The sequence below is a fragment of the Allobosea sp. GW821-FHT10B12 genome (assembly GCF_059415545.1).
In genome coordinates this window covers 1-54,941 of record NZ_JBWKNL010000007.1, presented here as the reverse complement: position 1 = coordinate 54,941, position 54,941 = coordinate 1, and the positions used below count along the sequence as shown (strand labels likewise).

General features: G+C 66.5%; 54 protein-coding genes (1 of these 54 running past the window's edge). 38 read left to right on the top strand and 16 right to left on the bottom strand.

Going from position 1 to position 54,941, the window contains the following annotated elements; translation table 11 throughout:
* Positions 1 to 589, bottom strand: the 5' portion of a protein-coding gene (locus tag AC07O0_RS22555) for a DUF2161 domain-containing phosphodiesterase (protein ID WP_494626287.1). It extends 101 nt beyond the left edge of the window; the window shows 589 of its 690 coding nt (coding positions 1-589); it begins with the start codon at positions 587 to 589; the stop codon falls past the left edge of the window.
* 133 nt (positions 590 to 722) lie between these two features.
* Between AC07O0_RS22555 and AC07O0_RS22550 the strand changes: the two genes are divergently transcribed.
* Complete coding sequence (locus AC07O0_RS22550; RefSeq protein WP_494625921.1) at positions 723 to 986, top strand: hypothetical protein; 264 nt, start codon at positions 723 to 725, stop codon at positions 984 to 986.
* A gap of 153 nt (positions 987 to 1,139) precedes the next feature.
* On the opposite strand, the gene AC07O0_RS22545 is transcribed toward AC07O0_RS22550, so the two are convergent.
* Complete coding sequence (locus AC07O0_RS22545; protein ID WP_494625920.1) at positions 1,140 to 2,762, bottom strand: OpgD/OpgG family glucan biosynthesis protein; 1,623 nt, start codon at positions 2,760 to 2,762, stop codon at positions 1,140 to 1,142.
* Between the two features lie 267 nt (positions 2,763 to 3,029).
* On the opposite strand from AC07O0_RS22545, the gene AC07O0_RS22540 reads away from it, so the two are divergent.
* The 3 genes from AC07O0_RS22540 (at position 3,030) to AC07O0_RS22530 (ending at position 6,591) form a co-directional block, all read left to right on the top strand.
* Positions 3,030 to 3,959 carry a TAXI family TRAP transporter solute-binding subunit gene (locus AC07O0_RS22540; RefSeq protein WP_494626285.1) on the top strand — a complete coding sequence of 310 codons (930 nt, stop codon included), beginning with the start codon at positions 3,030 to 3,032 and terminating at the stop codon, positions 3,957 to 3,959.
* A 113-nt stretch (positions 3,960 to 4,072) separates the two neighbouring features.
* Positions 4,073 to 6,232, top strand: coding sequence for a TRAP transporter permease (locus AC07O0_RS22535; protein WP_494625919.1), 2,160 nt, complete (start codon positions 4,073 to 4,075; stop codon positions 6,230 to 6,232).
* A complete protein-coding gene (locus tag AC07O0_RS22530) occupies positions 6,229 to 6,591 on the top strand; it encodes a DUF1850 domain-containing protein (protein WP_494625918.1) in 363 nt (120 codons plus the stop codon). Before AC07O0_RS22535 ends, AC07O0_RS22530 begins: the two co-directional genes overlap by 4 nt.
* Before the next feature lie 3 nt (positions 6,592 to 6,594).
* Here the strand turns inward: AC07O0_RS22530 and AC07O0_RS22525 are convergent, their stop codons facing one another.
* Entirely contained in the window at positions 6,595 to 6,834 is a 240-nt protein-coding gene (locus AC07O0_RS22525) for a hypothetical protein (RefSeq protein ID WP_454028090.1), read from the bottom strand.
* 112 nt (positions 6,835 to 6,946) lie between these two features.
* Between AC07O0_RS22525 and AC07O0_RS22520 the strand changes: the two genes are divergently transcribed.
* The 6 genes from AC07O0_RS22520 to AC07O0_RS22495 all read left to right on the top strand — a co-directional run bounded on the left by AC07O0_RS22520 (position 6,947) and on the right by AC07O0_RS22495 (position 12,443).
* Positions 6,947 to 8,536, top strand: a complete 1,590-nt coding sequence (locus AC07O0_RS22520; RefSeq protein WP_494625917.1) for a gamma-glutamyltransferase family protein — start codon at positions 6,947 to 6,949, stop codon at positions 8,534 to 8,536.
* 27 nt (positions 8,537 to 8,563) lie between these two features.
* Complete coding sequence (locus AC07O0_RS22515) at positions 8,564 to 9,760, top strand: amidase (protein ID WP_494625916.1); 1,197 nt, start codon at positions 8,564 to 8,566, stop codon at positions 9,758 to 9,760.
* A gap of 13 nt (positions 9,761 to 9,773) precedes the next feature.
* On the top strand, positions 9,774 to 10,406 hold the full coding sequence (nthA, locus tag AC07O0_RS22510; protein ID WP_494625915.1) for a nitrile hydratase subunit alpha: 633 nt from the start codon (positions 9,774 to 9,776) through the stop codon (positions 10,404 to 10,406).
* Positions 10,403 to 11,062 carry a nitrile hydratase subunit beta gene (nthB, locus tag AC07O0_RS22505; protein WP_494625914.1) on the top strand — a complete coding sequence of 220 codons (660 nt, stop codon included), beginning with the start codon at positions 10,403 to 10,405 and terminating at the stop codon, positions 11,060 to 11,062. The genes nthA and nthB overlap by 4 nt, the downstream gene beginning before the upstream one ends.
* On the top strand, positions 11,049 to 11,432 hold the full coding sequence (locus tag AC07O0_RS22500; RefSeq protein ID WP_494625913.1) for a nitrile hydratase accessory protein: 384 nt from the start codon (positions 11,049 to 11,051) through the stop codon (positions 11,430 to 11,432). Before nthB ends, AC07O0_RS22500 begins: the two co-directional genes overlap by 14 nt.
* 78 nt (positions 11,433 to 11,510) lie before the next feature.
* The gene (locus AC07O0_RS22495; RefSeq protein ID WP_494625912.1) at positions 11,511 to 12,443 is read left to right on the top strand and encodes a DUF6454 family protein; all 933 of its coding nucleotides are present in this window, start codon (positions 11,511 to 11,513) and stop codon (positions 12,441 to 12,443) included.
* 120 nt (positions 12,444 to 12,563) lie between these two features.
* Here the strand turns inward: AC07O0_RS22495 and AC07O0_RS22490 are convergent, their stop codons facing one another.
* Together AC07O0_RS22490 and AC07O0_RS22485 are read right to left on the bottom strand one after the other, a co-directional pair.
* Positions 12,564 to 13,580, bottom strand: coding sequence for a nickel/cobalt transporter (locus AC07O0_RS22490; protein ID WP_494625911.1), 1,017 nt, complete (start codon positions 13,578 to 13,580; stop codon positions 12,564 to 12,566).
* A complete protein-coding gene (locus tag AC07O0_RS22485; RefSeq protein WP_494625910.1) occupies positions 13,571 to 14,221 on the bottom strand; it encodes a DUF1007 family protein in 651 nt (216 codons plus the stop codon). Before AC07O0_RS22485 ends, AC07O0_RS22490 begins: the two co-directional genes overlap by 10 nt.
* A gap of 279 nt (positions 14,222 to 14,500) precedes the next feature.
* Here AC07O0_RS22485 and AC07O0_RS22480 point away from each other — a divergent pair, with 279 nt between their 5' ends.
* Both AC07O0_RS22480 and AC07O0_RS22475 read left to right on the top strand, forming a co-directional pair.
* Complete coding sequence (locus AC07O0_RS22480; protein WP_494625909.1) at positions 14,501 to 18,052, top strand: indolepyruvate ferredoxin oxidoreductase family protein; 3,552 nt, start codon at positions 14,501 to 14,503, stop codon at positions 18,050 to 18,052.
* A gap of 78 nt (positions 18,053 to 18,130) precedes the next feature.
* Positions 18,131 to 18,724 carry a LysE family translocator gene (locus AC07O0_RS22475; RefSeq protein WP_494625908.1) on the top strand — a complete coding sequence of 198 codons (594 nt, stop codon included), beginning with the start codon at positions 18,131 to 18,133 and terminating at the stop codon, positions 18,722 to 18,724.
* Here the strand turns inward: AC07O0_RS22475 and AC07O0_RS22470 are convergent.
* Positions 18,714 to 19,631, bottom strand: coding sequence for an alpha/beta fold hydrolase (locus AC07O0_RS22470; RefSeq protein ID WP_494625907.1), 918 nt, complete (start codon positions 19,629 to 19,631; stop codon positions 18,714 to 18,716). The two genes, AC07O0_RS22475 and AC07O0_RS22470, sit on opposite strands and share 11 nt — an antisense overlap.
* A 136-nt stretch (positions 19,632 to 19,767) precedes the next feature.
* On the opposite strand from AC07O0_RS22470, the gene AC07O0_RS22465 reads away from it, so the two are divergent.
* Positions 19,768 to 20,442 (top strand): Crp/Fnr family transcriptional regulator, encoded by a 675-nt coding sequence (locus AC07O0_RS22465; protein WP_494625906.1) that lies wholly within the window; start codon positions 19,768 to 19,770, stop codon positions 20,440 to 20,442.
* Between the two features lie 45 nt (positions 20,443 to 20,487).
* Here the strand turns inward: AC07O0_RS22465 and AC07O0_RS22460 are convergent, their stop codons facing one another.
* A complete protein-coding gene (locus tag AC07O0_RS22460; RefSeq protein ID WP_494625905.1) occupies positions 20,488 to 21,129 on the bottom strand; it encodes a glutathione S-transferase family protein in 642 nt (213 codons plus the stop codon).
* Between the two features lie 214 nt (positions 21,130 to 21,343).
* Between AC07O0_RS22460 and AC07O0_RS22455 the strand changes: the two genes are divergently transcribed.
* Positions 21,344 to 23,713, top strand: coding sequence for an Orn/Lys/Arg family decarboxylase (locus AC07O0_RS22455; protein WP_494625904.1), 2,370 nt, complete (start codon positions 21,344 to 21,346; stop codon positions 23,711 to 23,713).
* Between the two features lie 15 nt (positions 23,714 to 23,728).
* Positions 23,729 to 24,268 (top strand): GNAT family N-acetyltransferase, encoded by a 540-nt coding sequence (locus AC07O0_RS22450; RefSeq protein WP_494625903.1) that lies wholly within the window; start codon positions 23,729 to 23,731, stop codon positions 24,266 to 24,268.
* An 86-nt stretch (positions 24,269 to 24,354) separates the two neighbouring features.
* Here the strand turns inward: AC07O0_RS22450 and argC are convergent, their stop codons facing one another.
* Both argC and AC07O0_RS22440 read right to left on the bottom strand, forming a co-directional pair.
* Positions 24,355 to 25,329 carry an N-acetyl-gamma-glutamyl-phosphate reductase gene (argC, locus tag AC07O0_RS22445; RefSeq protein WP_494625902.1) on the bottom strand — a complete coding sequence of 325 codons (975 nt, stop codon included), beginning with the start codon at positions 25,327 to 25,329 and terminating at the stop codon, positions 24,355 to 24,357.
* Positions 25,330 to 25,613: 284 nt separating this feature from the next.
* Complete coding sequence (locus AC07O0_RS22440; RefSeq protein WP_494625901.1) at positions 25,614 to 25,955, bottom strand: hypothetical protein; 342 nt, start codon at positions 25,953 to 25,955, stop codon at positions 25,614 to 25,616.
* A 291-nt stretch (positions 25,956 to 26,246) separates the two neighbouring features.
* Here AC07O0_RS22440 and AC07O0_RS22435 point away from each other — a divergent pair, with 291 nt between their 5' ends.
* The 8 genes from AC07O0_RS22435 to AC07O0_RS22400 all read left to right on the top strand — a co-directional run bounded on the left by AC07O0_RS22435 (position 26,247) and on the right by AC07O0_RS22400 (position 35,558).
* A complete protein-coding gene (locus tag AC07O0_RS22435) occupies positions 26,247 to 28,223 on the top strand; it encodes an AMP-dependent synthetase/ligase (protein ID WP_494626283.1) in 1,977 nt (658 codons plus the stop codon).
* A complete protein-coding gene (locus tag AC07O0_RS22430) occupies positions 28,220 to 29,035 on the top strand; it encodes an ABC transporter ATP-binding protein (RefSeq protein ID WP_494625900.1) in 816 nt (271 codons plus the stop codon). The genes AC07O0_RS22435 and AC07O0_RS22430 overlap by 4 nt, the downstream gene beginning before the upstream one ends.
* A 202-nt stretch (positions 29,036 to 29,237) precedes the next feature.
* Positions 29,238 to 30,152: a branched-chain amino acid ABC transporter permease gene (locus tag AC07O0_RS22425; protein WP_494626281.1), complete on the top strand. Its 915-nt coding sequence runs from the start codon at positions 29,238 to 29,240 to the stop codon at positions 30,150 to 30,152.
* A gap of 11 nt (positions 30,153 to 30,163) precedes the next feature.
* Positions 30,164 to 31,243 (top strand): branched-chain amino acid ABC transporter permease, encoded by a 1,080-nt coding sequence (locus AC07O0_RS22420; protein WP_494625899.1) that lies wholly within the window; start codon positions 30,164 to 30,166, stop codon positions 31,241 to 31,243.
* A gap of 106 nt (positions 31,244 to 31,349) precedes the next feature.
* Positions 31,350 to 32,678, top strand: coding sequence for an ABC transporter substrate-binding protein (locus AC07O0_RS22415; RefSeq protein ID WP_494625898.1), 1,329 nt, complete (start codon positions 31,350 to 31,352; stop codon positions 32,676 to 32,678).
* A 65-nt stretch (positions 32,679 to 32,743) separates the two neighbouring features.
* On the top strand, positions 32,744 to 33,589 hold the full coding sequence (locus AC07O0_RS22410; protein ID WP_494625897.1) for an ABC transporter ATP-binding protein: 846 nt from the start codon (positions 32,744 to 32,746) through the stop codon (positions 33,587 to 33,589).
* Between the two features lie 31 nt (positions 33,590 to 33,620).
* Positions 33,621 to 34,304, top strand: a complete 684-nt coding sequence (locus AC07O0_RS22405) for a zinc metallopeptidase (protein WP_494625896.1) — start codon at positions 33,621 to 33,623, stop codon at positions 34,302 to 34,304.
* Between the two features lie 21 nt (positions 34,305 to 34,325).
* Positions 34,326 to 35,558, top strand: a complete 1,233-nt coding sequence (locus tag AC07O0_RS22400) for a phenylacetate--CoA ligase family protein (protein WP_494625895.1) — start codon at positions 34,326 to 34,328, stop codon at positions 35,556 to 35,558.
* A 180-nt stretch (positions 35,559 to 35,738) separates the two neighbouring features.
* Here AC07O0_RS22400 and ung read toward each other — a convergent pair whose 3' ends face one another.
* Both ung and AC07O0_RS22390 read right to left on the bottom strand, forming a co-directional pair.
* Entirely contained in the window at positions 35,739 to 36,437 is a 699-nt protein-coding gene (ung, locus tag AC07O0_RS22395) for a uracil-DNA glycosylase (protein ID WP_494625894.1), read from the bottom strand.
* Positions 36,434 to 37,954 (bottom strand): bifunctional metallophosphatase/5'-nucleotidase, encoded by a 1,521-nt coding sequence (locus tag AC07O0_RS22390; protein ID WP_494625893.1) that lies wholly within the window; start codon positions 37,952 to 37,954, stop codon positions 36,434 to 36,436. Before AC07O0_RS22390 ends, ung begins: the two co-directional genes overlap by 4 nt.
* A 172-nt stretch (positions 37,955 to 38,126) precedes the next feature.
* On the opposite strand from AC07O0_RS22390, the gene hemH reads away from it, so the two are divergent.
* Positions 38,127 to 39,164 carry a ferrochelatase gene (gene hemH, locus AC07O0_RS22385; protein WP_494625892.1) on the top strand — a complete coding sequence of 346 codons (1,038 nt, stop codon included), beginning with the start codon at positions 38,127 to 38,129 and terminating at the stop codon, positions 39,162 to 39,164.
* Positions 39,165 to 39,275: 111 nt separating this feature from the next.
* Here hemH and AC07O0_RS22380 read toward each other — a convergent pair whose 3' ends face one another.
* Complete coding sequence (locus AC07O0_RS22380; RefSeq protein ID WP_494625891.1) at positions 39,276 to 40,175, bottom strand: alpha/beta fold hydrolase; 900 nt, start codon at positions 40,173 to 40,175, stop codon at positions 39,276 to 39,278.
* 45 nt (positions 40,176 to 40,220) lie between these two features.
* Here AC07O0_RS22380 and AC07O0_RS22375 point away from each other — a divergent pair, with 45 nt between their 5' ends.
* The 4 genes from AC07O0_RS22375 to AC07O0_RS22360 all read left to right on the top strand — a co-directional run bounded on the left by AC07O0_RS22375 (position 40,221) and on the right by AC07O0_RS22360 (position 43,141).
* The gene (locus AC07O0_RS22375) at positions 40,221 to 40,718 is read left to right on the top strand and encodes a MarR family winged helix-turn-helix transcriptional regulator (RefSeq protein WP_494625890.1); all 498 of its coding nucleotides are present in this window, start codon (positions 40,221 to 40,223) and stop codon (positions 40,716 to 40,718) included.
* A 91-nt stretch (positions 40,719 to 40,809) separates the two neighbouring features.
* Positions 40,810 to 41,799, top strand: coding sequence for an SPFH domain-containing protein (locus AC07O0_RS22370; protein ID WP_494625889.1), 990 nt, complete (start codon positions 40,810 to 40,812; stop codon positions 41,797 to 41,799).
* A gap of 2 nt (positions 41,800 to 41,801) precedes the next feature.
* A complete protein-coding gene (locus tag AC07O0_RS22365) occupies positions 41,802 to 42,242 on the top strand; it encodes an NfeD family protein (RefSeq protein WP_494625888.1) in 441 nt (146 codons plus the stop codon).
* Positions 42,243 to 42,613: 371 nt separating this feature from the next.
* On the top strand, positions 42,614 to 43,141 hold the full coding sequence (locus tag AC07O0_RS22360) for a L,D-transpeptidase (RefSeq protein ID WP_494625887.1): 528 nt from the start codon (positions 42,614 to 42,616) through the stop codon (positions 43,139 to 43,141).
* Between the two features lie 35 nt (positions 43,142 to 43,176).
* Here the strand turns inward: AC07O0_RS22360 and AC07O0_RS22355 are convergent, their stop codons facing one another.
* Complete coding sequence (locus AC07O0_RS22355) at positions 43,177 to 44,124, bottom strand: 2-hydroxyacid dehydrogenase (protein WP_494625886.1); 948 nt, start codon at positions 44,122 to 44,124, stop codon at positions 43,177 to 43,179.
* A 238-nt stretch (positions 44,125 to 44,362) separates the two neighbouring features.
* On the opposite strand from AC07O0_RS22355, the gene AC07O0_RS22350 reads away from it, so the two are divergent.
* From AC07O0_RS22350 to AC07O0_RS22340, 3 genes are all read left to right on the top strand, one after another.
* Positions 44,363 to 44,680 (top strand): DUF2853 family protein, encoded by a 318-nt coding sequence (locus tag AC07O0_RS22350; RefSeq protein ID WP_091841397.1) that lies wholly within the window; start codon positions 44,363 to 44,365, stop codon positions 44,678 to 44,680.
* 123 nt (positions 44,681 to 44,803) lie between these two features.
* Positions 44,804 to 44,935: a hypothetical protein gene (locus tag AC07O0_RS22345; RefSeq protein WP_280179052.1), complete on the top strand. Its 132-nt coding sequence runs from the start codon at positions 44,804 to 44,806 to the stop codon at positions 44,933 to 44,935.
* 7 nt (positions 44,936 to 44,942) lie between these two features.
* Positions 44,943 to 45,146: a hypothetical protein gene (locus tag AC07O0_RS22340; RefSeq protein WP_494625885.1), complete on the top strand. Its 204-nt coding sequence runs from the start codon at positions 44,943 to 44,945 to the stop codon at positions 45,144 to 45,146.
* A 6-nt stretch (positions 45,147 to 45,152) separates the two neighbouring features.
* Here AC07O0_RS22340 and AC07O0_RS22335 read toward each other — a convergent pair whose 3' ends face one another.
* Positions 45,153 to 46,451, bottom strand: coding sequence for a class I SAM-dependent methyltransferase (locus AC07O0_RS22335; RefSeq protein WP_494625884.1), 1,299 nt, complete (start codon positions 46,449 to 46,451; stop codon positions 45,153 to 45,155).
* Between the two features lie 87 nt (positions 46,452 to 46,538).
* A complete protein-coding gene (locus AC07O0_RS22330; protein ID WP_494625883.1) occupies positions 46,539 to 46,760 on the bottom strand; it encodes a DUF1674 domain-containing protein in 222 nt (73 codons plus the stop codon).
* 109 nt (positions 46,761 to 46,869) lie between these two features.
* On the opposite strand from AC07O0_RS22330, the gene htpX reads away from it, so the two are divergent.
* The 6 genes from htpX to AC07O0_RS22300 all read left to right on the top strand — a co-directional run bounded on the left by htpX (position 46,870) and on the right by AC07O0_RS22300 (position 53,413).
* Positions 46,870 to 47,790, top strand: coding sequence for a zinc metalloprotease HtpX (htpX, locus tag AC07O0_RS22325; protein WP_494625882.1), 921 nt, complete (start codon positions 46,870 to 46,872; stop codon positions 47,788 to 47,790).
* A gap of 1 nt (position 47,791) precedes the next feature.
* Complete coding sequence (locus AC07O0_RS22320) at positions 47,792 to 49,123, top strand: RsmB/NOP family class I SAM-dependent RNA methyltransferase (RefSeq protein ID WP_494625881.1); 1,332 nt, start codon at positions 47,792 to 47,794, stop codon at positions 49,121 to 49,123.
* A gap of 57 nt (positions 49,124 to 49,180) precedes the next feature.
* A complete protein-coding gene (locus AC07O0_RS22315) occupies positions 49,181 to 50,923 on the top strand; it encodes a heparinase II/III family protein (RefSeq protein ID WP_494625880.1) in 1,743 nt (580 codons plus the stop codon).
* Between the two features lie 115 nt (positions 50,924 to 51,038).
* A complete protein-coding gene (gene purH / locus AC07O0_RS22310) occupies positions 51,039 to 52,631 on the top strand; it encodes a bifunctional phosphoribosylaminoimidazolecarboxamide formyltransferase/IMP cyclohydrolase (protein WP_494625879.1) in 1,593 nt (530 codons plus the stop codon).
* Between the two features lie 24 nt (positions 52,632 to 52,655).
* Positions 52,656 to 52,934 carry a hypothetical protein gene (locus tag AC07O0_RS22305; RefSeq protein ID WP_494625878.1) on the top strand — a complete coding sequence of 93 codons (279 nt, stop codon included), beginning with the start codon at positions 52,656 to 52,658 and terminating at the stop codon, positions 52,932 to 52,934.
* A complete protein-coding gene (locus AC07O0_RS22300; protein ID WP_494625877.1) occupies positions 52,931 to 53,413 on the top strand; it encodes a YbaK/EbsC family protein in 483 nt (160 codons plus the stop codon). Before AC07O0_RS22305 ends, AC07O0_RS22300 begins: the two co-directional genes overlap by 4 nt.
* 3 nt (positions 53,414 to 53,416) lie before the next feature.
* Here the strand turns inward: AC07O0_RS22300 and AC07O0_RS22295 are convergent, their stop codons facing one another.
* Positions 53,417 to 54,223 carry a DUF72 domain-containing protein gene (locus AC07O0_RS22295; protein WP_494625876.1) on the bottom strand — a complete coding sequence of 269 codons (807 nt, stop codon included), beginning with the start codon at positions 54,221 to 54,223 and terminating at the stop codon, positions 53,417 to 53,419.
* 149 nt (positions 54,224 to 54,372) lie between these two features.
* On the opposite strand from AC07O0_RS22295, the gene AC07O0_RS22290 reads away from it, so the two are divergent.
* On the top strand, positions 54,373 to 54,795 hold the full coding sequence (locus tag AC07O0_RS22290; RefSeq protein ID WP_494625875.1) for a helix-turn-helix domain-containing protein: 423 nt from the start codon (positions 54,373 to 54,375) through the stop codon (positions 54,793 to 54,795).
* The last annotated feature ends 146 nt before the right edge of the window (positions 54,796 to 54,941 follow it).

The following is a 54,941-nucleotide window of genomic DNA, read 5'->3' as shown; positions in this document are numbered from 1 at the left end:
GTCCCGAACGCTCGAACCAGCCATAGACGTTCCGATGCAGGATCTTCTGCACATCGGGGCAGGACGGCTTGAGATCGCGTGGCCGTTGCGGGGCGGCCGTCATGGCCGCGGCGCAGGCCAGCGCCTGCTGGCGATAGGCCGTCATGATCGGCTTGCGCGTACTGCCGCCCATCGCGGGATCCCCCTGACGCCGCCGGTGCTCATCGACCAGCCGTGAGCGCCGCCGCGGGTCTTTCCGGGGTGCCGGCGCAACCGGAGAAACGAGCACCGCGACCTCGCCCGTCCTGCTGACACCCAGCAGGCCGAAACCGAGCCGCCGACAGAGATTGCGATATCTCGGATCGCTCTCTCGTCCCTTGCCCCTGGTCGAGAGCTGTGCGGCCAGCCAGATTTCGTCGCCGACACTCATGCGGTCGACGCCCTGCAGGATGAGTTCGAGGTTGAAGCTCAGTTTCAGCTCGCCGATCACCACCACGGCCGGGTCGTCATCCCGCAGCGCGACGAGATCGCAATGTCCGACCTCGCCCTTCACAGAATAGCCGAGGCCTTCGAGGAAGCGTTTGACCGGAACGTAGAGAGACGTTTCCATACGGCACCCTGGACCAGTAGATGCTTCCATATGCCGTGCGAGTGGTTTCGGAGAGGCAAACGCCGCCGAGGATGCGCCCGCCCGATATCGGCGCTATCTCCTGTCTCGATTGCAGCCGAACAGGAGCGTGCCAGTGAGTGCCGAGCGGGTGACCTTCAAGGCGATACGCGGCGGCGTCGCGACCAAGATAACAGCCGATGCGATCGAGATCGGCCTGCCTGACGGGCTGAGCTTCCGGATCATGGCCTTTGCCGGTCGCAAAGGCTCTGCCGTCCTGCACATGCCCGCCGACGACCCGCAGGCGCCGAGCTTCGACGTGTTCTGCGTCGAGCCCGGTGCTGCCAACACGCTGTTCATCTCCGTCGACCGGGCTCAGAAGCGCCAGATCGAAGGGTAGCGGTCTCGGCCCGGAACCTGCCCTGAAACTCGCTGCGGCGCGCCAGATGGCGGTGGTTTCGAGAACCGGAGCGCAGCGGACATCGGTCCGTGAGCACCGGAAGCGCAGAAAGCGCCGCTAGATGGCCGCCGCAGTAGAGTTTCGGGGCAGGTTTCAGCCCGGCCAGTACTGATACAGCCAGGTCTCGGTCAGCACCTTGTCGCCGCCGCGCAGGAAGCAGCGCATCTCGACCGGGTCGGTGCCGTCGACGGTGAGGTCGAACTGCGCCCGCCAATGGCCGGGAACATCGTTCGGCACCGCCTCGGCGAAGATATAGGAGAAGCTGCCGCGTGAGGCCGACAGCACCACCTCGGGCTTGACCCCGAACGGGATGTCCTCGAGCGCCGGCCCCTTGAATTCGATCATGAACTTGCGCACGCCCTTGGGCCGGGTCGTGCCGGGCTGGCCACCATTGCCGAGCCTGGTCGCGACGACGCGGCCGAGCGCCGGCGGGAAGGGCTCATCGGCGAGCCAGTGCAGCCGATAGCGGAAACTATAAGCGTTGCCGGCCTTCGCCGGCGCCTCCGGCACCCACATCGCGACGATATTGTCGTGGATCTCGTCGTCGGTCGGGATTTCGATCAGCTGGACCGCACCCTTGCCCCATTGGCCGAGTGTCTCGATCCAGAGGCTGGGGCGGCGCTCATAGAAGACGCCATCGAGATAGTGGCCGATTTCGCGGTCGCGCTGCATCAGCCCGAAGCCGCGCGGGTTCTCGTCGACGAAGGACGAGGCGACGGTGCGCTGCGGATTGTTGAGCGGGCGCCAGGCCCGCTCGCCGCTGCCGGTCCAGAGCGCGAGCCCATCGGAATCGTGCACCTCCGGCCGCCAATCGACCATGGTCACCTTCGCCGTCTCGGAATACCAGTACATTGAGGTCAGCGGTGCGACGCCGAGCCGGGCGACATCCTTGCGCAGGTGCAGCTCCTGCTCGATCTCCATATCGACGCCCTTGCCGCGATGCATGCGGAAGCGGAAGGCGCCGGCGACGCTCGGCCCCGAGAGCAGGGCGTAGACGACCACGTACTCGGCCGCTTCGCCCGGCGTCTCCAGCCAGACATGGGTGAAATCCGGAAATTCCTCCGGCCGGTCGCCGACCGCCGGGTCGACGGCGAGGCCGCGGGCCGAGAGTCCGTATTGGTAGAGTTCGCCGATGGCGCGGAAATAGGAGGCGCCGAGGAAGGCGACCCAGTCGTTCTTCTGCCAGTCGAGCTTCTCGCCCTTGCGGCCAGGATGGCCGGAGCGGCTCTCCTGGAAGCGGAAGCCGGCAAAACCGGCACCCGGCGGCAATTGCTTGGCCGGGGAATCGGCCGGCATCTCGAAATAGCTCTCGTCGTAGACGATCTCGCGCGCCTTGCCGTCGTCGAGGACGTGCATGCGCACCGGCTTCTGGAAGTAGCGGCCGAGATGGAAGAAGGTCACCGGCCAGGGCGACGGGCCATTGGCCCAGAGCGCCAGCTCCGGCTTGAACTTGATCTTGCCATGGGCGTCGTAGTCGATCTTCTCGAGCACGTCGGGCTTGGGGTTCGGCGGCGGCTCGTAGGGCTTGCCGGCGAGATCGCGAGCGCGCGCCTTCAAGCCATCGAAGGAGAAGGCTTCGGCGGTGCCGAGCTTCAGCCCCTGCTGCGCCAGCGCCTGGCCGGAGAAACCTGTTGCGGCGAGGGCGGCCGTGCCGGCCGCGCCTGCGAGCAGCGTGCGGCGGTCGATCAGGGGCATGGTCGGCTGTCGCGGCTGCATCGGGCGGGGCGCTCCATCGGGGGAAAGATCGGAAGATGGTGTTTCCGGCTAGCCTGTCCAGCCGGCGAGGGCAATCTCCTGAGCTTCCTGGCACCAGCAGGGCGGAAATCGCGCGCAATCGCGGCAATCCAAGCGGCTAGAGCTTTGGAACAACTTTTCTTTCTCCCCGCGAACGGCCTACAACAAGGAAAGTCCGGCCGTCCGAGCCGGATATATTCGGGAGGAACCATGACGACGCTGCTCGCCGGCCACCGCTTTGCCGGGCTCATGACTGCCGTGATCATCGCCGTGACGCCGGTCGCGGCCAAGGCGCAGGACTTCATCAACGTGCTGACCGGCGGCACCTCCGGCGTCTACTATCCGATGGGCGTCGCGCTCTCGAAGATCTACGGCGACAAGATCGCGAACACCCGCCCATCGGTGCAGGCGACCAAGGCCTCCGTCGAGAACCTCGTGCTGCTGCAGCAGGGCCGCGGCGAGATCGCCTTCACCCTTGGCGATTCCCTCGACGCCGCCTGGAAAGGCGACGAGGAGGCCGGCTTCAAGAGCCCGCTGAAGAAGCTGCGCGGCATCACCGCGATCTATCCGAACTATGTCCAGATCGTCGCCTCGAAGGAGAGCGGCATCAAGACGCTGGCCGACCTCAAGGGCAAGCGCCTCTCGGTCGGCGCGCCGAAATCCGGCACCGAGCTCAACGCCCGCGCGATCCTCGGCGCTGCGGGAATCACCTACAAGGATCTCGGCAAGATCGAGTACCTGCCCTTCGCCGAATCGGTCGAGCTGATGAAGAACCGCCAGCTCGACGCCACCCTGCAATCGGCCGGACTCGGCGTCGCCTCGATCCGCGACCTCGCGACCTCGGTCGAGATCGTCGTGGTCGAGGTGCCCAAGGCGGTGATCGACAAGGCCGGCCCGCCCTTCATCAGCGCGCCGATCCCGGCCAACACCTATGGCGGCCAGACCAGCGACGTGAACACCGCCGCCGTGGTCAACTACCTCGTCACCCATGAGGGGGTGAAGGAGGAGCTGGTCTACCAGATGACCAAGAACATCTTCGACAACCTCGGCGACCTCGCCGCCTCGCACTCGGCCGGCAAGTCGATCAAGCTTGAGAACGCGCTCGACGGCATGCCCGTGCCGCTGCATCCGGGCGCGGCGCGCTATCTCAAGGAAAAGGGCCTGAAGGTCGGCTCGTAAAGGCGTCATTCTCGGGCTCGTCCCGAGAATCTCATGACCAGCTAGCTGGTTTCAAAGATGCTCGGGTCAAGCCCGAGCATGACGGCGATTGGCTTTCGGGGATGGGCGGGGCGATGGCGCAGCAGACCACAGTGGCGGGAGCCGATACCGACCGGCTGCACGAGCTCTCCGGCGCGAGCGGTGCACCGATCGAGAACGAGGCGCTCGACAATTTCGAGCACGGCTTCCCGCCCGGCTTCGGCCCCGGCAGATGGGGCATGCTCGCCTATGGCGTCGCGCTCGCCTTCGCCTCTTTCCAGATCCTGATCTCGGCCTGGCATTTCCTGCCGAGCCAGGCGGTGCGCGGCGTCCACGTCGGCTTCCTGCTGCTGCTTTCCTTCGGCCTCGTCGCCAATTTCAAGGCGAAGACGGAAGCCGGGCGCTGGCTCGGCTGGGCGATCGGCCTCGTCGGATTCCTGGTCGGCCTCTACCAGCTGATCTTCTATGCCGACCTGATCCTGCGCGACGGCGACCCGACCGCGCTCGACCTCGTCGTCGGCTCCCTGCTCGCCATCCTGGTCTTCGAGGCCGCCAGGCGCCTGATGGGCAATGCGCTGCCGATCATGTGCGGCGCCTGCCTGCTCTACTGGTTCTTCGGCCAGTACCTGCCCTCGCCCTTCAATCATCGCGGCTACGGCTTCGATCAGATCATCGGCCATCTCTCCTTCGGCACCGAAGGGCTTTACGGCGTGCCGACCTATGTCTCGGCCACCTATATCTTCCTGTTCATCGTCTTCGGCTCCTTCCTCGAGAAGGCCGGGATGATCCACCTTTTCAACGACGTCTCGCTCGGCCTGTTCGGCGGCTCGCGCGGCGGGCCGGCCAAAGTCGCGGTGTTCTCCTCCGGCCTGATGGGCACGATCTCGGGCTCCGGCGTCGCCAATGTCGTCACCGTCGGCCAGTTCACCATTCCCCTGATGATCAAGTTCGGCTACCGGCGCGCCTTCGCCGCCGGCGTCGAGGCCACCGCCTCGATGGGCGGCCAGATCATGCCGCCGGTGATGGGCGCCGCCGCCTTCATCATGGCCGAGACGCTCGGCGTCGATTATTCCGAGATCGTCAAGGCCGCGGCGATTCCGGCGGTGCTCTACTTCGCCTCAGCCTTCTGGATGGTGCATCTGGAGGCCGGCAAATACGGCCTCAAGGGCATCGAACGCGCGCTGCTGCCGAGCCCGCTCAAGGCGCTGCGCGAGCGCTGGTATCTGGCGCTGCCCCTCGCTGTGCTCGTCGCCATGCTGTTCCATGGCTTCACGCCGCTCTTCGCCGGCACGATCGGCCTTGCTCTTACAGTCGGCCTGCTGCTCGGCGCCGGCATCGCGCTCGGCTTCAAGACGACGGCGCTGCGCGTGATCTTCTGGATCGGGCTCGGGCTGATCGCCGGTGCCCTGCTGCGCGAGGGCATGGATGTCCGCGTCGTCGGCGGCCTGATCCTGGCGCTCGTCCTGCTCAACGCCCTCACTCTCGGCGGCCGGGCGACGCTCGCCATCTGCCGCGACGCCCTCGCCGACGCCGCCAAGACGGCCCTGCCGGTCGGCATCGCCTGCGCCATCGTCGGCACCATCATCGGCCTGATGACGCAGACCGGCATCGGCACCACCTTCGGCGCCTGGATCATCGGACTCGGTAAGACCAGCCTGTTCCTGGCGCTGGTCCTGACCATGGTGCTCTCGATCCTGCTCGGCACCGGCATCCCGACGATCCCGACCTATATCATCGTCGCCGCGCTCGCCGCCCCGGCGCTGGAGAAGCTCGGCGTGCCGCTGATCGTCAGCCACATGTTCGCCTTCTACTACGGCATCATGGCCGATCTTTCCCCGCCGGTGGCACTGGCAGCCTTGGCGGCCGCGCCGATCGCCAAGGAGAACCCCGACAAGATCGGCTGGGAGGCGATGCGCGTCGCCCTCGCCGGCTATGTCATCCCCTTCATTGCCGTCTACTCGCCGGCGCTGATGCTGCAGCCGGGCGATCCGATGAGCGCGACGATCGGCTTCTGGCCGTCGGTCGTTTATGCGGTGATCAAGGCGAGCGTCGCCATCGGCCTGTTCGGCATGGTCGCGATCGGCTTCCTGTTCGGGCGGCTGAGCATGGTCGAGCGCGTGGCCAGCTTCGCCGCCGCGGTCTTCCTGTTCGGCGAATTCCCCTATAGCGACCCGCTCGGCTATGCGCTCGCAGGCGCGATCGTCGCTCGCCATTGGTGGGCCAATCGCACCGACGGGTTGGAAAAGCCGGCGTGATCTGCCTCGCCGCCGGGGCGCTGCTGATCCCGCTCGGCGCGAGCGAGATCACGCTATCCTGGCGGCATTCGGTGCAGAAATCGCTGTGGGAGGAGGTTTGGCAGCAAGGCCCCGAAGGCCTCGTCCTCGCCGAAGCCCGCGTGCAAGGCTCGGGCGCCGGCATGGATCCGCCCGATGGCGCCAAGCTCATCGACGGCTTCTGGCGCTGGAAACCGACACTGCCTGCGCTGCCGGAAATCGTGATGCGCCGCTCCGGCGCGACCGCCGACTGGCGGATCTGCGTGCAAGAGCGCTGCCGGCCGCTCGACGAATTGCTGCCGGCCGAAGCCGATCCTGTCGTGATGAAGCCGTGCGGCTGAGCCTCAGCTGCGGTGGGTCAGGCGCTCGATCTTCACGACCCGGCGCATGAAATTCACCAGACCATAGGCGGCGAGCACCGAGAACAGCCCCATCAGCACATAGGCGACGATCGGCCCGAGCTCGAACAGGCCGGCCAGCGCCCAGCCCGACGCCAGCGCGACGCCGAAAATCTCGACCGCGATCAGGATGGCGAGCGAGATCACCATGATCACATTGCGCCAGTTGGTGCGGCCAGCCGCCATGCTTCTATCCTCGGAACCCATGCACGGACCGCCTAGCCTAGCCGGCGCCGGCATGCAACAAAATCGCGCCTTCCAGCACATGGTCCCGCCTCACTCGAACGACAAGAACCTGATGCCCGATTCTCCGGTTTTCGCCTCCGCGGCCGTCGCAGCGCCCCACCGTCTCGCCTCCGAAGCTGGTCGCGCCATCCTTGCCGAGGGCGGCAATGCGATCGAGGCGATGGTCGCCATGGCCGCGACCATCGCGGTCGTCTATCCCCATATGAACGCGATCGGTGGCGACGGCTTCTGGCTGGTGCACGAGCCCGGCGGCAAGGTCCGTGCGATCGAGGCCTGCGGCCCGGCGGGGAGTCTGGCTACGATCGAGCGCTATCGCGAGAAGGGCCACGACACGCTGCCGGCGCGCGGCCCGGATGCGGCGATCACCGTCGCCGGCGCGATCGGCGGCTGGCAGGCGGCGCTTGCCCTGTCCGCCAGCCTCGGCGGCAAACTACCGCTGAAGGATTTGCTCACCGACGCGATCCACCATTGCGCCGAGGGTTACGATATCTCGGAGTCGGAGCTGCGCACCTGGCCGCAGGAAGTCGATGCGGTGAAGGCAGCGCCCGGCTTCAGCGAGTTCTTCTGGCCGGGCGGTGAACGCCCCAAGACCGGCGACCGGCGTAAGCCCGCGGCGCTTTGCGCGACGCTGGAGCAGCTTTCCCATACCGGGCTCGACGATTTCTATCGCGGCGATATCGGCCGCGAGCTCGCCGAGGACCTCGCGCGTATCGGCGCCCCGATCACCCGCGCCGATCTCGAAGCCTTCCGCGCCCGCACCGTCCAGGCGCTATCGCTGAAGCTGCCGGGCCTCACCGTCTACAATTTCCCGCCGCCGACGCAGGGGCTAACCGCCCTGATGATCCTCGGCATCTTCGAAAAGCTCGGCGTCACCCGGCCGGAGAGCTTCGACCACCATCACGGGCTGGTCGAGGCTGTGAAGCGGGCCCTCGCCATCCGCGACAAAGTCGTCACCGACCCCGCCTTCATGACGATCGATCCGGCGAGCCTTTTGACCGAAGCAGCCCTGGAGCGCGAGGCGGCGAAGATCGACCGCAAGCGTGCCGCGAGCTGGCCGTTCCGGCCCGGCGAGGGCGACACGATCTGGATGGGCGCGATCGACGGCTCCGGCCTCGCCGTGTCCTATATCCAGTCGCTCTACTGGGAATACGGCTCCGGCTGCATCCTGCCCAAGACCGGCGTCAACTGGCAGAACCGCGGCGTCTCCTTCTCGCTCGATGCCAAGGCGCTCAACCCGCTGACGCCCGGCCGCAAGCCCTTCCACACGCTCAACCCGCCGCTCGCCCGCTTCGACGATGGCCGGATCATGAGCTATGGCGCGATGGGCGGCGACGGTCAGCCGCAATTCCAGGCGCAGATTCTGTCGCGCTACCGTTTCGGCCAGGGAGTCGCCGATGCCGTCGACGCGCCGCGCTGGCTCTTCGGCCGGACTTGGGGCGCCGGCTCGATCTCACTCAAGCTTGAGAACCGCTTCGACCCGATGCTGCTGGCACGGCTGACCGCCGCCGGCCATCCGGTCGAGGAATACAGCGAGGCCTATTCCGACCAGTTCGGCCATGCCGGCATGCTGGTGAAGCACCAGAAGGGCCATGTCGAGGCAACGCATGATCCGCGCTCGGACGGCGACGCCCGCGGCGTCTGATTGAGATCTGGGGGGATCTGAGAACACATGATCGAAAACGACCCGTTCCGCTGCTTCGTGCCTTATCCGGACGCGCCGATGAAGCATGCTTCCTCCGGCCCGCTCTCCGGGCTGACGCTCGCGGTCAAGGACCTGTTCGACGTCAAGGGCTATCCGACCGGCGCGGGCTCGCCGACCGTACTGGCGCTGTCGGGGATCAAGACCAAGACCGCGCCGATCGTGAAGGCGTTTTTGGAGGCCGGCGCCCGCTTCGTCGGCAAGACCCATACCGACGAGCTCGCCTTCTCGCTCAACGGCAAGAACGCCCATTTCGGCTCACCCATCAATCCGGCAGCACCGGACCGCATCACCGGCGGCTCGTCTTCGGGCTCCATGGCGGCGGTCGCCGGGCGGCTCGCCGATATCGGCCTCGGCTCCGACACCGGCGGCTCGGTCCGGGCGCCGGCCAGCTATGGCGGTCTGTTCGGCATCCGCCCGACGCATGGCCGGCTGTCGCTGAAGCGCGCCTGGCCGCTGGCGGAGAGCTTGGACACCGCCGGCTTCTTCGCCCGGGATGGCGAGGTCTTCGCCCGCGCCGCCAACGCCGTGCTCGGCAAGGACAAAGTGACGCTGCCGGAAGCGCCGCGTCTTCTCCTTGCCGACGATCTGTTTTCCCAGGCCGTGCCGGAGGCCGAGCGCATCCTGCGCAATGTCGTGCAGCGCATCGTGCCGATTCTCGGCCAGCCCGAGGTCGTGCGCGCCGTCAGCGACATGGACGCGCTCTATTGGGCCTTCCGCTGGATCCAGGGCCGCGAGGGCTGGGAGGCGGATGGCGCGATGATCGAGCGTCACGCCATGCCGCTCGGACCCGGCGTCGCCGAGCGCTTCGCCTTCGGCAAGGCGGTCAGCGACGCCGAAGTCGCGCGCGGCGACAGCGTGCGCAAGGCCTTCCGCGCGAAGCTCGCCAAGCTGCTCGGCAAGGACGGCGTGCTGATGCTGCCGACGGTGCCCGATGTCGCGCCGCTGGTCAGCGCCGGCGAGCCCGAGCTCGAGGATTTCCGCAACCGTGCCCTGCGCCTGCTCTGCCTTGCGGGCTTGTCCGGCTTCCCGCAGATTTCGATCCCGGTAGCCCATCGCGACGACGCCCCGCTGGGCTTGTCGGTGATCGGCCCGAAGGGCTCGGACAAGTCGCTCGTCGCCTTCGCCGTGAGGTTCGAGCGGGCGGCGCGGATCAGGCTGGCATGACGAGGAGGGCCCGATGAGCGGCCACGACCATCACCACCATCATGACCATGAGCATGACAACCACTTCACCCCGATCGAAGCGCGGGTGAAAGCGCTGGAATCGCTGATGGTCGAGAAGGGCTATGTCGACCCCAGCGCGCTCGACGCAATCATCGACACCTACGAGACCAAGATCGGCCCGCGCAACGGCGCCCGCGTCGTCGCCAAGGCCTGGAGCGATCCGGCCTATGCCGCGCGCCTGAAGGCGGACGGCACGGCGGCCGTTGCCGAGCTCGGCTATGGCGGGCGCGGCGGCGAGCACATCGTCGCTTGCTTCAATACGCCCGAAGAGCACAACCTCATCGTCTGCACGCTGTGCTCCTGCTATCCGTGGCCGGTGCTCGGTCTGCCGCCGGTCTGGTACAAATCGCCGCCCTATCGATCGAAGGCGGTGATCGACCCGCGCGGCACGCTCGCCGATTTCGGCGTGACCCTGCCGGAAGGCCAGCGCATCCGCGTCTGGGATTCGACCGCCGAGACCCGCTTCATCGTCGTGCCGATGCGCCCTGCTGGCACCGAAGGCTGGAGCGAGGACGAACTGGCGTCGATCGTCAACCGCGACTCGATGATCGGTGTCGGCCTGCCCTCCCCTGGGGATAAGCCATGAACAGCGCTCACGACCTCGGCGGCCAGATGGGCTTCGGCCCGGTCGTGCCCGAGAAGGACGAGCCGATCTTCCATGCCGACTGGGAGAAGAAGGTCCTGGCGATCAATGTCGCTGCCGGCGCGATGGGCGCCTGGACCATCGATGGCATCCGCCATGCCCGCGAGAGCCTGCCGCCAGCGCAGTATCTGTCGTCGAGCTACTACCAGATCTGGCTGGCGGCGCTCGACAAGGTGCTGGTCGAGCAGGGCTTCCTCAGCAAGGACGAGCTGGCATCGGGCGTCGCCGACAGCACGCGCCGGGAGCCCAAGCGCGTGCTCAAGGGCGAGGAGGTGCCTACCGTCCTGCGCCGCGGCTTCCCCTATGAACGCGAGGCGGCTGCGCCGGCCCGCTTCAAGGTCGGCGACAAGGTCCGCACCATCGTGATGCACCCGCAGCACCACACCCGCCTGCCGCGCTATGCCCGCGGCAAGCAGGGTGTCGTCGAGCTCGTCACCGGCTGCCATGTCTTCCCCGATACCGGCGCCCATGGCGCGCCCGAGACGGCGCAATGGCTCTACACAGTCGTCTTCACCGGGCCGGAGCTCTGGGGCCGCGACGCCGATCCGACGACAACCGTCAGCATCGAGGCCTGGGAGAGTTATCTTGAGCCGGCCTGACGCTGCACTGGCCGAGGCGCTCGCCGCTGGCACGCCGATCCCGCGCGATGCCGAGGGACCGGTCTTCGCCGAACCTTGGCAGGCGCAGGCCTTCGCCCTCGTCGTCGCGCTGCAGAACCGCGGCGTCTTCAGCGCCGATGAATGGGCGCAGGCGCTCGGCGGCGAGATCCGCGAAGCCCTGGCCAATGGCGGCTGCCGCGACGGCTCGGACTATTACGAGCGCTGGTGCGAGGCGCTGGAGCACCTCCTGATCGAGAAGGGCCTCGCCTCGCATGACGGCGTCGACGCCCGCGCCGCCGCCTGGGAACGGGCCGCCGAGGCGACGCCGCACGGCAAGCCGATCCTGCTGGAGAACGACCCGCTGCGCTGAACGCGGCTTTGCATCCTCGTCACGAAGCGCAACTATGCCGGCAACGCCCGAGAACGGGGCTGCCAATGGAGGATCGCGATGCGGACTGCAGTGATGGCGCTTGCCGCCGCGATGCTGGCGACGACGGCCGAGGCCGCCGACCCCGCGCTCAACACGCTGCTCCCGAAGCTGACGCGATCCACGCAATGGACGCAGAAGGCAGCGATCGAGCTGCAGTTTCCGACCCACCATCCGCAGGGCATGGTCAAGATCGGCGACGCCTTCTTCATCTCCTCGGTCGAGATCAGGAAGCCGACGACGCGCTACACCGAGCCGAAGGACGGCTATGACCGCGACACCGGGGAAGGCGCCGGCCATCTCTTCAAAGTCGATGCGCAGGGCAAGCTCCTGGCCAGCGTCACACTCGGCGAAGGCTCGATCTACCACCCCGGCGGCATCGATTTCGACGGCAAGGACCTGTGGGTGCCGGTCGCGGAATACCGCCCGAACAGCCAGTCGATCATCTACAAGGTCGATCCCGAAACGCTGAAGGCAACCGAGGTCTTCCGCTTCAAGGATCATGTCGGCGGCATCGTCCACAACACCGACGGCAAGTCGCTGCACGGCGTCAGCTGGGGCTCGCGCCGCTTCTATGCCTGGCCGCTCGGCGCCGACGGCAAGATCACCAACGCTACGGCGGCGCCGGAAGCACTGCGTGTCGCCAATCCCGCGCTCTACATCGACTATCAGGATTGCCACTTCATCGGCATGAGCCGGATGCTCTGCTCCGGCCTCAACAATTACCGCGCGACCAAGGACGGTCCGGTCTTCCGCCTCGGCGGCTTCGAGATCGTCGACCTCCGGGATAACCGCCCGGTCTTCCAGATGCCGGTCGAGCTCTGGTCGCCTTCGGGCTTGCCGATGACGCAGAACCCGTTCTGGGTCGAGCCGACAGGCGAGGGCGTGCGCGCCTATTTCATGCCGGATGACGACAAATCGACGCTGTTCGTCTACGAGACGGCGGCGAAGTAGCGCCAGTTCGTACGCCTTCTTCGTCATGGTCGGGCTTGTCCCGACCATCCACGTCTTCCTTCCTGCAACGCAGTGTTCAAGACGTGGATGCTCGCCACAAGGGCGAGCATGACGGTAGCGCTAACTCCCCTGCCCGGCCGCCCATAGCCCGAAGAACAGCGCCGCCCCCAGCACGGCGACGAAAGCAGCAGCCAGCACTTCGAGCCCGGCGATGATCCGGGCTCCCTTCAGCGAACCGCCGCCGGCGAAGCGCAAGGCCGCGAACTTGAAGAACACCGCCAGCGCCGCCAGCGCCCCGGTGGTCAGCGCCGTGCCGAGCGCCATGGCGAAGGTCGCGGCGATGCCGGCCCAGAGCAGGCCCTGCGCATTGGCGAAGACGAGGATGATCAGCGCGCCGGCACAGGGGCGCAGGCCCGCTGCCAGCACGATGCCGGCCATCTCGCGGAACGAGCGCAGCCGCGAGACCTCGTCGGCACCGGGCATATGGACATGGTCGCAGGAAGCAGCGTCATGCGCCGCGCTGCCGCCGAGCGCGACGAGGTTGCCCGCCTTGCGCCAGAGCACATAGAGCCCGACCAGCCCGACCAGCGCAAAACTGCCCTGCTCGATCACCCAGGTCGTCGAGGCCATGGTCTTGGCGGTCGCATTCAGCGCCAGCGTCAGCGCGCCGACCAGCCCGATCGCGACCAGCGCCTGCACCAGCGCCGCCGCGAAGCTGAGGGCGAGCCCGCGTTTCAGACTGCGGTTGTCGGCGACGATATAGCCGGAGATCACCGCCTTGCCATGGCCGGGCCCGGCGGCATGGAAGACACCATAAGCGAAGGCGAGCCCGAGCAGGCCAGGCAGCGCTGCCGGCGATTGCGCGATCGCCTTCAGCGTCGCGGTGAGCTCGCGGTAGAAGCTCGATTGCCAGGCGAGGAGGATCGCCCCGATCCCCGTCGTCGCCGGCAGCGCCTCGCGCGGCAACGCCGTGCCGAACGGATTACGCGGCGGCGGGGGCGGCGGTGGGAAATAGAGGCTGGCCAGCCAGGCGATCAGCCCGAGCGTGCCAGCGACCAGGGCAAGCGCCAGCAATGCGACCAGCAAACGGCGCGGCCAGAGCGGCAGGCCCGGCGCGGCGGGTGCGCTCAGGGACATGCCACCAGCGCCCGCGTGGTGACCTGATAGGCGCTCATGTCCGGCGTCGCGGTGATATCCTCCTGCGCCAGGCGCTGCTGCGTCGCCGCGTCGAGCTTGGGCGGGCGCATGATCCGAACGATGCAGCCCTTGGGCGCGTCGCGCGCTGCCACCGCATCGGCCTCCTCGCCGATCTCGAAGGCGACGAAATAGGTGGGGTCGCCGACCTCGATGCCGAAGGAGCGGTTGGCCGTCGCCGGGGTCTTCAGCGGCAGCGTATAGGTCAGCGTCAGGATCTTGTTTTCATAAGCGAGCGAGGCCTCGCCTGGCGTGCCGAATTCCTGCACCTTGCCGTTCGCCTTGGCGATGGTGAAAAAGCCGACATCCGGCAGCGATTCCATGTTGACCTTGGCGAGCTCGGTCAATTCGTCCGGGGTGATCTTGCCGTCGCCGTTCTTGTCGAGACCCTGGACCATATAGGCGGAATAGGCCTCGTCGAAGCTCCAGCGATGCCGCAGCGCCTTCACCGCGCCGCTGGCGTCATAGAGGATCTCGGTGCGCGAGGTCACGAAGACATGCGGATGTGCCGAAGCCGGCAAGGCGAGGCCGAGCCAGGCCGAGATCGCGGCGAACAGCGTCAGAAGCGTCGAGTATCGCGGCACGCGGCAATTTCCTCGAATCTGCGGCGAATCCGGCCGAGCCTTCATACAAAAACGCGCCTTGCGCGCCTACCCTTGCAATCTCGTGCCGAGAGCCCTGCCGGCATCGCCCGCAAAGGCGGCCAAATCGCGGCGCAGGCGGCATCACCACTCTGGAATCACCCCAGGGTGATTTGACGATATCACGTCAGTTATGACAGCCTTGCTGACATAATAACGAATTGGAGACCGGCGCTACCGGTCCCTATAGTCGATGGATATGCGATCGTCGGGAGGTCGGCCATGGCCGGTACGCAGCAGACTTCGCAGGGCGCCGCAACCGGAGAGCCCGAGCTCAGGACGGTCGCGCTCGACGACAAATACGACCTCTCCAAGCAGCAGATCTTCCTGACCGGCACGCAGGCCATCGCCCGCATGCTGCTCACCCAGCATGAGCGCGACCGGCGTGCCGGCTTGAACACCGCCGGCTTCGTCTCCGGCTATCGCGGCTCGCCGCTCGGCGGGCTCGACCAGCAGCTCGCCCGCGCCGGCAAGCAGCTCAAGCCCGCCAATATCGTCTTCCAGCCCGGGCTCAATGAGGACCTCGCCGCCACCGCGATCTGGGGCACGCAGCAAGCTGAGCTCTCCGGCGAGGGCAAATATGACGGCGTCTTCGCGCTCTGGTACGGCAAGGGCCCGGGCGTCGACCGCACCGGCGACGTCTTTCGCCATGGCAACATGGCCGGCACCTCGCGCCATGGCGGCGTGCTCTGCCTGCTCGGCGACGATCACACCGCCGAAAGCTCGACCAACGCCCACCAGACCGAGTTCGTCCTGGTCGACCGGATGATGCCGATCCTGAATCCGGCCGGCGTCCAGGAGATCATGGACTATTCCCTGCACGGCTTTGCGCTCTCGCGCTTCGCCGGCGTCTGGGTTGGCCTCAAATGCGTCAAGGACAACATCGAATCGACCGCCTCGGTCGACGGCTCGGTCGAGCGGGTCAGCATCGCGATCCCCGATGATTTCGTCATGCCGCCCGGCGGCCTCAGCATCCGCCGGGAGCTCGACTTCCTCGATCAGGAAAAGCGCCTCCATCTGCACAAGCGCGCCGCGATCTTCGCCTATCTGCGCGCCAACAAGCTCAACCAGACCATCCTCTCGGGCGGACAGGCGCCGCGCATCGGCATCATCACCGTCGGCAAATCTTATCTCGACGTACGCCAGGCGCTGGAGGAGCTCGGCCTCGACGAGGTCCGCGCCAATGATCTCGGCATCCGCCTGTTCAAGATCGCCTGCCCCTGGCCGCTCGATCCGCAGGAGCTGAAGGCGTTCGCTGATGGCCTCGACCTCGTCATGGTCGTCGAAGAGAAGCGCTCGCTGATCGAGGTGCAGCTGCGCGAGGAGCTCTACGGCACCGCGCACCAGCCCATGGTGGTCGGCAAGAAGGACGAACAGGGCGAGTGGCTCTTCCCGGTCCATGGCGCGCTCGATCCCAACGACATCGCCATCGCGCTCGGCGCCCGCCTGCTGCAGTATCGCGATGACGCCGCCTTGCGCGCCCGGCTGGAAGAGATCGCTGCTGCGCAGGGCCGCCTCGCCGAGGCGCAGGAAGTCGCCAAGCGCACGCCCTATTTCTGCTCGGGCTGCCCGCACAATTCCTCGACCGTCGTGCCCGAGGGCTCGCGCGCCTATGCCGGCATCGGCTGCCACTACATGGTGCAGTGGATGGATCGCGACACCGCCGGCTTCACCCAGATGGGCGGCGAAGGCGCCAACTGGGTCGGCGAAGCGCCGTTCTCGAAACGTGGCCATGTCTTCCAGAATCTCGGCGACGGCACCTACACCCATTCCGGCTCGCTCGCGATCCGCTGGGCCGTCGCCTCCGGCGTCAACATCACCTACAAGCTGCTCTACAACGACGCCGTCGCGATGACCGGCGGCCAGCAGGCGGAAGGGCATCTCTCGCCCGACCAGATGGCGCGCCAGGTCGCGGCCGAAGGCGTCTCGCGCATCGCGGTCGTCTCCGACGATCCCGACAAGTACCCGGCCGGCACACTCTGGCCCCCCGGCACCACCTTGCACCATCGCGACGATCTCGACGCCGTCCAGCGCGAGCTTGCGACCGCGACGGGCGTCTCGCTGCTGCTCTACGACCAGACCTGTGCCACCGAGAAGCGCCGCCGGCGCAAGCGCGGCGCCTATCCCGACCCGGACAAGCGCGTCATCGTCAACGAGCTGGTCTGCGAGGGCTGCGGCGATTGCGGAGTGAAGTCGAACTGCGTCTCGGTGCAGCCGCTCGAGACCGAGTTCGGCCGCAAGCGCCAGATCGACCAATCGAACTGCAACAAGGACTTTTCCTGCGTGAAGGGTTTTTGCCCTTCCTTCGTTACCGTGCATGGCGCACGGCCGAAAAAGGCGGAGCCGCGCACGCTCGACGCCTCCGCGCTCGGCTCTAGCGACCTGCCTGAGCCCAAGGTGCCAGCGCTCGATCGCAACTTTGCGGTCGTCGTCACCGGCGTCGGCGGCACCGGCGTCGTCACCATCGGTGCGATCCTCGGCATGGCCGCGCATCTCGAAGGCAAGGGCTGCGGCATGATCGACATGGCCGGCCTCGCCCAGAAGGGCGGCGCCGTCTTCAGCCATGTCCGTCTCGCCCCGACGCCGGAGGAGATCCACGCCATCCGCGTCGCCGCCGGCCAGGCCGACCTCGTGCTCGGCTGCGACCTCACCGTCACCGGTTCGAAGAAAGTGCTGGGCGCGATCCGTCCCGGCTCGACCGTGGTGGTCAACACCGCAGAAAGCCTGCCGGGCGACTTCACGCGGAATGCCGATTTCTCGCTGCCGACCGAGCGGCTGAAGCGGGCGATCGTCTCGGCCTCCGGCCGCGACAAGACCCATCTCGTCGATGCGACGGCCGCAGCCGTCTCCTTCCTCGGCAATGCCATCGCCGCCAACATGTTCATGCTCGGCTATGCCTGGCAGCATGGCGGCGTACCGCTCTCGCGGGCATCGCTGCTGCGGGCGATCGAGCTCAACGGCGAAGCCGTGGCGATGAACAGGCAGGCCTTCGAGCTCGGCCGCCGCGCCGCGCATGATCCGGCTGCCCTGCTCGCGGCGCTCGCCGAGGCCAAGGCGCCGACGGACGCCCGCCAGATCTCGCAGAGCCTCGACGAGATCGTCGCCCGCCGCGTCGATTTCCTCGCCGGCTACCAGAACGCCGCCTATGCGGCGCGCTATCGCGATCTCGTCGAGACCGTCCGCGCCAAGGAAGCGAGCGTCCTGCCCGGCCAGACCGCCCTGGCGGAAGCCGTCGCGCGCTATCTCTTCAAGCTGATGGCCTACAAGGACGAATACGAGGTCGCCCGGCTCTACAGCGACGGCGCTTTCCGGAAGCAGCTCGCCGCGACCTTCGAGAAGGACAGCGCCTCGGGCCAGCCGCTCCGCCTCGAATTCCACCTCGCTCCGCCGCTGCTGGCGAAGCGCGATCCCAATACCGGCCTGCCGCGCAAGATGAGTTTTGGGCCGTGGATGCTGGGCGCTTTCGGCCTGCTCGCCAAGCTGAAGGGCCTGCGCGGCACCGCCCTCGACGTGTTCGGGTACACCGCTGAACGCAAAACCGAGCGCAAGCTGATCGCCGATTACGAGGCGCTGGTCGCCGGGATCCTGGGCAAGCTGACGCCGCAGAACCATGCGCTCTGCGTTGCGCTGGCCGCGATTCCCGAGAAGATCCGCGGCTTCGGCCACGTCAAGGAGCGCCACCTCACCGCCGCCAAGGCCGAGGAAGCGGAATTGCTCAAGCGCCTGCGCGACGGCTCGGCCGAAGCGTTGGCGATGCCACGGGCGGCGGAATAGCCGCACGAACGTTCAAGACCGGCGGCGCCCCAGCCGCTTTTCTTCGCACTCGCTGCAAGGCGATGTGTGGAGGACATCATGGACGGACTGGCCGGATTCCTCCTCGCCGGCATCGCTCTGACCGGCAGCCCCGGCCCCGCGACGCTGAGCCTGACGGCGACCGGGGCTGCCTTCGGCATCCGCCGTGGCCTCGGCTATGGCGCCGGCATTACGTTCGGCATGCTCGCAGTGATGGCCCTGACCGCGAGCGGCGTCGTCGCGGTCATCCTGGCACTGCCGGGGCTCGCTCCGGTCGTCACCATTCTGGCGGCGCTCTACTTCCTCTACCTCGCCTTCCGCATTGCGACGGCGCCGCCGCTCGCCGAGGCGAAGGGCGATGCAGCCGCTCCTTCCTTCGCCGCAGGCTTTGCGCTCTCGCTGGTCAATCCCAAGGGCTATGCCGCGATGGCGGCCCTGTTTTCCGGGCTCGCCCTGCTGCCGCAGCAGCCGGCGGTCGATGCGGGCGTCAAGATCGGCCTGCTTTTCCTCGTGATCGCCATGGTCAACATCAGCTGGCTGCTCGCCGGCTCGGGCCTGACCGGACTGTTCCACCACCCTAAAAGCAACCGCATCGTCAACCTGATCTTTGCCGCGCTGCTGCTTCTCTCGCTCGCCGCCGCGATCAGGCTGTGAGGCGCTGGCGCTCGGGATTTTCCAGTCGGCCGAGGAAGGGCCGGATCAGCGCGACGACCTCGGTGAGATTAGTCTCCAGCAGCCAGTGGCCGCCGTCGAGCAGATGCAGCTCGGCGTGCGGCAGGTCGCGCAGATAGGCGCGCGCCGACGTCTCCGGCATGTAGCCGTCCTGCGGCCCCCAGACGATCAGCGTCGGCGGCTGATGCTCGCGCAGATAAGCCTGGTAACGCGGGAACCAGTCAAAATTCTCCTTCCAGACCTCCATCAGGCCGACGCTGATCGCCCGGCGCTTCGGCGTATTCATCAATGGCCAGTGCAGTTTCCAGAGATCGGGCGGGATACGACCGGCGATCTCCGGCCGGACCTCGTTGAGGAACTCCTCGCGAAACCCCTCCTCGCTCACCGCACCCTCGAGCTTCTTGCGGCCTTCGGGCGTGGGCTTGCGCCAGTATTCCTTCATCCCCTCGTATTTCGGCCCGAGCGCATCCTCGTAGATGTCGCCGTTCTGGATGATCAGCCCGGTGATGCGCTCGGGCGTGCGCCTTGCGAGCTTGAGCCCGATCCAGGTGCCGTAATCGTGCAGGTAGAGCGCAAAGCGCTTCAGGCCGAGGCGGTCGGCGAAGCGTTCGAGCAGCTGCGAATAGCCCTCATAGTCGTAGCTGAACCCCTGCGGCGTCGCGCTGTAGCCGAAGCCGGGATAGTCCGGCGCGACCAGATGCCAGCGATCGGACAATGCCGGCATGAGGTTCCGGAACTCGTAGGACGAGCAGGGATAGCCGTGCGGCAGAAGCAGCACCGGCGCACCGCGCGGCCCGGCCTCGCGATAGAATATCTCGATCCCGTCGATTTCGATGGTGGCGTGACTGACGGCGGGATGGTGGTCGCCGGCGCGAACTGCATCCTGCATGTCCTGCTCCTTCCTCATTGCCGAGGAAACGCACGACGCGGATGGCGGTTCGCCGGCATGGCCGGCGCAACTTGAGTTTGCGATGAAGCCGGCCGCATAGTGGCGCCATCCGCTTGAACCGAAAGGCCGGCGAGCTTTGATTTCAGAGGACGAGCTGCGCCGCATCGCCGCCTGGTCGAACGACCTGACGCCAGAGGAGTTCGAGGAAGCCAGGCGCGGCACCAGCATCAAGGCCTATGGCAAGGGCGCCTATGTCTGCCATGTCGGCGACCGGCTCGAATCCTGGACCGGTGTCGCCGACGGCCTGCTGAAGATGAGCACCACTTCGCGCAGCGGCAAATCGGCGACGCTTGCCGGCTTGCGCGGCGGTGCCTGGTTCGGCGAGGGCACGATCATCAAGAACGAGGCGCGGCGCTACGATCTCGTCGCCCTGCGCGAGAGCAAAGTCGCGCTGATGCGGCGCCAGACCTTCCTCTGGCTGTTCGAGCACTCGGCCGCCTTCAACCGCTTCCTGGTCCACCAGTTCAACGAGCGCCTCGCCCAGTTCATCGGGCTCGCCGAATACGACCGCATGCTCGGGGCGACCGGCCGCCTCGCCCGCAACCTCGCCTGGCTGTTCAACCCGATCCTCTATCCGAACAACGAGCGGACCCTGACGATCTCGCAGGAGGAGCTCGGCCTGCTCGCCGGCATCTCCCGGCAGATGGCCAATCAGAGCCTCGCCAGACTCGCCGAGCTCGGCCTCGTCGAGGTCGGCCACAACGAGGTGACGATCTTGGATCTGGAGCGGCTGGCAAGGTATGAAGGGTAGACGGCGTTCGCTGGAAGCGATGTCTGCTTACGAGGCCTTGAAGCCTCAGACCCATGGCTGCGGGATGTGCTCCTGCGCATGGGCGCGCTGCACGGCGGGCCGCGCGATCATGCGTTGCAGATAAGCGCCCAGTTGCGGTCGACTGGCCGCAGGCCGACGCATGCCGCGCGACCAGCGGGCGAGCGTGAAGAGATAGGCGTCCGCGGCCGTGTAGCTGTCGCCCAGGAACCAGGCGCCGCCGTGCCGCGCCAACTCGTCCTCGACGCGGTCGAACTGGGCGTTCACGCGTTGCTCGGCCGCGTCTCTCACTTCCGCTTGCGCTTCCGCGGAGGCCGCAACCTTGTTGGGGTGCAGATAGAGCGACAGATTGGCGTGCAAAGCGGTCGAAAGCCACATGAGCCATTTGTAGAACTGCGGCCTGAGAGCGCTGCCCTGCTCCGGCAGTAGCGACGTTCCACCCTTCATTTCGAGGAGATGAAGGATGATGGCGACGCTCTCGTAGAGAACCAGATCGCCGTCTTCCAGGACGGGAACGAGGCCGTCGGGATGCAGCGCGAGGTAAGACGGGCTCTTGTTCGGCCCTTTGTGAAGATTCACGAACGACAGTTGATAGTCCAGGCCCATCTCTTCGATGACGATGTGCGTGGCGAGGCTGATGAACCCGGGATAATAGTGGAGGCGTAGCATCTCGGAGCTGCCATCTCGCTCGGTGCCTGGATCGCTCTTTGTCGGGCTCCCGGCCTGCAGCGGTCAAGCTCACGATCCCTGGCTGGATGCGGTGCGTCCGCTTCCACCCATACCCTTCAGAGCGACGGCGCGATCCGAACCTAGCCGGCTCCATGGTCGCCGAATTGTCGCATAAATCGCCCAATGCTGCCGGTTCACGCCCAGCGGAGCCGGCATGGACTATTTCAGGCGCTTCACCTTCCTGTTCGCGACGCCGAACTTCGATGCCGAGGATCTCGAAGGCATCCGCTTCAACCAGATCATCGAGGAGATCGAGCGGTCGGGCTTCGAGGTGGTCAAGGCGCGCAAGCTCGAGGATGCCGAGATCGCGGTCCAGACCGACGCCGCCATCGGCTGCATGGTGGTCGACTGGGGCAAGAAGGGGCTGGAAGGCAAGACCGCGGCGCTGATCAACCTGATGCGCCGGCGCGGGCTGGATTTCCCGATCATCCTCTTGATCCGCCGCAAGCGCTTCGAGGACGTGCCGGTCGAGGTGCTCGACTTCATCGACGGCTACATCTTTCTCTCGGAGGAAACGCCGCCTTTCATCGCCAAGAGCCTGATCAGCCGCCTCAAGCAATATGCCGAGACGCTGAAGACGCCGTTCTTTGGCGCGCTTGTCGACTATGCCGAGGAAGGCAACCATCTCTGGACCTGCCCAGGCCATAATGGCGGCGTGTTCTACAGCCGCAGCCCGATCGGCCGGGTGTTCATGGAGCATCTCGGCGAGGCGGTCTTCCGCGACGATCTCGACAACTCCGTGCTCGATCTCGGCGACCTCCTGACCCATGAGGGCCCGGCCCTGAAGGCGCAGAAGGAAGCGGCGCAGATCTTCGGGGCGGAGAAGACCTATTTCGTCCTGAATGGCACCTCGACCTCGAACAAGGTCGCGCTCGCCGCGCTCGTCACCGATGGCGATCTCGTCCTGTTCGACCGCAACAACCACAAGGCCGCCCATCACGGCGCGCTGCTGATCGCCGGCGGTATCCCGGTCTACATCCCGACCGCGCGCAATGCCTGGGGCCTGATCGGCCCGATGCGCTGGGAGAGCTTCGACGAGGAGGCGTTGCGCGAGCGGATCCGTACCAATCCGCTGGTCACGGACCCCGAGGCCTGGAAGAAGCCGCGGCCGTTCCGCGTCGCCGTGGTCGAGCAGTGCACCTATGACGGCACGATCCACTCGGCCCAGATGATCCTCGATAGGATCGGCCATCTCTGCGAGTACATCCTCTTCGACGAGGCCTGGGCCGGCTTCATGAAGTTCCACCCGCTCTATGCCGGGCGCTTCGCCATGGGGCTGACGGGCCTGGGGCCGGACTCGCCGGGCATCATCGCGACGCAATCGACCCACAAGCAGCTCGCGAGTTTCAGCCAGGCCTCGCAGATCCATATCAAGGACCGGCACATCAAGGGCCAGAAGCGGCGGGTCGAGCACCGGCGCTTCAACGAGAGCTTCATGCAGTATGCCTCGACCTCGCCGTTCTATCCGCTGTTCGCCTCGCTCGATGTCGGCGCACAGATGATGAAGGGCCGTTCCGGCGAAGTGCTCTGGGACGACACGATCCGGCTCGGCATCGAGCTGCGCAAGAAGATTCGGGCTGTGCGCCGCGAATTCGAGGAGAAGGAGACGAAGCCCGAGCGGCGCTGGTTCTTCGAACCTTTCGTGCCGGACCGGGTCAGCATCGCCGACGCCGCGCGCGAGGGCGCCGTCCATGACGTCGCCTGGGAAATGGTCGCGACCGACCAGCTCGCCAGCAATCCGGCCTATTGGCAGCTCGCGCCCGATGCCGGCTGGCACGGCTTTTCGCAGATGGAGCCGGGCTTCGCCATCACCGACCCCAACAAGCTGACACTGCTGACGCCCGGCTTCGATCGCGAGACCGGCGCCTATGCCGAGCATGGCATCCCCGCGCCGATCGTCGCCCAGTTCCTGCGCGAGAACCGGATCGTCGCCGAGAAGAACGATCTCAACTCGCTGCTCTTCCTGCTGACGCCAGGCGTCGAGGCCAGCAAGGCCGGCACGCTGATCAGCGGGCTCGTCGCCTTCAAGAAGCTGCACGACGACAACGCTTTGCTGGAAGAGGCCATTCCCGAATTCTACCGGCGCCGGCCGGGCCGCTATGCCGGCGTGCGCCTGCGCGACCTGTGCGGGCAGATGCATCGCTTCTTCCGCGAGCACGACGTCAGCGGGCTGCAGAACCGGCAGTTCTCGCCCGAGCATCTGCCGGAGATGGCGATGTCGCCGCATGATGCGGCGCGCTGCCTGACGCGCAACGATGTCGAATATCTGCCGATCGACGCGATCGCAGGCCGGATCGCGACGACGCCCTTCGTCGTCTATCCGCCGGGCATCGCCACCATCGTTCCCGGTGAGCGCCTGACCAAGCGGGCCAAGCCGATGATCGACTATCTCAAGATGTTCGAGGCGAGCTTCAACGCCTTCCCCGGCTTCGACGTCGAGATCCAGGGCGTCTATCGCGAGACCGATGCCGAGGGGCGGGTACGGCTCCATACCTATGTCGTCAGTGAGCAGGCGCAGGGTTGAGGGTCGCGACGCCGCATGGAGACCGAGCTACCCATCACCATCCGCCCCTCGCGCGACAACGATGTCGAGCCGATGCTGGCGATTTATCGCCGGCATATCCGCCATGGCATCGAGGCCGGCGTCGAGGACACCGGGACGCCGCAGCCCGACGATCTGAAAGACCGGCGCAAGAACCTGCGCAGCCGCAAGCTGCCGCATCTGGTCGCGACCCGCGGCGGCGAAGTCGTCGGCTATGCCTATGTCGTGCTGTTCCGCAAACGGCCCGCCTATCGCTTCACCGTGAAGCACTCGATCTACGTTCATCACGAGCATCTCGGCCGCGGCGTCGGCCGGCTCCTGATGCAGGCGCTGATCGACGCCTGCGCCGCCGCCGGCTTTCGCCAGATGATCGGCTATATCGACGCCGAGAACGGCGCTTCGCTGGCCTTGCACGAGCGCTTCGGCTTCGTTCGCGTCGGCCTGCTGCCCGGCGTCGCCTATCGCTACGGCAAATGGTCCGACAGCGTCATGGTGCAAAGATCGCTCGGAGCGGGCGCGACGCAGCCGATTGCGTAGGCTGGGCCAGGGAGGCGGAATGTCGGCTTGCGACCCTGAGCAGACCTACGAAGCAGATTGAATAGCTGCCTGGAGGCCCGCCTTCATCATGGCCAAATAGGCGCGCCGTCCAACCCTGCAGTTTCCGGCAGGCCGCAGATCAGGTTTGCATTCTGCACCGCCTGGCCGGCCGCTCCCTTGCCGAGGTTGTCGACCACGCCCATCGCGATCACCAGGTTTCGCTCCGGATCGGCCGCATAGCTGACAAAGGCGAGGTTCGAGCCGGTCGCCCATTTGGTCTGCGGCGGCTTGTCGGTCACGCGGACGAAGGAGCGCCCGGCGTAGAAGCGCCGCGCTGCGTCCAGGCACTGGTCCGTGGTGGCGCGGCCGCGACAATAAATGGTGGCGAGTATGCCGCGGGTCATCGGCACCAGATGCGGTGTGAATACCAGCCCGGCCGCGCTGCTGCCACTCAGCCGCTCGATCGTCTTGGCGATCTCGGGCATGTGGGTGTGCTTGAGCAGCCCGTAGGGCACCAGGTTCTCATTGCTCTCGGCGTAGCCGAACTTGCTGTCACCACCCCGGCCGGCGCCGGAGATGCCGGTCTTGACGTCGATCACGATATTGCCCGGCTCCACCAGCTTGCTGGCCAGCAACGGTGCCAGCGCGTTCAACGTCGCAGCGGGAAAGCAGCCGGGGTTGGCGACGCGGGTCTGGCCCTCGATCTCCGCAGGCCAGACGTCGGCCAGGCCATAAGCCCAACCCTCGACGTAGCGGTGGTCGCCGCCGATATCGACGATTTTCACGTCCTTTGGGACGCGTGACAGCGCCTCGGCCGAGGCGCCCGTTGGCAGCGACGCGAACAGTACGTCGAGCTTCGGCAGAGCCGCAGGGTCCCATTTCTCGATCACCAGTTCGGCCAGCTTGGCCGGCACACCGGGGAAGCGGTCCGCCAAACGGCTGCCGGCGCTGCTCTCGCCTGCGGCGTAGACGAGCTCGAAGGAAGGATGACTCGCGACCAGGCGCAGCGCCTCGCCGCCGCCAAAACCGCTGATCCCGACAATGCCGACGCGAATGCTCATGGTGGTGTCCTTCTGGGGTTCGGGCAAAAGAAAACCCCCGGAGCCGAGGGCTGCGGGGGTTCAGGAATGCGGGCCGGGGTCGCTCCGGCGGGTGGGGGCCTAGAGTGAGGCCGTCACGCGGAAGGACGCTGATCGACGCGCAGCCAAGAAGCCGCCGCTTGGGTGAAGCGGCGTCGGCGTCGGTCGCAAAGGGTCCGGTTCCTGAGCATGCCCTGCGACACTCTCGCTCCCCATGTTCATCGTCAAGCGGAATGTCTGCTGATCACCCATTGCCGACTACAGCGCTACGATCCTCCACCTGGCGAATAGAAGCACAGCAACTCCCCTGCATCGTTCATGCACAGATGGAAGAAGCCGTCAGGCGAGAGGCGGGCCTTCTGATAGGGGATGTCGAGCACGGCCGGCTGGCGGCGCTCGCTGGCCCACATCGGATGCCGGCCCGGCATGATCGTCACGACGTAGCCGGCCGGGGTCTCCCGCACCTCGCTTGGATCGATCCGCGCGCAATCGGCCTCGGAGCAGCACTCGAACGGGTAGTCCCAGCCGCCCGGCGCACGATGCGCGCGCGTTTCGCTCGCGCCCGCAGCGAGCAGCATCGCGATCGTGATCGAGGCAAGAGCACGCATCGGCCGGTCCTCGCGCCGAACCATCGATCTGCGTACGCAGTCGAAAATACTGCGCCGGCCCGGTGAAAACCGGGCGCCTGCTAGCCTTGCGATGTCGGGAAGCGCTGCCCGGCCGACCGCGGGGCTGAAGGCCAAGTCGAACCTCGGCGGGACAATAGCGCCTCAAATCCATCTTGTCTGTCAAGTGGCTTCTTGCACAGCGCCGAGCCACCTGCAAAGCTTGCATGATCGCAAAAGGGCCTTGGGCCCCGGCAAACCCGCGACAGACGGGGCGACAGGGTGGAGACGACGATCGTGGCAAGCGCAGCCGCCGGCGTGGCGGATACCTTTCCCAAGCTCGTGCTGCGCAATGCGCGGGAGCGCGGCGCACGCACGGCCTTCCGTCACAAGGATCTCGGCATCTGGCAGTCCTGGACTTGGGCCGAGGTCGCCGAGCAGGTCCGCGCCTATGCGAGGGGGTTCGAGCAGCTCGGACTGAAGCGCGGCGAGAAGGTTGCAATCATCGGCTACAACCGCCCGCGCCTCTATTGGTCGATGGCCGCGGCGCAATGGCTCGGCGCGATTCCTGTCCCGGTCTATGCCGACAGCGTCGCCGACGAGATGGCCTATGTGCTCGACCATGCCGGGGCGGTCTTCGCCTGCGTGCAGGATCAGGAGCAGGTCGACAAGGTCCTTTCCGTCGTCGAGCGACTGCCGAACCTGCGCCACATGCTCTATGACGAGCCGCGCGGCCTGCGCGACTACGACCACGCCAAGCTGCACGATATCGGCGACGTGATCGAAGCCGGGCGCGCCGCGCTCAAGGACGCCGCCATCTCAGCCGCGCATGACCGCGAGATGGAACAGGGCGTCGGCTCCGACCTCGCCATCATCCTCTACACCTCCGGTACGACCGGGCGGCCCAAGGGGGTGATGCTGACGCATTTCAACGTCATCACCGCCGCCGAGATCGGCTGCAGCTTCGACGGGCTGAACGAGAACGACGAGATCATCGCCTATCTGCCGATCGCCTGGGTCGGCGACCACGTCTTCTCCTATGCGCAGGCGATCATTGCCGGTTTCTGCGTCAACTGCCCGGAAGGGCCCGAGACAGTCGTCGACGACCGCCGCGAGATCGGCACCACCTATGCCTTCGCGCCGCCGCGCGTCTTCGAGACCATGCTGACCCTGACCATGGTGCGCATGGAGGATGCCGGCCCGCTGATGCGGAAGCTCTTCCACTACTTCCTCGGGGTGGCCAAGCAGCATGGCGAGAAGATCCTGAACGGCGAGCCGGTGCCGCTGTCCGCCCGCCTGCTCTACAAGCTCGGCGACATCATCATCTACGCACCTTTGCGCAACCGCTTCGGCCTGACCAACATCAAGGTCGGCTATACCGCGGGCGAGGCGATCGGGCCCGAGCTCTTCCGCTTCTACCGCTCGATCGGCGTCAACCTGAAGCAGCTCTACGGACAGACCGAGGCCGGCGTCTACATCACCATGCAGCCGGACGGCGAGATCAAGGCCGACACTGTCGGCAAGCCGGCGCCGCAGGTCGAGATCAGGATCGCCGACAATGGCGAGGTGCTCTACCGCTCGCCCTCGATCTTCCGCGGCTACTACAAGGACGACGAGAAGACTGCCGAGACGATGACCGAGGACGGCTATGTCCGCTCGGGCGATGCCGGCTTCTTCGACGAGAGCGGCCACCTCAAGATCATCGATCGCGCCAAGGATGTCGGCAAGCTCAACTCCGGCGACCTCTTCCCGCCGAAATACATCGAGAACAAGCTGAAGTTCTATCCGAACATCAAGGAGGTCGTCGCCTTCGGCCAGGGCCGCGACTACGCCACCGTCGCGCTCAACATCGACCTCACCGCCGTCGGCAACTGGGCCGAGCGCAACAATGTCGTCTATGCCTCCTATCAGGAGCTCGCCGGCCATCCGCAGGTCTACGAGATGATGGCCAAGCATGTCGATGAGGTGAACCGCTCGCTCGCGGTCGAGCCGATGATGGGCGGCGCCCAGATCAAGCGCTTCCTGATCCTGCACAAGGAGCTCGATGCCGACGACGGCGAGCTCACCCGCACCCAGAAGGTCCGGCGCGGCTTCATCGCCGAGCGCTACGCGCCGCTGGTCGAGGCTTTGTACAACGGCTCGACCCAAGCGGACATCTCGACGGAAGTGACCTTCGAGGACGGCCGCAAGGGCGTGATTTCGGCCACCGTCAAGGTCGCCGATGCGAAGATCTATCCGGTCACGGCACCTGCGGCGAAGGAGGCGGCATGAACGCGCATTCCATGGCGGTCGCCGGCGCGCCGGTCACGCATAAGGGCGAGGTGCTGCTCTCGGTCGAGAACGTCTCGCTGCGCTTCGGCGGCGTGAAGGCGATCACCGACGTTTCCTTCGACATCCGCAAGGGCGAGATCCGCGCCATCATCGGCCCGAACGGCGCCGGCAAGACTTCGATGCTCAACTGCATCAACGGCTTCTACCACCCGCAGGAAGGCCGCATCACCTATAAGGGCGTGCGCCGCGCCAAGGTCAGGCCGCACCAGGCCGCCGCCGCCGGCATCGCCCGCACCTTCCAGAACGTCGCCCTGTTCAAGGGCATGTCGACGCTCGACAACATCATGACCGGGCGCACCCTCAAGATGCACAAGGGCTTCTTCTGGCAGGCGCTGCGGCACGGGCCGGCGATGAGCGAGGAGATCGAGCATCGCAAGGTCGTCGAGGACATCATCGACTTCCTGCAGATCCAGCACATCCGCAAATTGCCGGTCGGAAAATTGCCCTATGGCCTGCAGAAGCGGGTCGAGCTCGGCCGGGCGCTGGCGATGGAGCCCGAACTCCTGCTGCTCGACGAGCCGATGGCCGGCATGAACCTCGAGGAGAAGGAGGACATGTGCCGCTTCATCCTCGACGTGAACAACCAGTTCGGCACCACCATCGCCTTGATCGAGCACGACATGGGGGTCGTCATGGACCTCTCCGACCGTGTCGTCGTGCTCGAATATGGCCGCAAGATCGCCGACGGCACGCCGGCCGAGGTCAAGGCTGACCAGCGCGTGATCGACGCCTATCTCGGAGTGGCGCACTGATGGCCGCCGCAAGCAAGGACAAGAGCGCAAAGGACATGAGCGCATGAGCGACATCGCCGCGCAGCCCGCGCCCAATCTCCTCGCCAATGGCTGGATCAAGGCCGGCCTGATCGTGATCGGGCTGATCGCCGCCGCGCTGATCGGCGCCCGCATCGACCCGACCGGCACGATCCACGCCATCTTCGTCGACCCGTTCAACCAGATGGCGCAGGCGCCGGACCTACTCGCCCAGACAATCTGGGAAGGTCTTGTCTCCGGCGTGCTCTATGCGCTGATCGCGCTCGGCTTCGTGCTGATCTTCAAGGCCTCGGGTGTCTTCAACTTCGCCCAGGGCATCATGGTGGTGTTCGCGGCGCTGACCCTGGTTGGCCTCTACGAGAAGGGGGTGCCGGCCTTCCTTGCGGTCATCCTGACGCTCGGCGTGATGTTCGCCCTCGCCGTGACGATCGAGCGCGTGGTGCTGCGCCCGCTGGTCAACCAGCCCGACATCATCCTGTTCATGGCGACCTTCGGGATCACCTATTTCCTGATCGGCTTCGGCGAATCCGTCTTCGGCGGCAGCCCCAAGCAGATGATCGCCGATCAGCTTTATCTACCGAAGGGCGCGATCGACCTGAAGATCCTTGGCGGCATCGTCTCGCTGCAGAAGATCGACATCGCCGCCGCCATCATCGCCTCGCTGATGATCGCCGTGCTGGCGCTGTTCTTCCAGTACACCCGGATCGGCCGCGCCCTGCGGGCAGTCGCCGACAGCCACAAGGCAGCGCTCTCGGTCGGCATCTCGCTCAACCAGATCTGGGTGATCGTCTGGTTCACAGCCGGCATCGTCGCGCTGATCACCGGCATCATGTGGGGTGCGCGCTCCGACGTCTCCTTCGCGCTCGAGATCGTGGCGCTGAAGGCGCTGCCGGTGCTGATCCTCGGCGGCTTCACCTCGATCCCCGGCGCCATCGTCGGCGGGCTGATCATCGGCATCGGCGAGAAGCTCGGCGAGTTCTACTGGGGCCCGCTGATCGGCGGCGGTATCGAGAGCTGGCTCGCCTACTTCATCGCCCTGGGTTTCCTGCTGTTCCGGCCGCAGGGCCTGTTCGGCGACAAGATCATCGAACGCATCTGAGAGGCTGACCCGTGTTCTACCGCGAAGCCGGCCAATACAAGACCAACTACGCCGCCGACATGGCCGTGTTCCCGCTCCGGCAGGACCGGATCGGCATCGCCGTCATCCTCGCGATCGCCTTCATCGGCATCCCGCTGATCGGCAACGACTTCTTCATCGCCTCGGTGATGATCCCGTTCCTGGTCTTCTCGCTGGCGGCGATCGGGCTCAACATCCTCACCGGCTATACCGGGCTGATCTCGCTCGGCACCGCCGCCTTCATGGGTGTCGGCGCCTATTCCTGCTACAAGCTGACCACCTTCTTCCCGGGCGTGAACATCATCGTCCTTATCCTGCTGTCCGGACTGTTCTCGGCCGCGATCGGCGTGCTGTTCGGCCTGCCCTCGCTGCGGATCAAGGGCTTCTACCTCGCCGTCGCCACGCTCGCCGCGCAGTTCTTCCTGCAATGGGCCTTCGTACGCGTGCCCTGGCTGTTCAACTACAATGCTTCCGGCGCGATCGAGGTGCCGCAGCGCACATTGTTCGGCCTGCCCATCACCGGCGCCGCGGCGACGGCCGAGACGCGCTATTTCGTCTGCCTCGGCCTCGTCGTGGTGCTGACCTGGTTTGCCTCGAACATCGTTCACGGCAAGCTCGGCCGCTCCTGGATGGCGGTCCGCGACATGGACATCGCCGCCGAGCTGATGGGCATCAAGCTGCTCAATGCCAAGCTCACCGCCTTCGCCGTCTCCTCCTATTTCGCGGGTGTGGCCGGGGCGATGATGATCTTCCTCTGGTATGGCGGCGGCGAAGCCAACGACGTCTTCACCATCCGCCTCTCCTTCACCATCCTGTTCATGGTGATCATCGGCGGCCTCGGCTCGCTGATCGGCTCCTTCTTCGGCGCCGCCTTCCTCTCGGCCCTGCCGACGGCGCTGAAGTTCGGCCTGCCGGCGCTGGGTGTGCCGATCGGCGGCGCCACGGCCGAGCACGTCACCTTCATGCTGGTCGGCGCGCTGATCATCATCTTCCTGATCGTCGAGCCGCACGGGCTGGCGCGCCTCTGGCAGATCGGGAAGCAGAAATTGCGGACGTGGCCCTTCCCCTATTGAGGCGGGGGAGCAGGACCCAAGGACAACGACCTGCCGCGGTCTTCAAGCGGCGGGCAAACGAAGACGGGACGGCTCGGCCGGACCCGGCAACCACGGAGGAAGGCCTATGAAAACGAGCAGCATCATCAGGAGCGTCGCCGTCGGCGCGCTTCTTGCCGCCGGTGCGATCGCCGCCCCGGCCAATGCGCAGGAGACGATCTACTTCTCCAACAACGCCTATCGCACCGGCCCGTTCTCGGGCTCGGGCATCCCGATCGGCGACGGCATGCGCGACTACATCAACATGATCAACGAGCGCGACGGCGGCGTGAACGGCGTCAAGATCATCTATGAGGAATGCGAGACCGGCTACGACACCAAGAAGTCGATCGAGTGCTACGAGCAGGTCAAGTCGAAGACCATCGTCTACAGCCCGTGGTCGACCGGCGCGACGCTGGCCGCGATCCCGCGCGCCCATGTCGACAAGCTGCCGATCCTGTCGATGGCCTATGGCCTCTCGGCCTCGGCCGACGGCACCAACTTCCCCTGGGTCTTCATCCCGCCGCTGACCTATTGGGACGGCGCCTCGGTGATGGTGAAGCACATGGCCAACGAGCTCGGCGGCATGGACAAGCTCAAGGGCAAGAAGCTCGGCCTGATCCATCTCGACGCACCCTTCGGCAAGGAGCCGATCCCGGTGCTCGAGAACCTCGCCAAGAAATACGGCTTCGAGCTCAAGCTCTATCCGGTGGCGGCGGCCGACATGCAGAACCAGGGCTCGCTCTGGCTCTCGATCCGGCGCGACCGGCCGGACTTCCTCTACAACCAGGGCTGGGGCGCGATGAACCCGACCGCGGTCAAGGAAGCGATCAAGAACAATTTCCCGATCAACAAGCTGGTCGGCGTCTGGTGGGCCGGCGGTGACGACGACGCCCGTGCGGGCGGCGCCGAGGCCAAGGGCTATCGCTCGCTGAACTTCAACGCGGCCGGCCAGAACTTTCCGGTGATCCAGGACATCCTCAAGCATGTCGTGGAGAAAGGTAAGAGCACGACGCCGAAGGAGAAGGTCGGCGAGAACCTCTACAATCGCGGCGTCTACAACTCGATGCTCGTCGTCGAGGCGATCCGCACCGCGCAGAAGCTGACCGGCAAGAAGGTGATCACGCCCGAGGACATGCGCCGCGGCCTGGAAAACCTGAACGTCGACGAGGCCCGCCTCAAGGAAATCGGCATGGCCGGCTTCGCCTCGCCGGTGAAGGTCAGCTGCACCGACCATTCCGGCCACCACAAGGCCTATGTCGCCGAATGGGACGGCACCAAGTGGACCCAGAAGGGCGACTGGATCGAGCCGATGAAGGACGAGGTCCGGCCGCTGATTGAGGCCAACGCCAAGGACTATGTCGAGAAGGCCGGCAATTGGCCCAAGCGCACCGAGCCCTGCGAGAAGTCGTCCTGATCTGAAACTCCGGGCGGCGGCCTGCACCGCCGCCCGGTCACTCCCGTCCGACAGCGGAGCGCAAGATGTCGACCGCCACCCTCGAGAAGCCCGCAGCCGCTGCGGCGACGGACACGATCCTGTCGCTGAACAATATCGAGGTGATCTACGATCACGTCATCCTGGTGCTGAAGGGCGTCTCGCTAACCGTGCCGCGCAAGGGCATCGTCGCGATCCTCGGCGCCAACGGCGCAGGCAAGACCACGACGCTGAAGGCGATCTCCAACCTGCTCAAGGCCGAGCGCGGCGAGGTCACCAAGGGCTCGATCGTCTTCGACGGCGAGCGGGTCGACAAGATGTCGCCGAACGAATTGGTTCGCCGCGGCTGCATCCAGGTGATGGAAGGCCGGCACTGCTTCGGCCATCTCTCGATCGAGGAGAACCTCCTGACCGGCGCCTTCACCCGCCGCGATGGCAATGCCGCGATCAGGCGCGATCTCGAGCGGATTTACGAGCTGTTCCCGCGGCTGAAGCAGCGCCGCAATTCGCAGGCTGGCTACACCTCCGGCGGCGAGCAGCAGATGTGCGCCATCGGCCGCGCCATGATGAGCAAGCCCAAGATGATCCTGCTCGACGAGCCGTCCATGGGACTGGCACCGCAGATCGTCGAGGAGATCTTCGAGATTGTCCGCCAGCTCAACGACAGCGAGGGTGTCTCCTTCCTCGTCGCCGAGCAGAACACCAACATGGCGCTGCGCTACGCCACCTATGGCTACATCATGGAGACCGGCCGCGTCGTCATGGACGGCGAGGCCAAGATGCTGCGCGAGAACGAGGACGTGAAGGAGTTCTATCTCGGCGTCGCCGAGGGCAACAAGAAGTCCTTCCGCGAGGTCAAGAGCTACAAGCGCCGCAAGCGCTGGCTGTCATAGTCCGGCCCGTTTCGGCGGGGCAATTTGGCCCATGCTCTACCTCATCATCGCCCTCGTGATCCTCGCGCTGATCCTCGGTCCGCAATTCTGGGTCCGCCACGTCATGGACAGGCACGCCGCCGACAGGCCCGATCTGCCCGGCACCGGGGGCGAGCTCGCGCGGCATCTGCTCGACCGCTACGGGCTGGACAGGGTCGCCGTCGAGACGACCACGCCCGGCGGCGACCATTACGATCCCGATGCCCGCACTGTACGGCTCTCGCCGAAGAACCATGACGGCCGCTCGATCACGGCGGTCGCCGTCGCCGCCCACGAGGTCGCGCACGCCATCCAGCATGCGCAGGGCAGCCAGCTCTTTGCTCTGCGCACCCGTCTCGCCCGCTTGCTGGGCACGGTCGACAAGATCGCCATGGTGGTGCTGGTCGCGGTGCCGATTGTGCTGATCTTCACGCGGGTGCCGGCGATCGGCCTGTTCCAGTTCGGCGCCGTCGTCGCTTTGCTCGGCCTCGGCGTCGTCGTGCACCTACTGACGCTACCGGTCGAGTTCGACGCCAGCTTCGGCAAGGCGCTGCCGATCCTCGACCACGACCAATACCTGCATCGCGACGACATGCCGGCGGCGCGCGGCGTGCTGCGAGCGGCGGCGATGACCTATGTCGCGGCCTCACTGATGGGGCTGCTCGATTTCCTGCGCATCCTGCGCGTCTTCCGTTAGGCGACCTCAAGGGCAAGAGCGATGAGCGAGCACTTCGACGATCTCGAGACCCGGCCGCCCGAGCAGCGTGCGGCCGACCTCTTCGCCAGGCTGCCCAAGGTGCTCGCCGCTGCGCTGGCGACGCCGGGCTATGCGGCGCATCTCCGGGGCGTCGACCCCGCTGCAATCACCGACCGCGCCGCGCTCGCCAAGCTCCCGGTGTTGCGCAAGGCCGACCTGCCGCCGCTGCACAAGGACAGCCCGCCCTTCGGCGGCCTCACCACTGCGCCGCTCGGCTCCTTCGGCCGGCTCTTCACCTCGCCCGGCCCGATCTTCGAGCCGGAGGGCACCGGCAGTGACCCCTGGGGTACCGCCCGCGGCCTCTATGCTGCCGGCTTCCGCAAGGGGGACGTCGTGCTCAACACCTTCGGCTACCACCTGACGCCGGGCGGCTTCATCATGGATTCGGCCGCACGCGCCATCGGCTGCGCCGTCATTCCGGCCGGCCCGGGCAATACCGAACAGCAGATGGAGGTGATCGGCGCCTACCGGCCGAGTGCCTATACCGGCACGCCGGACTTCCTCAAATTGCTGATCGAGGCAGCCGACAGCCGCGGCGTCGACACCTCCTGCCTCAAGCGCGCCATCGTCTCGGGCGCTGCCTTCCCGCCTTCGCTGCAGGCCTGGGTGCGCGAACGCGGCATCGACGCCTATCAGCTCTACGCCACCGCCGATATCGGCCTGATCGCCTATGAGACCGGCGCCCGCGACGGCATGGTGCTGAACGAGAATCTGATCGTCGAGATCGTCCGGCCCGGCACCGGTGATCCCGTCAGTGAGGGCGAGGTCGGCGAGATCGTCGTCACCAATCTCGACCCGCATCACCCGCAGATCCGTCTCGCTGTCGGCGATCTCACGGCGATCCTGCCCGGTGTCAGCGCCAGCGGGCGTACCAATCAGCGGATCAAGGGCTGGCTCGGCCGCGCCGACCAGACGGCCAAGGTCAAGGGCATGTTCGTGCGGCCCGAGCAGGTCGCCGAGATCGCCCGCCGCCATGCCGAGATCGCCAAGCTCCGCCTCGTCATCGGCCGCGCCAACGAGCTCGACACGATGACGCTGAAGGCCGAGATCTATGCCGAACCGAAGGGCTTCATCGACGCGGTCTCCTCGACCCTGCAGCAGGTAACCAAGCTGAAGGGTTCGGTCGAGGTGCTACCGCTCGGCGCCCTGCCCAACGACGGCAAGGTCATCGCCGACGAACGGCCGGTAGGGTAGTCGCCCGCCCTCGTCGGAAAGAACGCGGGGAACCCTCTCCTGGAAGGAGAGGGCAGGGTGAGGTGTAGGCGGCCGGACCAGCTCCGCGAGCGCCGATCGCGCGGTTGGGTTCAGGTAAGCGATTCAGCTCCGAACACCTCACCCCTACCCCTCTCCTTCCAGGAGAGGGGATCCCGCGCCTCACCAGTCGATGGTTGGCTGTCCTTTGGCCTTCAACCACGTATTCGCCTGGCTGAACGGCCTTGAGCCGAAGAAGCCGCGCCGCGCCGAGAGTGGCGAGGGATGGGCGCTGGCGATGACGAGATGCCTGCTCTCGTCGATCAGGGACCGCTTGGCCTGCGCCGGAGCGCCCCAGAGCATGAAGACGACATGCTGCCGCCGCTGCGAGACGGCAGCAAGGATCTCGTCCGTCACCGCGCGCCAGCCGAGCTTGAGATGTGAGCCGGCCTGCGTCGCGCCCTCGCGCACCGTCAGCGCGGTGTTCAGCAGCAGCACGCCCTGCGTTGCCCAAAGCGAAAGATCGCCACTGACAGGCGCAGCGAGGCGGAGGTCCTCGGCCCGCTCCTTATAGATGTTGATCAGTGACCGCGGCAGCGGCGGTGGTCCGACATAGGAGAAGGCGAGTCCATTGGCATGGCCGGGCGTCGGATAAGGATCCTGGCCGAGGATGACGACCCTGACATCGTCGAGCGGTGTCAGCGTGAGCGCCGCCAGGAAGCGCTCCGGCGCCGGCGCCACGACATGGCCAGCGTTGCGCTCGGCGTCGACGGCGGCGCAGGCGCGCGCCACCGTGCCGTCGCGGAAGACGGAGAGATCGCGCCAGAAAGCGGAAGCCGGCGCGGCCAGGAAGGCGTCGAGCGCCGCGCGATAGCCACTCACTTCAGGACGGCCCGGCCCTCGACCTTGGCCTCGACCGTGCCGAGCCGGCGGACATAGACCATCACCTCATTGGCCATCAGCTTGCCGTCGGTCAGGCCGATCAGCGTCTTGCCGCGGCCGAGCGCGGTGTAGCCGTCGCCACCCGTCAGCATGAAGTTGTTGGTGGCGACCGTGTATTTGCCGGCCGGATCGATCTCCTTGCCGTCGACCTTGACCGAGGTGACGCGCGAGCCCTGCGGCTGCTTGAGGTCGGCCTCGAAGGTGAGGCCGGACACCACCGGGAAGCGGCCCGAGCCCTGCGGCGCATCGCGCAGGCCGTTTTCGATCGCGTCCTTCACGTCCTTGCCGGTGATCTCGACCATGGAGGTCGCATTGCCGAAGGGCAATTCGCTCAGCACGTCGCGCCGCGTCAACTTGTGGCCGGCCGGGTATTGCTTGTTGGCGCGGATGCCGCCGGCATTGGTGATGGCGAGCTGAGCGCCGGTCGCCGCCCTGATCGCATCGGCGATCAGGTTGCCGATGGCCGTCTCCTGCGTGCGGATCACGCCGGTACGGGAATCGAGCGGGGCGCCCAGCGTCGCGATCTCGATGTCGAGCTCCTTCGACAGCTCGCTCTCATAGCCCTTGACGATAGCAGCGACCTCGGGGTCGGGCGTCGCGGCGCGGCTGTCGTTGACGCGGAAGGTCGGCGTCCACTCGACCTTGCGATTCGCGCCCTCGCCCGACGCCTTGGCGGCGATATCGATCGCGGTGACGTAATTGCCCTCCTCGTTCGACTCGACCATCACGACCTTGCCGTCATAGGCGATGGCGAGGTCATGGTCGTGGCCGGTGAGCAGGATGTCGACCACGCGCGAGCGCACGATTTCGTAGTCCATCGCCCGGTCGGCATGCACCACCGCGACGAGGATGTCGGCGCCCTCGCCCTTGAGCTTGCGCGCCTCGCGCCGCAGCGCCTCCATGGTCGAGGAGAATTTGAGGTCGCCGGGATTGGAGAGCTGCGGCGTCGGGTCGAAGGTCGTGCCGATCACGCCGACCTTGATGCCGCCGAGCTCGAAGATCTGCGAATCCTTGTGGCCCGGCAGCGGGTTGCCAGCGGCGTCACGCAGATTGGCCGCGAAGGTCGGGTAGCTCTGGGCGGCGGTGAGCTTGAGATAGTTCTCCTTGCCGAAGTCGAACTCGTGATTGCCTGGCACGAAGACGTCGATGCCCATCTTGTTCTGCATCGCGACGATATGGGCGCCCTGGTCGAAGCCCGACATCAGCGAGGGCGAGTAGCAATCGCCGGCATGGCAGAACAGGACAGGGACGCCGCGCGCCCGCTCGGCCTTGGCGATGCCGGCCGCCCGGGCGAAGCCGCCTTTGCCCTTGTCGTCGCTCATCTTGTAGATGTCGTTGACCAGCAGCAGCGTGAAGCTCGCCGGCGGCGTCTGCGCCTTCGCAATCGGCGCGGTGGCGGCAAGGGCTGCGGGAGCGCCGAGAACGCGGAACGCGTGGCGGCGGGTCATCTTGGTCATCGGCGCGAACCCCTGCGGTTTTGATTTGGTCCAAGAGTTTTGATTTCGACAGAGACTAGCAAGAGCCTAGCCGGCTTGCGAGACCCCTGCTTACGCAGTGTCGCACCCCGCATGGCCCGACTGGACGAAAACCGTAACTCGTCTAAATCACAGCCGAACGAAAGCGGATGTGATGAACCTCAAGCCGAGTTTGCCGCCCGACCACGCCACCATCAAAAGCGGCCGCATCGGCGTGCTCTTGATGAATCTCGGCACGCCCGAGGGCACGAGCTACCGGCCGATGCGGGCCTATCTCAAGGAATTCCTCTCCGACCGCCGCGTCATCGAGGAACCGCGCTGGAAATGGTGGCCGATCCTCAACCTGATCATCCTGTCGACGCGCCCGAGCCGCAAAGGCAAGGACTACGCCTCGATCTGGAACAATGAGCGCAATGAGGGGCCGCTCAAGACGATCACCCGCTCGCAGACCGAGAAGCTCGCCGAGCGGCTGAAAGGCGAGGCTGGCGACCGGATCACCGTCGACTGGGCGATGCGCTATGGCCTGCCGGATGTGAAGAGCCGCCTGAAAGCCCTGCTCGACCAGGGCTGCGACCGCATCCTGCTGGTGCCGCTCTATCCGCAATATGCCGCGCCGACCTCGGCGACCGCCTGCGACCAGGCGTTCCGCGCCCTGATGGAGATGCGCTGGCAGCCGACCGTGCGGGTCGCCCACCCCTATTATGCCGACCCGACCTATATCGACGCGCTCGCGGCCTCGATCCGGGCTTCGCTCGGCAAGCTCAGTTTCGAGCCGGAGGTGATCCTCTGCTCGCTGCACGGTATGCCGAAGGAGTACCTGCTCAAGGGCGACCCTTATTATTGTCAGTGCGCCGTCACCGCCCGGCTGTTGGGCGAGAAGCTCGGCCTCTCCGAAGAGCGCTTCCGTCTGACCTTCCAATCGCGCTTCGGCCCCGACGAGTGGCTGCAGCCCTACACCGACGAGACCGTGAAGGCGCTGGCGCTGGCCGGTACCAAGTCGCTGGCCATCGTCGCACCTGGCTTCTCGGCCGACTGCCTGGAGACGCTCGAGGAGCTCGACGTCGAGAACCGTGAGATCTTCATGCACAATGGCGGTGAGAAGTTCGCCTATCTGCCCTGCCTGAACGATTCCGAGGAGGGAATGCAGGTGATCGAGGCGGTGGTGCGCCGGGAGCTGATGGGCTGGGTGTGACTCTGACGTCATGCTCGGGCTTGACCCGAGCATCTCAGGACAAGAAGGCGCCCTGACGTTTCCGAGATTCTCGGGTCTGCGCTTCGCTCCGCCCGAGAATGACGGCTGCGGCTACCCCACCACGAACCGCGTCACGCCCTCCAGCACCGGTTTCGCCTGCAAGATCCGCCGGTGGCCGAGCCCGCTCGTCTCCTGCAGCGTCACGAACGGCCCCGCCGCTGCCAGCGCTTCGGCGTGGTGGAAATCGAGCTCCCGGTCCTGCCGGTCGTGGATCACCAAGGTCGGCAGGCCGATCGCCTCCAGTTGCCCGCGCCCCTCGAAGGCCTCGACCGGGTTGCCGGCGACGCTGTGAATGCGGCGCTCCAGCGCCGCCTGACCGCGGCGGCCGAGGCCGATCGTCGCGCCGAAATTGCGGGTGATCGTCGTGACCGAGGAGGGCGCTGCGACCAGAGCGAGCCGGCCTGCCCTGACCCGCGGCTGCCCTGGAACGCTGCGGGCGAGGCCCGCCAGCGCGATCGCACCGCCGAAGGAATGCGCCACGATCGCATGCACCGGCGCAAAGACGCGCGCCACGGCGGCGAGCGCAGCGACGCCGAGCGGGATGTTGAGCTCGGCACCCGTCGAGGTCCCATGCGCCGGCATGTCGAAGGCGACGACGCGGAAGCCCTGCGCCAGCAATGGCTGGACGAAAGCGGTCATGAACGCCGCCTCGCTGTTCCAGCCATGCAAGAGGATCACCGTCGGCGCCGGACCATCGCCATCTTGCAAGCGAGGCTCCGGTTCGAACAGATAGGTGCTGACCGTCCCGCACGGGTAGGATACCGCCTGTCGGATCGCCGGCGCGAGCCGGGCGCGGGCGGCGATGATCGCCTTGCCGGTCCGGCTCTGTGGGCCGGGCGGGCGCGGCGGGGTACAGAAGAGCTTGAAGGCGGCGCGCCCGGCGGTGCGCGGGGCGATGAAGCTGCCGATGCGGATGAGAGGGCGAATGACGCGAAGGGCTGCGCTGGGCATGATCGAAAACCCTGTTCGTTCAGTCTTGAACTATTATGTTCAGCCATGAACAAAATGCAAGAGCCGATTTCCGCACCGGCAGCTGAGCAGGGCAGCACCGCGAAGTCGGGACTGCCCTGGGAGCTGCCGCGCTTCAAGAACTGGCTTGCGGTCGCGCGCATGCACCAGCTCTGGAAGAAGGTCTTCTCCGAGGCCCTTGCCCCGCTCGGGATTCAGCTCGCGCATTACGACGTTCTTGCGAACGTCTTCCGCACACCCGGGCTGACCCAGCAGGCGCTGGCCGAGAAACTGCTTGTCGGCCGCAGCGCCATGAGCATGCTGCTGCCCGAACTCGAGCGCCGTGGCCTGATCGAGCGCCGGAACGACGACACCGACCGCCGCGTGCGCCGGCTCTGGCTGACGCAGGAGGGCGAGGCGCTGACCCGCAAGGCGCTGGCGATCCACACCAACAAGATCGAGGCGATGATGGGCGTCCTCAGCGATGAGGAATGCAACAGCGTCGGCGAGATGATGTGGCGCGTGGTCAAATATCTGGAGCGCTGACCCCGACGAGGCTCCAGGCGAGCTTGCATCAGAATTTCGCAAAGATCGGCTTGATGAACGGCGACTGCGCCGAGGCTGGAGAAGGGACGAGATGGGCTCGCAAGGATTGGATATCGCCACGGTCGCGCTGATCATGCTGGTCATCGCGGTCGTCATCGCGATCGCGCTCGGCGTGCGCACCGTGCCGCAGGGCTACAACTTCACCGTCGAGCGCTTCGGGCGCTATTCGCGCACGCTCGGCGCCGGCCTCGGCCTGATCATCCCGCTGTTCGACCGGATCGGCCATAAGGTCAATGTGATGGAACAGGTGCTCGACATTCCCTCGCAGGAGGCGATCACCAAGGACAATGCCGGGGTACGCATCGACGCCGCCGCCTTCTATCAGGTGCTCGACGCCGCCAAGGCCTGCTACGAGGTCTCGCATCTCGATCAGGCGCTGATGGTCCTGACCATGACCAATATCCGCACCGTGGTCGGCTCGATGGACCTCGACCAGCTGCTCTCGCATCGCGATGAGATCAATGAGCGGCTGCTGCGGGTGATGGACGCCGCCGCCTCGCCTTGGGGCGTCAAGGTCACCCGCATCGAGATCAGGGACATCCTGCCGCCGGCCGACATCGCCGGCGCGATGAACCGCCAGATGAAGGCCGAGCGCGAAAAGCGCGCCGCCGTGCTCGAGGCCGAAGGCCAGCGTCAGGCCGAGATCCTGAAGGCGGAAGGCCAGAAGCAGTCGCAGATCCTCGCCGCCGAGGGCCGCAAGGAAGCCGCGCTGCGTGACGCCGAGGCGCGCGAGCGTCTGGCCCAGGCCGAAGCGAATGCGACCGCCATGGTCAGCGAGGCGATCAGCCGCGGCGACATCCAGGCCGCCAACTTCCTGATCGCCGAACGTTACACCGATGCGCTGAAGGCGATGGCGAGCGCCCCCAACAGCAAGGTGGTGATCGTGCCGGTCGAAGCCGCGGCGCTCGCCGGCACCGTCGGCGGCATCGCCCAGCTCACCAAGGCTGTCTTCGGTGACGACGCCGCGCCGGCGAGCCGGCGCGTCGGCTCCGTCCCCGCTGCGGGCCGCACGGAGGGCTGAACATGCTCGACTGGTTCTCCAGCGGCTGGGTCTGGATCGTGCTCGGGCTCGTCCTGGTCGGCGGCGAAATGCTGGCGCCGGGCGTCTTCCTGCTCTGGTTCGGCCTCGCTGCCCTGCTGACCGGCGGGGTCGTCGGCCTCACCGGCCTCGCCTGGCAGGGTGCCCTGCTCGTCTTTACAGTGCTCGCCATCGTCTGCGTGCTCGCCGGCCGCGCCATCACGCGACGGCGCAGCGACGAGCCCGACATCGCCGCGGGCCTGAACGATCGCGGCCGCCAGCTCATCGGCAAGGTCTTCAAGCTGGAGGCGACCATGGCTGGGGGCGAAGGCCGCATCCGCGTCGGCGATTCCTCATGGCGCGTCACCGGTCCCGAACTGCTCGCAGGCACCGAAATCCGCGTCGTGCGGGTCGAGGGCGCGACGCTCGTGGTCGAGAAGGCCTGATTCCGTCTCCCACGCATTTCCCGCGAACACCACGGGAGCGCTTAACGGGCCGTTCACGCCGGTCATTGTCACTCGTGGACCGCAGCAGCCGGTTCCGTCATTGACAGGGCCGGCGCCGCCAGACCTCGGCTCGCGGCGCCGGAGGTATCCGTCATGAGCACCCCGCACGGTCCGATCGACCTCGCCCTCGCCGCCTTGCTGTCGCTGCTACTCGCCACGCTTGTGTTCGGCGGCGCCATCGCTTGAGAATAGCGGCCAGTTAAGCCCGGATTCATTCTGAATCGCAGGTTCACCATGCTGCTGAACCCGCGATTCACCGGCTGTTCGACCAAATCGGCCTCCGAAGCGTTCAGATGCGCAAGGAGAAGGTCATGGCAGGCCGGCACGGACCGATCGATTTCATCATCGCGGCAGCAATTTCGCTGCTGATGCTGCTGGCAATGCGCCCGGCCCAGGCGCGCGAGGTCGTCGACTTCCCCGACTACCGCTACCAGCCCGGCACCATCCTGATCCGTACCACCGAGCGCAAGCTCTACTACATCGCGGCACCGGGCCAGGCGCTGCGCTACACCATCGCCGTCGGCAAGGCCGGCAAGCAGTGGCGCGGCGTCAAATATGTCGAGGAGCTCGTGGTCGAGCCGGCCTGGAGCCCGCCGGCCGAGGTCAAGCGCGACAACCCGCGGCTGCCGGACGTGATACCCGGCGGCGCTCCCAACAACCCGATGGGTGCGCGCGTCATCGGCCTTGGCCCCGGCGGCCAATACGCCATTCACGGCACCAATAATCCGCGCTCGGTCGGCACCGCCGCCTCCTATGGCTGCTTCCGCATGCACAACAGCGACGTGATCGATCTCTACGCCCGCGTCCGCATGGGCACGCCGGTCGTCGTGATGCCCTGACGGCTGGCGCGACGGCGACCTCCTCCGCGCACCGCCTAGATCGCAACCGGCGACAATAGCGGCCGGCCGGCGAAAAACGCCTCGAGATTGGCGAGCAGCAGCTCCTGCTGGGCGATCTGCGCCGACTCGGCGTTCGCTGCGATATGGGGCGTCAGCACCACGTTCTCCAGCGCCTTGAGCCGATCGGGAACGACCGGCTCGTGCTCGTAGACGTCGAGCGCCGCGCCCGCGATCGTGCCGTTCTCCAGTGCCTCGATCAGCGCTGCCTCATCGACCGCAATCCCACGCGATATGTTGACGAGATGGCCCTGCGGGCCGAGCGCGCGCAGGATCCCGGCATCGATCGCATGCCGCGTCTCGCTGCTCGCGCGGACAGAGACCACCAGGATGTCCGCCCAATTGGCGAGGCCAAGCAGGCTGTCGTGATACTGATAGGGCAGCTCCGGCCGTGGCGAGCGGTTGTGATAGCCGATTGTCATGTCGAAGGCGGATGCGCGCGTCGCGATCCGCTGGCCGATCGCACCGAGCCCGAAAATCCCGAGCTTGCGCCCGGCCAGGCCCGGCACATGCGCCATGCGCTCGATCGCATTGCCTTGCCAGCGGCCGGCCCGCAGGAAACGTTCGGCGGCGCCGATCTGCCGGGCGCTCGCCAGCATCAATCCCATCGCAAATTCGGCAACGCTCGTCGCATTGGCGTCGGCGGCATTGCTGACCAGGATGCCACGCGCCCGGGCAGCGGCCCGCTCGATCCCTTCATTGCCGGTGCCGTAGCAGGCGATGAGACCAAGATTGGGCAGGGCCTCGATCAGGGCAGCGTCCGTTTTCCAGGTGCCTATCGTCAGGAGCACGCGCGCTGCTGCCGCTCCCACCGGCAGCGCATCCGGCCCGGAATGAGACATCGGCCCCAACACCTCGTACCGCTCCTCCAGACGCGCAAGCAGGCGCGCCGGCATACGTGGCGCCATCAGGATCGTCGGCTTCATGGCTGAAAGATCTCCGGGACGAATGCTGCATCGCAGCACTTGCGCGCGCAGGCTTCAACAACCCCAGGCGCCGGCCTGCCATATCGCAGATGCAACCCGGAAAACGCCGAGCAATCGCCGGGATTTTTTCGCATCCGCGCCTCTCGCCTGCGACAAAAAAGCCGGATATCGTTTTCCGTGGCGGTTAACGCTGACGTCAGCGCGCCGTCGAACCGATATGTCTTCAGAGGGGTACCCGATGGATCATCTCGCCGACGTCAAGAAGTTCGCCAAGAAGCCCGTGAACGAGGCCGCCTTCGCTGGCATGAGCAAGGCCTATGCGTTGGTCATGAGCAAACCCGACACCCGCTATGTCGCCTGCTCGGACCCCGCCGAACTCGAACGCGTCCGCGAGAACTTCCTGAAGAAGAAGCTCGGCTTGAAGAGCGCCGACCTCGACGCCACCGTCAAGGCGACCTGCGACCACATGAAGGCCGACAAGACCAAGTCGCGCCTGACCTTCTACTATCTGCTGGCCGAACATTACGGCAAGCTCGACGCCTTCGTGAAGAAATAAGCCTGAAAGCCTGGCTTGACCTGATGGCGCCCCTCCGGGCGCCATTCGCATTTTCAGAGTCTATCGCGAAAACTGCACAGAGCGCCGCAAGACCGAACACGAACGATCCGCTTGGGGGTTTCGATGTTCACGCTGTCCCGCTCCGTCCTCTCCGGCCACGCCCAGACGCTCTTTACCGTCGCCGAGGCCACCTTCGCCTCGATGATCGTCTTCGGTGCGGGCCTCGCCTTCGGCGCCACGATCGGCTTCTTTTGAGGCGGCCATGCCGACCGTGGCCACCTCAACCACCCGTCCGCATTTCAAGATCGGGCGTGATCGCGAGGGCCACTGGATCGCAGTCGAAACGCATGGCCGCGGCGGCGGTTATTTCCGCAGCCGGGACGATGCCCTGCATTATGCCCGCGCCGAGGCTGGCGCTGGCGCCGTGACGGTCAGCAATCGCCCGCTCGCTTTGCGCCTCTCCTGACAGCGCTCAACGATAGAGATCGACCCGCGTCAGCGGCAGGCCGGATAACCCTTTGCGCCGCTTCGAGACCAGCGTCTGGTTGATCAGCGCCCCGCCGCGTTCGAAGGCGAGCGAGCAGCCGGCGAGATAGATCAGCCACATCCGCGTCCGCTCCGGCCCGACTTCCGCTTCCGCCGCAGCCTTGTTCGCGTTCAGTCGCTCGAACCACAGCCGCGTCGTGCGCTGATAGTGCTCGCGCCAGCCTTCGACATCGTGGACCTCGAAGCCGTAGCGTTCGAGATTGGCGATCGACATGCCGAGATGATCGAGCTCTCCACCCGGGAAGATATAGCGCACCAGAGCCCGGTACTCGGCCGGCATCTTGTTGAAGGCCTTCTCGGTCTTCTTGGCACGCCGCGAGATCGAATGGTGCAGATACAAGCCCCGCGGCTTGAGCAGCCGGTTCACTGCCTGAAAATAGGTCGGATGGTTGCGGATGCCGACGTGCTCGAACATGCCGATCGAGGAAATCTTGTCGAACTCCCCCTCCATCTGGGTGAAATCCTTGAGATGGAGCGTGACCTTGCCCTGAAGCCCGAGCGCCTCGACCTTCTCCCGCGCCAGCTTGAGCTGCTCCTCCGCCAGCGTCACGCCATGCGCCTCGACGCCGTAATGCTGGGCGGCGTAGCAGACCAGCGCGCCCCAGCCACAGCCGATGTCGAGCAGCTTGTCGCCCGGCTTCAGGCGCAGCTTGCGACAGATCATCTCGAGCTTGTCGGTCTGCGCCCGCTCAAGGTCCTGATGGTCCTCAGTGAAGTAGGCGCAGGTGTAGACCATGCGCTCGTCGAGGAAGAGCCGGTAGAACGCGTTCGAGACATCGTAGTGATGGGCGATATTGGCCTTGTTCGTCGCAGGCTTGCCGTCGCGGGCGATCTCGTCGCCCTTGATGTGCTGCACCGCCTGCGGCGCCCGGCCCGGTGCGAAGATGAAACGCCTGACCACATCGAACACCGCCGCCTTCGAAATGCCGCGCGCCAGTCGGCCGACCTTGCCGTCAGGGCGCGCCGCAGCGAGATCGAAGATCGAGCCGTTCTCGATCGCGATCCGGTCGGAGACGTGCAGATGCAGCAGCGTGTCGAGCTTCGGCTTGCGCAGCAGCGCCGCGACGACGCCGGCATCGCGGATCGCGATCATCAGCCCATCCGCCGGCCACTCAGCTGGAACGCGCGAGCCGTCCCAGAGCGAGAAGCCGAGCTTGAGACCGAGCTTCTGGTACGCTTCGGTCAGGAGCCGCCGCAGCGCCTCGATGCGTTTGTCGTCACTCATCCCGGATACAGCCATTTGCAGACATATCGTCTTTGGCCGCCCTGAGACGAGTTGGCAACGGGCCGAACGACATGGGTTCCCAGTCGTTCAGAAATCGCTGGCGATGCCCTTCACTTCCCAGTCGTCATAGCGCACCGGCTCGAGACCGCCGCGCCCGTCGACTTCCTTCTGCTGCTTGAGTTCGGCCGCCTTGGCGTCGATCGCCGCGCGGCGCGCCTGCGCCTCCGCCAGCGCGCGTTGGGCCGCCGGTGACAGCGCCTTCGCGGGGGCGGGCGTCGGAGCTTCGTCCGTCTTCGTCTGCGAAGTCATGGTCGGCCATTCTCTTGCAGGATCGGCATCATCCCCACCACATAGGGACGAAACCGCGTTCCGGCGAGCCTTTCCGCACCGGAGCACTCAGATCGCAAGGGGTCCACGCATGAACTATGCCCGTACCGGCATGCTGATGGCAGCGCTGACCGCGCTGTTCGGCGCGGTCGGCTTCCTGCTCGCCGGCACCGGCGGCATGCTGATTGCGCTTGGCATCGCGGTCGCAACCAACCTTTTCAGCTACTGGAATTCCGACCGGCTGGCGCTCTCTGCCTACAACGCGCAAGAGGTCGATGAACGCAGCGCCCCCGAACTCTACCGGATGGTCCGCGACCTCGCCCAGCGCGCCAGCATGCCGATGCCGCGCGTCTACCTCATCCAGGAGGATCAGCCGAACGCCTTCGCCACCGGCCGCAACCCGCAGAACGCCGCGGTCGCCGCCACCACCGGCATCATCCGCACCCTGAGCTATGACGAGCTCGCCGGCGTGATGGCGCACGAGCTCGCCCACATCAAGAATCACGACACGCTGACCATGACGATCAGCGCCACCATGGCCGGCGCGATCTCGACCCTCGCCTCCTTCGGCATGTTCTTCGGCTCGCGCGACAATCGCCCCAACGTCATCGTCCAGATCGCTCTGATGATCCTCGCCCCGCTGGCGGCGACCATCATCCAGATGGCGATCTCGCGCTCACGCGAATACGAGGCCGACCGGATCGGTGGCGAAATCTGCGGCAATCCGGTGGCCCTTGCCGACGCGCTTGCCAAGATCGCCGGCGGCGTCTCCCACATCCCGAACGAGACGGCCGAGGCGAAGCCTGCTACGGCGCACATGTTCATCATCAATCCGCTCTCAGGCCGTGGCATGGATTCACTGTTCTCGACCCACCCCGACACCGGCAACCGCATCGCCGCGCTGATGGAGCAGGCGCGCGCCATGGGCGTCGGCGCGAGCCGCGGCGGATTCACGAGCGGCGCGAGCCAGAACCCTTTCGCCGGTGGGCGCGAGCCCGGGCCCTGGGGCTGACATGGTGAAGGTGCAGAGCCAGTCCTTCAGCGACGATGTACCCGGTCTCGCCGCGCGCCGCCTTGCCGCGGCGTTGATCGACGAAGTGCTGCGCGCCGGCACGGCGCTGGACGAGACCTTCGAGAGGATGGCGCAGGCGGCGGGTCTGGAGCCCGCTGATGCCGGGCTGGCGCGCGCGATCGCGACTGTCGCCTTCCGCCGTCTCGGCACGATCCGCAACGTGATCGACGCGCGGCTCGAACGCGGCAGCCCGCGCAAATCCGGCCCGTTCGAGCCGATCATGGTCGCGGCTGCGGCGCAGCTGCTCTTTCTCGACGTGCCCGATCACGCGGCGGTCGATCTAGCCATCCGCCAATTGCACGAGGACGCCCGCTCCTCCCGCTACACCTCGCTCGCCAACGCCGTGCTGCGGCGGCTGGCGCGCGAGCGCGAGGCCATCCTCGCCGAGCTCGATCCGCTGACCGATACGCCGGATTGGCTGCGCGAAAGCTGGACGCAGACCTACGGCCCCGATGTCGCTGCCGCGATCGCAGCGGCCCATGCCGAGGAGCCGCCGCTCGACCTGACCGTGAAATCCGATCCGGCCAACTGGGCTGGCAAGCTCGACGGCGTCGTCCTGCCGACGGGCTCGGTGCGCCTGCGCGGGCGCGAGGCGGTCACCGGCCTGCCAGGCTTCAGCGAGGGGGGATGGTGGGTGCAGGATGCCGCCGCCGCGCTTCCCGCCCAGCTCCTGAACGTCAGGCCCGGCGAGCGTGTCGCCGATCTCTGCGCCGCGCCGGGCGGCAAGACCGTGCAGCTCGCGCAAACGGGCGCACAGGTCACCGCGGTCGACCGTTCCGGCCCGCGCCTGCGCCGGCTCAAGGCTAATCTCGACCGTCTCGGGCTGGAAGCTAAGGTCGTCACCGCCGACGCCGCAACCTTCGAGGCAGAGCCCTTCGACGCTGTCCTGCTCGATGCGCCGTGCAGTGCCACCGGCACGATCAGGCGCCATCCCGATGTCGCCTGGACCAAAATGCCGGAGGATGTCGCCAAGCTCGCCGCACTGCAGACGCGCCTGCTCGACCGGGCGGCCGAGCTCACCAAGCCGGGCGGACGCCTCGTCTACTGCACCTGCTCGCTGGAGCGGGAAGAGGGTGAGGCGCAGGTCGAGGCTTTCCTGGCACGCACGCCGGGCTTTGCACGCGATCCAATCAAATCTGTGGAAATCGGCGGCCAGGCTGAAGCCCTGACGCCACAAGGCGAATTGCGCACGCTGCCGCACCAGCTCGCCGGTGAGACGCCACGCCTCTCAGGATGGGCAGGATTTTACGCTTGTCGCCTGATAAGATTATGACTTGATCGGGATTCGCCTCCGTAAGGAGGCGGCGGGACGGCGAGGCAACGGGATTCATTGAACGGCTGGTCGGAGCGAGGAGGCCTGGCGCGGGCAGCCATCGGCAGGGCGGCGCGGCGCACGCGCGGCCAGGTCGCCGGTGCCAAGCGCGCGCTCTGGCCATTCGGCCGCCTGCGCGCCAGCCGCCTGCTCTTCGCTCCGCATGACCTGCGCACCGCCGACCCGACCACGGCGAGCGACATCTATGCCGGCTATTTTGCCCTCTCCGGCCGCACCGTGAACTGTCATGGCGCCTCGCCCTTCCTGGTCGAGCCGCCGAGCGAGGCCTGGGCCGAGGCGCTGCACGGCTTCGTCTGGCTGCGCCACTTGCGCGCCGCCGACACGGCGATTGCCCGCGCCAATGCCCGCGCCCTCGTCGACGAATTCATCGCCCGCCGGCATGACCGCGACGAGATCGCCCGGCGTCCGGCAGTGATCGCGCGGCGGCTGATGTCGTTCCTGTCGCATTCGCCGCTCCTGCTCGAAGGCGCCGACCACGCCTTCTACGAACGCTTCATCCGTCATGTCGCCCAGACGGCCGAGCGGCTGCAGCTCGCGCTCGCCGGCGCCGTCGAAGGGGCAGCGCGGCTGCAATGCCTGATCGCGATCTGCTTCGCCGCCATCTGTCTCGACGGTCAGGAGCGGCGGCTACGCCGCTACGAGGTGGCGCTCTCCGACGAGCTGGAACAGCAGATCCTGCCCGATGGCGGCCATCTCAGCCGCAATCCCCGCATCCTCATCGACCTCCTGCTCGATCTCCTGCCGCTGCGCGAAACCTTCACTGCACGCGGCCTCGAAACCCCGCGTAGCATCATCATGGCAATCGACCGGATGATGCCGCATCTCAAACTGTTCCGGCATGGCGACGGCGCACTCGCTCTGTTCAACGGCATGAATGCGACACCGCCCGATCTGATGGCGACGCTCGCCGCCTATGACGATGTCCGCGCCCGGCCGATCGAGCACGCCGCCTATTCCGGCTATGACCGGCTGAGCGCCGGAACAAGTATCATCGTCGTCGAGGCCGGGCCGCCGCCGCGCGGCGCCAACTCGATCGAGGCCCATGCCGGCTGCCTCTCCTTCGAATTGTCGGCCGGTTCGCAGCGCATCGTGGTGAACTGCGGCGCCAGCCGCTTCGGCACGCCCGAGCTCAGGCTCGCCGCCCGCGCCACCGCCGCCCATTCGACCGTGACGCTCGATGACCGCTCCAGCGCCGTTTTCGGATTGGTGCTCGGCGAAAGGCGGATCACCGCAGGGCCGGCCGATGTCCGCGTCGCCCGTCACGATGGCGAAGACGGCCATGAATGGGTCGGCAGTCATGACGGCTACCGCCGCGCCTTCGGCACTGTCCATACCCGTCGCCTGCTGCTGTCCCGCAATGGCAGTGAGCTCGTCGGCGAGGATTCGCTCAGCTCACCAGCCGCTCTGGCGAGCTTGCCGGCGGCGGCACGCTTCCATCTGCATCCCAACGTCAAGCCGAGCCTGATCCGCGATGGCGAAGGCGCGCTGCTGGCCCTCCCTTCCGGCGAAATCTGGGCGTTCGAAGCCTCGGGCCTGCGCGTCGCCCTCGAAGAGAGCATCTTCTTCGCCGCCGCCGACGGCCGCCACAAGACGGCACAGCTCGTCGTCGAGTTCGACGCTGTCGCGACGCCGCAGGTCGTCTGGCGCTTCGCCCGCCTCGGCACGCCGGCGCAGCGCGCCACCAGGACCGGGGCGGCCCGGCAGGAACAGGCCGAAGCCGAGCCCGATCTGCCGCTCTGACCTTTCCGCAGGGCAAGGCTGCAACGCCTTGTGCTTTGCAGCAAAGCCCGGGCGTGATAGGGCGCGCGCGAGTATTCCGCGCCTCGCGCTCATCAACCCGGACCTGATCCTTCCCATGCCGAACGAACTCCGCCGCGTCGAACGCGCGCTGCTTTCCGTTTCAGACAAGACCGGGCTGATCGATTTCGCCCGCGCCCTCTCGCGCCTGGGCATTGCCCTGGTCTCGACCGGCGGCACCGCCAAGGCGATTGCGGAAGCCGGCCTCGCCGTCACCGACGTCTCGGACCTGACCGGTTTCCCCGAGATGATGGACGGCCGCGTCAAGACACTGCATCCCAAGGTCCATGGCGGCCTGCTTGCGGTCCGCTCGCATCCCGAGCACCAGGCCTCGATGCTCGGCCACGGCATCGCGCCGATCGACCTGCTCGTCGTCAACCTCTACCCGTTCGAGGCGACGGTCGCCGCCGGCAAGCCCTATGACGATTGCATCGAGAACATCGACATCGGCGGCCCGGCGATGATCCGCGCCGCCGCCAAGAACCACAACGACGTCGCCGTCGTGGTCGAGGCATCCGACTATGCCGCCGTGCTGGCCGATCTCGAGACGCACAAGGGGGCGACCACGCTGACCCTGCGCCGCAAGCTCGCGCAGAAGGCCTATTCGCGCACGGCCGCCTATGACGCGGCGATCTCGAACTGGTTCGCCAACGAGCTCGGCGACACCTCGCCGGCGTTCCGGGCGCTCGGCGGCAGCCTCGCCGAGACCATGCGCTATGGCGAGAACCCGCATCAATGGGCCGCCTTCTACCGCACGCCGGAGCAGCGCCCGGGCGTTGCCACCGCCCGCCAGATCCAGGGCAAGCAGCTCTCCTACAACAACATCAACGACACCGACGCCGCCTTCGAATGCGTCGCCGAGTTCGATCCCGCCCGCACCGCCGCCTGCGTCATCGTCAAGCACGCTAACCCCTGCGGCGTCGCCGAGGGCGGCTCGCTGCTCGAAGCCTATGAGCGGGCCCTCGCCTGCGACCCCGTCTCGGCCTTTGGCGGCATCGTCGCACTGAACCGCAAGCTCGACGCCGAAGCGGCGAAGAGGATCGTCGAGATCTTCACCGAGGTGATCATCGCCCCCGAGGCGGATGAGGAGGCGATCGCGCTCGTCGCCGCCAAGAAGAACCTGCGCCTGCTGCTGACCAGCGGCTTGCCGGATGTCCGCAAGGCGGGCCTGTCGCTACGCACCGTCGCCGGCGGCTTCCTGGCGCAGGCGCGCGACAATGCCGTGGTCGACGACATGGAGCTCAAGGTCGTGACCAAGCGCCAGCCGAGCGAGGCCGAGCTCGCCGATCTGCGCTTCGCCTTCCGCGTCGCCAAGCACGTCAAGTCGAACGCCATCGTCTACGCCAAGAGCCTCGCCACGGTCGGCGTCGGTGCCGGCCAAATGAGCCGGGTCGATTCCTCGCGCATCGCCGCCTGGAAGGCCGGCGAGGCTGCCAAGGCGGCCGGTGTGCCCGAGAGCCTGGCCAAGGGCGCGGTCGTCGCCTCCGACGCCTTCTTCCCCTTCGCCGACGGCCTGCTTGCCGCGGCCGAGGCCGGCGCCACCGCGGTGATCCAGCCCGGCGGCTCGATGCGCGACGACGAGGTGATCAAGGCCGCCGACGAGGCCGGGCTCGCCATGGTCTTCACCGGCCATCGCCATTTCCGGCACTGAGACGACAAGCGGGGAGACGCCGGCATGCACACCGTCAAGGTCATCGCCGCCGGCTTCGCCTTGCTCGGCGTCCTGCTCCTGATCGCGCCGCGGCTGAACACGGGCGGACGGCACCCGATCGTCTTCGCGATGAAGCTGTTCATCCCGCTCTGGTTCGTCGTCTCGGTGATCAACCTGATCGTCGGCATCACCCGGGCCGGCTACAGCTTCCTGCAGGAGGCCCCGATCCTGCTCGTCGTCTTCGGCGTGCCGGCGCTGGTAGCTTCGCTGATCTGGTGGCGCTTCGGAAGGAATGTGTCGTGAGCCTTGAATCCGTCCGCGCCTTCTTCGCCGAGCACGCCCCCGATATCGCGATCCTCGAAACCGAAGGCAGCAGCGCCACGGTGACGCTGGCGGCTGAGGCCTTCGGCGTCGAGCCGGCCCGCATCGCCAAGACCCTGTCCTTCCGCCTCGGCGAGCGCGTCGTCCTGCTGGTCACGCGCGGCGATGCCCGCCTCGACAACAGGAAGACCAAGGCGGCCTTCGGTACGAAGCCGCGCATGCTGGATCTCGACGAGGTCGTCGCCATCACTGGCCATCCGGTCGGCGGCGTCTGCCCGTTCGGGCTGCCGACCCCGCTGCCGGTCTATTGCGATGTCTCGCTGAAGATCTTCGACGAGGTCGTGCCGGCCGCCGGCTCGACCCAGACGGCGGTACGCATCAGCCCGGAGCGGATGGCGGCGCTCACGGGCGCGCAATGGGTCGATGTCTGCCAGGAGCCCGCGGCCTTGGCTGCGCAGTAGTCCTCAACCGCCGACGCGCTCGATCAGCGCCATCGCCGCGGCGGGATTGCGGACCTTGTCGCCGCTGATGACATAGAGGAAGACGTCGCGCGGCGTCTTCTCCGCGACGGGTGCGACCAGCTCCAGATCATCCGGTGCACCGCCATCGGCCCAGTGCTTGGCTCGGCCAGCCCAGGCGTCGAGCTGCTTGGTCGGATAGCCCTGCGCTTCCGCCTCCTTGGTGCCCATGACCCGCGCATAGACGAAGGGCGCGGTGACGTCGGCGATCTGAGGGAAATCGGAATCGCCGGAGGTGATCGCCGCGACGCCGTACTCGCGCAGCAGCGCGACGAAGTCGGGCGTGCGGAAGCTCGGGTGGCGTACCTCGACGGCATGGCGCAGCGTGATGCTGTCGACCTCCTTCGGCAACAGCTTCAGGAAGGCCTCGAAATCGGCGGGGTCGAAGGCCTTGGTCGCCATGAACTGCCAGTTGATCGGGCCGAGCTTCTCCTTGAGCTCGCTGAGGCCGGAGGTCACGAACTTCTCGACCGAAGGGCCGGCCTCGGCCAGCACGCGGCGATTGGTGCAGAAGCGCGAGCCCTTCAGCGCGAAGACGAAGCCATCTGGCGTCTCCGCCCGCCATTTGGCGAAGCTTTCCGGCTTCTGCGAGCCGTAATAGGTGCCGTTGATCTCGATCGAGGTCAGCTTGCTCGACGCATATTCGAGCTCGCGCTTCTGCGAGAGCTTGTCCGGGTAGAAGGTGCCGCGCCAAGGCTCGAATACCCAGCCGCCGATGCCGATATGGATCTGTCCGGCTGCCTTGGTGGCCATGGCGAACTCCTGAAGATTTCCACTGGAGACATAAAGCCGGGCGGCTGTCGGACTATGACAGGATAGGCCATGGCGTTGCCAGCTCAACTCAACCTTGACTATACGTCATAGGGTGATGCACGCTATGGGAATGGCGCGAGGGAATGCCGATGGAGCGCGATGGAGGGGCCTTTTTTGATCGCATAATCGGCGAACATCTCCGGCGTCAGCGAATTGAACTGAGGCTGAGCCAACGGGAGGTTGCCCAGGCGATCGGTATCAGTCGCCAGCTTTATGCCCGCTACGAACGCGGGCTGAGCCGAATCAGCGCGGGAATACTGAAACAACTCTCCAAATTCCTTCGCATAACTTTGGAGCGTCTTTACGCCGGCGTTGCCTCAGCCATAGCGACAAACGGTTTCGCTGAAGCCGAGCAGGCAAGGTACGCATCAAAGCCTCTGGCCGCTCAATCTAAAGAGCTTGATCGGGCTTTTCGGCGGATAAAGGATCCGAAAATTCGGGACTACGCCATCGACATGGTTGGTTGGTTGGCCGCGCACGAGGAAGCGGGGCGGCCTGGCGGCGAGGGCTGACTGGCGGTACTCCGGACGCGCGAAAGCCCCGGTCGCGTTCAGCGTTCCGGGGCTTGTGTTTATTTGTGATTTGGTTGCGGGGGCCAGATTTGAACTGACGACCTTCAGGTTATGAGCCTGACGAGCTACCGGGCTGCTCCACCCCG

What these genes read in the sequence shown, in the direction of transcription:
- AC07O0_RS22295 (WP_494625876.1), bottom strand. Translation starts at nt 54,223, where the DNA reads ATGGCCACCAAGGCAGCCGGACAGATCCATATCGGCATCGGCGGCTGG.
- AC07O0_RS22415 (WP_494625898.1), top strand. Translation starts at nt 31,350, where the DNA reads ATGAAAACGAGCAGCATCATCAGGAGCGTCGCCGTCGGCGCGCTTCTT.
- argC (WP_494625902.1), bottom strand. Translation starts at nt 25,329, where the DNA reads ATGAGCATTCGCGTCGGCATTGTCGGGATCAGCGGTTTTGGCGGCGGC.
- AC07O0_RS22305 (WP_494625878.1), top strand. Translation starts at nt 52,656, where the DNA reads ATGCACACCGTCAAGGTCATCGCCGCCGGCTTCGCCTTGCTCGGCGTC.
- AC07O0_RS22390 (WP_494625893.1), bottom strand. Translation starts at nt 37,954, where the DNA reads ATGACCAAGATGACCCGCCGCCACGCGTTCCGCGTTCTCGGCGCTCCC.
- AC07O0_RS22455 (WP_494625904.1), top strand. Translation starts at nt 21,344, where the DNA reads ATGGACTATTTCAGGCGCTTCACCTTCCTGTTCGCGACGCCGAACTTC.
- AC07O0_RS22375 (WP_494625890.1), top strand. Translation starts at nt 40,221, where the DNA reads ATGAACAAAATGCAAGAGCCGATTTCCGCACCGGCAGCTGAGCAGGGC.
- htpX (WP_494625882.1), top strand. Translation starts at nt 46,870, where the DNA reads ATGAACTATGCCCGTACCGGCATGCTGATGGCAGCGCTGACCGCGCTG.
- nthA (WP_494625915.1), top strand. Translation starts at nt 9,774, where the DNA reads ATGAGCGGCCACGACCATCACCACCATCATGACCATGAGCATGACAAC.
- AC07O0_RS22440 (WP_494625901.1), bottom strand. Translation starts at nt 25,955, where the DNA reads ATGCGTGCTCTTGCCTCGATCACGATCGCGATGCTGCTCGCTGCGGGC.
- AC07O0_RS22535 (WP_494625919.1), top strand. Translation starts at nt 4,073, where the DNA reads ATGGCGCAGCAGACCACAGTGGCGGGAGCCGATACCGACCGGCTGCAC.
- AC07O0_RS22335 (WP_494625884.1), bottom strand. Translation starts at nt 46,451, where the DNA reads ATGAGTGACGACAAACGCATCGAGGCGCTGCGGCGGCTCCTGACCGAA.
- AC07O0_RS22515 (WP_494625916.1), top strand. Translation starts at nt 8,564, where the DNA reads ATGATCGAAAACGACCCGTTCCGCTGCTTCGTGCCTTATCCGGACGCG.
- nthB (WP_494625914.1), top strand. Translation starts at nt 10,403, where the DNA reads ATGAACAGCGCTCACGACCTCGGCGGCCAGATGGGCTTCGGCCCGGTC.
- AC07O0_RS22475 (WP_494625908.1), top strand. Translation starts at nt 18,131, where the DNA reads ATGGACGGACTGGCCGGATTCCTCCTCGCCGGCATCGCTCTGACCGGC.
- AC07O0_RS22490 (WP_494625911.1), bottom strand. Translation starts at nt 13,580, where the DNA reads ATGTCCCTGAGCGCACCCGCCGCGCCGGGCCTGCCGCTCTGGCCGCGC.
- AC07O0_RS22470 (WP_494625907.1), bottom strand. Translation starts at nt 19,631, where the DNA reads ATGCAGGATGCAGTTCGCGCCGGCGACCACCATCCCGCCGTCAGTCAC.
- AC07O0_RS22290 (WP_494625875.1), top strand. Translation starts at nt 54,373, where the DNA reads ATGGAGCGCGATGGAGGGGCCTTTTTTGATCGCATAATCGGCGAACAT.
- AC07O0_RS22425 (WP_494626281.1), top strand. Translation starts at nt 29,238, where the DNA reads ATGGCGCAGGCGCCGGACCTACTCGCCCAGACAATCTGGGAAGGTCTT.
- AC07O0_RS22450 (WP_494625903.1), top strand. Translation starts at nt 23,729, where the DNA reads ATGGAGACCGAGCTACCCATCACCATCCGCCCCTCGCGCGACAACGAT.
- AC07O0_RS22410 (WP_494625897.1), top strand. Translation starts at nt 32,744, where the DNA reads ATGTCGACCGCCACCCTCGAGAAGCCCGCAGCCGCTGCGGCGACGGAC.
- AC07O0_RS22320 (WP_494625881.1), top strand. Translation starts at nt 47,792, where the DNA reads ATGGTGAAGGTGCAGAGCCAGTCCTTCAGCGACGATGTACCCGGTCTC.
- AC07O0_RS22380 (WP_494625891.1), bottom strand. Translation starts at nt 40,175, where the DNA reads ATGCCCAGCGCAGCCCTTCGCGTCATTCGCCCTCTCATCCGCATCGGC.
- AC07O0_RS22495 (WP_494625912.1), top strand. Translation starts at nt 11,511, where the DNA reads ATGCGGACTGCAGTGATGGCGCTTGCCGCCGCGATGCTGGCGACGACG.
- AC07O0_RS22355 (WP_494625886.1), bottom strand. Translation starts at nt 44,124, where the DNA reads ATGAAGCCGACGATCCTGATGGCGCCACGTATGCCGGCGCGCCTGCTT.
- AC07O0_RS22400 (WP_494625895.1), top strand. Translation starts at nt 34,326, where the DNA reads ATGAGCGAGCACTTCGACGATCTCGAGACCCGGCCGCCCGAGCAGCGT.
- AC07O0_RS22350 (WP_091841397.1), top strand. Translation starts at nt 44,363, where the DNA reads ATGGATCATCTCGCCGACGTCAAGAAGTTCGCCAAGAAGCCCGTGAAC.
- AC07O0_RS22540 (WP_494626285.1), top strand. Translation starts at nt 3,030, where the DNA reads ATGACTGCCGTGATCATCGCCGTGACGCCGGTCGCGGCCAAGGCGCAG.
- AC07O0_RS22430 (WP_494625900.1), top strand. Translation starts at nt 28,220, where the DNA reads ATGAACGCGCATTCCATGGCGGTCGCCGGCGCGCCGGTCACGCATAAG.
- AC07O0_RS22545 (WP_494625920.1), bottom strand. Translation starts at nt 2,762, where the DNA reads ATGCAGCCGCGACAGCCGACCATGCCCCTGATCGACCGCCGCACGCTG.
- AC07O0_RS22520 (WP_494625917.1), top strand. Translation starts at nt 6,947, where the DNA reads ATGCCCGATTCTCCGGTTTTCGCCTCCGCGGCCGTCGCAGCGCCCCAC.
- AC07O0_RS22480 (WP_494625909.1), top strand. Translation starts at nt 14,501, where the DNA reads ATGGCCGGTACGCAGCAGACTTCGCAGGGCGCCGCAACCGGAGAGCCC.
- AC07O0_RS22370 (WP_494625889.1), top strand. Translation starts at nt 40,810, where the DNA reads ATGGGCTCGCAAGGATTGGATATCGCCACGGTCGCGCTGATCATGCTG.
- AC07O0_RS22405 (WP_494625896.1), top strand. Translation starts at nt 33,621, where the DNA reads ATGCTCTACCTCATCATCGCCCTCGTGATCCTCGCGCTGATCCTCGGT.
- AC07O0_RS22330 (WP_494625883.1), bottom strand. Translation starts at nt 46,760, where the DNA reads ATGACTTCGCAGACGAAGACGGACGAAGCTCCGACGCCCGCCCCCGCG.
- AC07O0_RS22525 (WP_454028090.1), bottom strand. Translation starts at nt 6,834, where the DNA reads ATGGCGGCTGGCCGCACCAACTGGCGCAATGTGATCATGGTGATCTCG.
- purH (WP_494625879.1), top strand. Translation starts at nt 51,039, where the DNA reads ATGCCGAACGAACTCCGCCGCGTCGAACGCGCGCTGCTTTCCGTTTCA.
- AC07O0_RS22360 (WP_494625887.1), top strand. Translation starts at nt 42,614, where the DNA reads ATGGCAGGCCGGCACGGACCGATCGATTTCATCATCGCGGCAGCAATT.
- AC07O0_RS22365 (WP_494625888.1), top strand. Translation starts at nt 41,802, where the DNA reads ATGCTCGACTGGTTCTCCAGCGGCTGGGTCTGGATCGTGCTCGGGCTC.
- AC07O0_RS22340 (WP_494625885.1), top strand. Translation starts at nt 44,943, where the DNA reads ATGCCGACCGTGGCCACCTCAACCACCCGTCCGCATTTCAAGATCGGG.
- hemH (WP_494625892.1), top strand. Translation starts at nt 38,127, where the DNA reads ATGAACCTCAAGCCGAGTTTGCCGCCCGACCACGCCACCATCAAAAGC.
- AC07O0_RS22345 (WP_280179052.1), top strand. Translation starts at nt 44,804, where the DNA reads ATGTTCACGCTGTCCCGCTCCGTCCTCTCCGGCCACGCCCAGACGCTC.
- AC07O0_RS22460 (WP_494625905.1), bottom strand. Translation starts at nt 21,129, where the DNA reads ATGCTACGCCTCCACTATTATCCCGGGTTCATCAGCCTCGCCACGCAC.